Origin of the sequence: Geothrix fermentans DSM 14018 (assembly GCF_000428885.1) — a bacterium.
GTDB lineage: Bacteria > Acidobacteriota > Holophagae > Holophagales > Holophagaceae > Geothrix > Geothrix fermentans.
Window position 1 is genome coordinate 314589 of record NZ_KE386810.1, and the last position, 45229, is coordinate 359817.

The 45229-nt window shown below is 68.8% G+C and carries 41 protein-coding genes and 4 tRNA genes (1 of these 45 running past the window's edge); 26 read left to right on the forward strand and 19 right to left on the reverse strand.

All coding sequences use genetic code 11. The features are described from left to right. From G398_RS0111960 to G398_RS18170, 4 genes are all read right to left on the reverse strand, one after another. On the reverse strand, nucleotides 1–637 hold the beginning of the coding sequence (locus tag G398_RS0111960; protein ID WP_052571891.1) for a LutB/LldF family L-lactate oxidation iron-sulfur protein. Its footprint begins 797 nt before the window's first position; the window shows 637 of its 1434 coding nt (coding positions 1–637); the start codon lies at nucleotides 635–637; the stop codon falls past the left edge of the window. Beyond that, complete coding sequence (locus G398_RS0111965) at nucleotides 627–1373, reverse strand: (Fe-S)-binding protein (RefSeq protein WP_026853762.1); 747 nt, start codon at nucleotides 1371–1373, stop codon at nucleotides 627–629. Before G398_RS0111965 ends, G398_RS0111960 begins: the two co-directional genes overlap by 11 nt. Next, the gene (locus tag G398_RS18165) at nucleotides 1370–4225 is read right to left on the reverse strand and encodes an FAD-binding and (Fe-S)-binding domain-containing protein (protein ID WP_052571892.1); all 2856 of its coding nucleotides are present in this window, start codon (nucleotides 4223–4225) and stop codon (nucleotides 1370–1372) included. Before G398_RS18165 ends, G398_RS0111965 begins: the two co-directional genes overlap by 4 nt. Nucleotides 4226–4321: 96 nt before the next feature. After that, complete coding sequence (locus tag G398_RS18170; RefSeq protein ID WP_052571893.1) at nucleotides 4322–6079, reverse strand: L-lactate permease; 1758 nt, start codon at nucleotides 6077–6079, stop codon at nucleotides 4322–4324. Nucleotides 6080–6239: 160 nt separating this feature from the next. Between G398_RS18170 and G398_RS0111980 the strand changes: the two genes are divergently transcribed. Further along, entirely contained in the window at nucleotides 6240–6956 is a 717-nt protein-coding gene (locus G398_RS0111980; RefSeq protein WP_043484905.1) for a FadR/GntR family transcriptional regulator, read from the forward strand. A 39-nt stretch (nucleotides 6957–6995) separates the two neighbouring features. Here G398_RS0111980 and G398_RS0111985 read toward each other — a convergent pair. After that, a tRNA-Ile gene (locus G398_RS0111985) sits at nucleotides 6996–7071 on the reverse strand. Nucleotides 7072–7183: 112 nt separating this feature from the next. Between G398_RS0111985 and G398_RS0111990 the strand changes: the two genes are divergently transcribed. The 3 genes from G398_RS0111990 to mnmA all read left to right on the forward strand — a co-directional run bounded on the left by G398_RS0111990 (nucleotide 7184) and on the right by mnmA (nucleotide 11618). After that, the gene (locus G398_RS0111990; RefSeq protein WP_026853764.1) at nucleotides 7184–8170 is read left to right on the forward strand and encodes a KpsF/GutQ family sugar-phosphate isomerase; all 987 of its coding nucleotides are present in this window, start codon (nucleotides 7184–7186) and stop codon (nucleotides 8168–8170) included. A gap of 75 nt (nucleotides 8171–8245) precedes the next feature. After that, nucleotides 8246–10486, forward strand: coding sequence for an LptF/LptG family permease (locus G398_RS0111995; protein WP_026853765.1), 2241 nt, complete (start codon nucleotides 8246–8248; stop codon nucleotides 10484–10486). A 1-nt stretch (nucleotide 10487) separates the two neighbouring features. Next, a complete protein-coding gene (gene mnmA / locus G398_RS0112000) occupies nucleotides 10488–11618 on the forward strand; it encodes a tRNA 2-thiouridine(34) synthase MnmA (RefSeq protein WP_084512568.1) in 1131 nt (376 codons plus the stop codon). A gap of 10 nt (nucleotides 11619–11628) precedes the next feature. On the opposite strand, the gene amrB is transcribed toward mnmA, so the two are convergent. The 4 genes from amrB to G398_RS18180 form a co-directional block, all read right to left on the reverse strand. Beyond that, complete coding sequence (amrB, locus tag G398_RS18175; RefSeq protein ID WP_052571894.1) at nucleotides 11629–12774, reverse strand: AmmeMemoRadiSam system protein B; 1146 nt, start codon at nucleotides 12772–12774, stop codon at nucleotides 11629–11631. A 110-nt stretch (nucleotides 12775–12884) separates the two neighbouring features. Then, a tRNA-Cys gene (locus G398_RS0112010) sits at nucleotides 12885–12959 on the reverse strand. A 61-nt stretch (nucleotides 12960–13020) separates the two neighbouring features. Further along, nucleotides 13021–13095, reverse strand: a tRNA-Gly gene (locus G398_RS0112015). 36 nt (nucleotides 13096–13131) lie between these two features. After that, entirely contained in the window at nucleotides 13132–13566 is a 435-nt protein-coding gene (locus tag G398_RS18180) for a Fur family transcriptional regulator (protein WP_052571895.1), read from the reverse strand. Between the two features lie 24 nt (nucleotides 13567–13590). On the opposite strand from G398_RS18180, the gene G398_RS0112025 reads away from it, so the two are divergent. The 15 genes from G398_RS0112025 to G398_RS0112100 all read left to right on the forward strand — a co-directional run bounded on the left by G398_RS0112025 (nucleotide 13591) and on the right by G398_RS0112100 (nucleotide 28292). Next, the gene (locus tag G398_RS0112025; RefSeq protein ID WP_026853767.1) at nucleotides 13591–15276 is read left to right on the forward strand and encodes a two-component system sensor histidine kinase NtrB; all 1686 of its coding nucleotides are present in this window, start codon (nucleotides 13591–13593) and stop codon (nucleotides 15274–15276) included. Between the two features lie 194 nt (nucleotides 15277–15470). Then, nucleotides 15471–15953, forward strand: coding sequence for an Hfq-like protein (locus tag G398_RS18185; RefSeq protein ID WP_052571896.1), 483 nt, complete (start codon nucleotides 15471–15473; stop codon nucleotides 15951–15953). A gap of 25 nt (nucleotides 15954–15978) precedes the next feature. Beyond that, nucleotides 15979–17133: a PdxA family dehydrogenase gene (locus G398_RS18190; protein WP_052571897.1), complete on the forward strand. Its 1155-nt coding sequence runs from the start codon at nucleotides 15979–15981 to the stop codon at nucleotides 17131–17133. Then, nucleotides 17106–17834 carry an aminotransferase class IV gene (locus tag G398_RS0112040; RefSeq protein ID WP_169720664.1) on the forward strand — a complete coding sequence of 243 codons (729 nt, stop codon included), beginning with the start codon at nucleotides 17106–17108 and terminating at the stop codon, nucleotides 17832–17834. The genes G398_RS18190 and G398_RS0112040 overlap by 28 nt, the downstream gene beginning before the upstream one ends. A 25-nt stretch (nucleotides 17835–17859) precedes the next feature. Further along, entirely contained in the window at nucleotides 17860–19836 is a 1977-nt protein-coding gene (locus G398_RS0112045; protein WP_026853769.1) for a PAS domain-containing protein, read from the forward strand. Nucleotides 19837–19863: 27 nt separating this feature from the next. Next, nucleotides 19864–21261, forward strand: a complete 1398-nt coding sequence (glmU, locus tag G398_RS0112050; protein WP_026853770.1) for a bifunctional UDP-N-acetylglucosamine diphosphorylase/glucosamine-1-phosphate N-acetyltransferase GlmU — start codon at nucleotides 19864–19866, stop codon at nucleotides 21259–21261. Between the two features lie 21 nt (nucleotides 21262–21282). Then, nucleotides 21283–22059: an MlaE family ABC transporter permease gene (locus tag G398_RS0112055; protein ID WP_026853771.1), complete on the forward strand. Its 777-nt coding sequence runs from the start codon at nucleotides 21283–21285 to the stop codon at nucleotides 22057–22059. Between the two features lie 129 nt (nucleotides 22060–22188). Next, the gene (locus tag G398_RS18195; RefSeq protein ID WP_052571898.1) at nucleotides 22189–22980 is read left to right on the forward strand and encodes an ABC transporter ATP-binding protein; all 792 of its coding nucleotides are present in this window, start codon (nucleotides 22189–22191) and stop codon (nucleotides 22978–22980) included. Continuing rightward, nucleotides 22977–24443 (forward strand): MlaD family protein, encoded by a 1467-nt coding sequence (locus G398_RS0112070; protein WP_052571899.1) that lies wholly within the window; start codon nucleotides 22977–22979, stop codon nucleotides 24441–24443. Before G398_RS18195 ends, G398_RS0112070 begins: the two co-directional genes overlap by 4 nt. Then, complete coding sequence (locus G398_RS0112075; protein WP_026853773.1) at nucleotides 24440–25228, forward strand: DUF116 domain-containing protein; 789 nt, start codon at nucleotides 24440–24442, stop codon at nucleotides 25226–25228. Before G398_RS0112070 ends, G398_RS0112075 begins: the two co-directional genes overlap by 4 nt. Further along, nucleotides 25225–26127 carry a UbiA family prenyltransferase gene (locus G398_RS0112080; protein WP_026853774.1) on the forward strand — a complete coding sequence of 301 codons (903 nt, stop codon included), beginning with the start codon at nucleotides 25225–25227 and terminating at the stop codon, nucleotides 26125–26127. Before G398_RS0112075 ends, G398_RS0112080 begins: the two co-directional genes overlap by 4 nt. Before the next feature lie 83 nt (nucleotides 26128–26210). Beyond that, complete coding sequence (locus G398_RS18205; protein ID WP_052571900.1) at nucleotides 26211–27047, forward strand: serine hydrolase; 837 nt, start codon at nucleotides 26211–26213, stop codon at nucleotides 27045–27047. 4 nt (nucleotides 27048–27051) lie between these two features. Beyond that, nucleotides 27052–27717 (forward strand): purine nucleoside phosphorylase YfiH/LACC1 family protein, encoded by a 666-nt coding sequence (locus G398_RS18210; RefSeq protein WP_052571901.1) that lies wholly within the window; start codon nucleotides 27052–27054, stop codon nucleotides 27715–27717. 67 nt (nucleotides 27718–27784) lie between these two features. Next, the gene (locus tag G398_RS18215; RefSeq protein WP_084512572.1) at nucleotides 27785–28144 is read left to right on the forward strand and encodes a SpoVG family protein; all 360 of its coding nucleotides are present in this window, start codon (nucleotides 27785–27787) and stop codon (nucleotides 28142–28144) included. Nucleotides 28145–28220: 76 nt separating this feature from the next. Next, a tRNA-Gln gene (locus G398_RS0112100) sits at nucleotides 28221–28292 on the forward strand. A gap of 266 nt (nucleotides 28293–28558) precedes the next feature. Here the strand turns inward: G398_RS0112100 and G398_RS0112110 are convergent. Then, entirely contained in the window at nucleotides 28559–29074 is a 516-nt protein-coding gene (locus G398_RS0112110; protein WP_026853775.1) for a hypothetical protein, read from the reverse strand. 169 nt (nucleotides 29075–29243) lie between these two features. Then, nucleotides 29244–31145, reverse strand: coding sequence for a serine/threonine-protein kinase (locus tag G398_RS19835; RefSeq protein ID WP_052571902.1), 1902 nt, complete (start codon nucleotides 31143–31145; stop codon nucleotides 29244–29246). 128 nt (nucleotides 31146–31273) lie between these two features. Between G398_RS19835 and G398_RS0112120 the strand changes: the two genes are divergently transcribed. From G398_RS0112120 to G398_RS0112140, 5 genes are all read left to right on the forward strand, one after another. Continuing rightward, nucleotides 31274–32797 carry a cellulose synthase family protein gene (locus G398_RS0112120; protein ID WP_026853776.1) on the forward strand — a complete coding sequence of 508 codons (1524 nt, stop codon included), beginning with the start codon at nucleotides 31274–31276 and terminating at the stop codon, nucleotides 32795–32797. Between the two features lie 90 nt (nucleotides 32798–32887). Further along, nucleotides 32888–33739 (forward strand): PHP domain-containing protein, encoded by an 852-nt coding sequence (locus tag G398_RS18225; protein WP_043484909.1) that lies wholly within the window; start codon nucleotides 32888–32890, stop codon nucleotides 33737–33739. A 32-nt stretch (nucleotides 33740–33771) separates the two neighbouring features. Then, nucleotides 33772–34170 (forward strand): response regulator, encoded by a 399-nt coding sequence (locus G398_RS0112130; RefSeq protein ID WP_026853777.1) that lies wholly within the window; start codon nucleotides 33772–33774, stop codon nucleotides 34168–34170. Nucleotides 34171–34172: 2 nt separating this feature from the next. Further along, nucleotides 34173–35006 carry a tRNA pseudouridine synthase A gene (locus G398_RS18230; protein WP_084512577.1) on the forward strand — a complete coding sequence of 278 codons (834 nt, stop codon included), beginning with the start codon at nucleotides 34173–34175 and terminating at the stop codon, nucleotides 35004–35006. Between the two features lie 8 nt (nucleotides 35007–35014). Beyond that, entirely contained in the window at nucleotides 35015–35572 is a 558-nt protein-coding gene (locus G398_RS0112140; protein WP_026853778.1) for an HD domain-containing protein, read from the forward strand. A 3-nt stretch (nucleotides 35573–35575) separates the two neighbouring features. On the opposite strand, the gene G398_RS22025 is transcribed toward G398_RS0112140, so the two are convergent. From G398_RS22025 to sucC, 5 genes are all read right to left on the reverse strand, one after another. Further along, a complete protein-coding gene (locus G398_RS22025; protein WP_052571904.1) occupies nucleotides 35576–36793 on the reverse strand; it encodes a CapA family protein in 1218 nt (405 codons plus the stop codon). Next, a complete protein-coding gene (locus G398_RS0112150) occupies nucleotides 36793–37671 on the reverse strand; it encodes a radical SAM protein (RefSeq protein ID WP_026853779.1) in 879 nt (292 codons plus the stop codon). The genes G398_RS22025 and G398_RS0112150 overlap by 1 nt, the downstream gene beginning before the upstream one ends. A gap of 89 nt (nucleotides 37672–37760) precedes the next feature. Beyond that, nucleotides 37761–38156, reverse strand: a complete 396-nt coding sequence (locus G398_RS18240; RefSeq protein ID WP_052571905.1) for an acyl-CoA thioesterase — start codon at nucleotides 38154–38156, stop codon at nucleotides 37761–37763. A 108-nt stretch (nucleotides 38157–38264) separates the two neighbouring features. Then, a complete protein-coding gene (sucD, locus tag G398_RS0112160) occupies nucleotides 38265–39137 on the reverse strand; it encodes a succinate--CoA ligase subunit alpha (RefSeq protein WP_026853780.1) in 873 nt (290 codons plus the stop codon). A 126-nt stretch (nucleotides 39138–39263) separates the two neighbouring features. Next, nucleotides 39264–40421 carry an ADP-forming succinate--CoA ligase subunit beta gene (sucC, locus tag G398_RS0112165; protein WP_026853781.1) on the reverse strand — a complete coding sequence of 386 codons (1158 nt, stop codon included), beginning with the start codon at nucleotides 40419–40421 and terminating at the stop codon, nucleotides 39264–39266. A 105-nt stretch (nucleotides 40422–40526) separates the two neighbouring features. On the opposite strand from sucC, the gene G398_RS18245 reads away from it, so the two are divergent. Together G398_RS18245 and G398_RS22030 are read left to right on the forward strand one after the other, a co-directional pair. After that, on the forward strand, nucleotides 40527–42026 hold the full coding sequence (locus G398_RS18245; RefSeq protein ID WP_211229085.1) for a type IV pilus twitching motility protein PilT: 1500 nt from the start codon (nucleotides 40527–40529) through the stop codon (nucleotides 42024–42026). Between the two features lie 113 nt (nucleotides 42027–42139). Continuing rightward, nucleotides 42140–43486, forward strand: coding sequence for a TPR end-of-group domain-containing protein (locus G398_RS22030; RefSeq protein WP_026853782.1), 1347 nt, complete (start codon nucleotides 42140–42142; stop codon nucleotides 43484–43486). A gap of 12 nt (nucleotides 43487–43498) precedes the next feature. On the opposite strand, the gene G398_RS18250 is transcribed toward G398_RS22030, so the two are convergent. The 3 genes from G398_RS18250 to G398_RS21200 form a co-directional block, all read right to left on the reverse strand. Beyond that, on the reverse strand, nucleotides 43499–44494 hold the full coding sequence (locus tag G398_RS18250; RefSeq protein WP_052571906.1) for a polyprenyl synthetase family protein: 996 nt from the start codon (nucleotides 44492–44494) through the stop codon (nucleotides 43499–43501). Nucleotides 44495–44496: 2 nt separating this feature from the next. Beyond that, nucleotides 44497–44994, reverse strand: a complete 498-nt coding sequence (locus G398_RS0112185; RefSeq protein ID WP_026853783.1) for a YajQ family cyclic di-GMP-binding protein — start codon at nucleotides 44992–44994, stop codon at nucleotides 44497–44499. Nucleotides 44995–45025: 31 nt separating this feature from the next. Beyond that, the coding region (locus tag G398_RS21200) for a hypothetical protein (protein ID WP_211229086.1) at nucleotides 45026–45229 on the reverse strand (204 nt) is incomplete at its 5' end.

Sequence of the window (45229 nt, forward strand, 5' to 3'; positions counted from 1 at the left end):
TCTCGGCCACGGCGAAGTTCACGCCGGAGAGGCCCGCGTCGGCGTTCAGGAACTTCTCGCGCAGCACCTTCCGGGCCATGGCCGTGAGCTCGTCCACGTCCTCGGTGTACTTCGCGTCCTTGATCTTCTGGGCGAACTGCCGGGCGATCTGGTCTTTGTTCTTGTGGATGGCCGGCATGATGATGTGGCTCGGCGTCTCGCCGTCCTGCTGGATGATGTACTCGCCCAGGTCGGATTCCAGGGCCTCGATGCCGTGCTTCTCCAGGAAGGCATTGAGGTGCATCTCCTCTGAGACCATGCTCTTGCCCTTGACCATGGTCTTGGCGCCGCGGGCCTGGAGCAGGCCGAGGATCAGCTCGTTGGCCTGCTCGCAGGTCTCGGCCCAGTGGACCTTGATGCCGTTCTTCGCGCAGCTGGCTTCGAGCTGCTCGAGCAGCTCGGGCAGGCACAGGAGGCTCCGGGAGCGGATGGCCGTGCTCAGGTCGCGCAGGTCCTGGAGGTCCCTCGGATCGGGGAACTGGGCCCTGCGCTTGGCGATGAGGCCATCCATGGCGCGGCGGAAGTTGGCCCGGAGCTGGGGATCCAGCAGGGCCTTGGCGGCGGCATCGCGGAAGTGGATTTCGTTCTCAGCGTGCACGGGTGCGCTCCCACAGGAATTCGGCGATGTGCTGGACCTTGAGCTTGCCGTTCTTGGCCTCCAGCGCGCCGTTCACGTTCATCAGGCAGCCCCCGTCCGTGGACAGGACGACGGAGGCCCCGGTGGCGGTGGCATCCGCGATCTTGTCCGCCACCATGGCCCCGGAGACCTCGGGGTGCCGCACGGAGAAGGTGCCGCCGAAGCCGCAGCACTCGTATTCCCGGGTGAGGGGCGCCAGCTCCACGTTCGAGAGCTGGCCGATGAGGGACTGCGGTTCGCCCTTCAGGCCGAGGTCCCGGACGGCATGGCAGGAGCTGTGCCAGGTGACCTTCACAGGCTCGCCCAGGTCCTGGAGCTTCACGTCCAGCACGTCCACGAGGAACTGAGTCAGCTCGTAGACCCGGGCGCTGAAGGCGCGGACCTTGGCCTCCTCCGGCTGGCCGTGGAACAGCTCGGGGTAGTGGACCTTCATCATGCCCGCGCAGCTGCCCGAGGGCAGGATCACGGGCAGGTCCTCCGGGAAGAGGGCCACCTGGGTGCGGGCCACGTCCCGGGCCTCCTCCCAGTAGCCGCAGTTGAAGGCCGGCTGGCCGCAGCAGGTCTGGCCTTCGGGGAACACGACCTCCACGCCGGCCCGGCGCAGGAGCTGGATGCCGGCCATGCCGGCGTCGGGGAAGAACAGGTCCACCAGGCAGGTGCCGTAGAAGTAGACCCTCTTGGGCTTGGTACCGTTCACTTGGAAGCCTCCGGTCGCGTGGCGGATTCGAGAAGGTACAGGAAGCTACGATACACCTGCCCGATCGAGCGGGTCATGCCGACCTCGCAGGTGCGGCTGCTGGCGTAGTAGCCGTCGAAGGACTGGGCCTTGACCTCGCGGGCCTCGTGCTTGGTGGCCGAGGCGGTCAGCTCGGCGTGGGTGAAGCCCCGGTCGCCGGCGAACCCGCAGCAGCCGGCGTCCCGCGGCACCAGGACCTTGTCTGCGCAGGCCTTGGCCACGCCCTCCAGCTTGGGCAGGAGGTTCATCTTGGTGACGGAGCAGACCGGGTGGAGCACCACCGAGCCCACCTTGTTGGTGACCCGGAGGCGGGGCAGCAGCACGTCGTTGGCGAAGGCGGTGCTGTCCAGGACTTTCAGCTTGTCGAACTTCGCCTGATTCTCCGGCGTGAGGTAGCCCCGGCTGGTGAGCACCCCGTAGGTGCAGGGACTGGTGTCCATCACGAGGGCCAGGCGGCCCTGCTGGGTCCACTCCCAGAACTTCTCGATGGTGCGGTTGATGGTGTAGCGGTGGGCCTCGTCATAGCCCTTGGAGGAGAAGGGCACGCCGCAGCAGGTGCCCTCCACGTCGTAGGGGATATGGACCGGATAGCCGGCGCGCTCGGCCACCTTCACCAGGGCCTCCACCAGGCTCATCTCCTCGGGTTCACCGGGCAGGTGACCCATCATGCGGGAGAGGCAGGCGGGGAAGTAGATGGCCTGGGCGCCTTCCAGCGAGGTCGCGGGCAGCGGGGCCTTGGCGGGCTTGGGCATCTCCGGGCTCCACTGGTGGGAGGCGCCGAAGGCCTTCATGGCCCGGGTGATGAAGGGCATGGCCTTGGGGCCGAAGATGCTCTGGACGACATGGCCGGTGCGGAGGGCCAGGCGCATGGCCGGCTCCACCGTGGCGAAGTTGCGGGCCACGGACAGGGCGATCTTCTGGGCCCGGCGGCTGTGGCTGGCGCGACGGAAGCGCTTGGTGAGCTGCCCGGTGTCGATGCTCACGGGGCAGGCGGTGGCGCACAGCCCGTCCGTGGCGCAGGTGTCGAGGGCCATGTAGGGGAAGGCCTCCTGCAGGGACTTCAGCAGGGCGGGATTCTCGCGGTTGCCCTCGAGGCGCGCCATCTCGCGGCGGACGACGATGCGCTGGCGGGGCGTGAGGGTCAGCTCGCGGCTGGGGCACTTGGGCTCGCAGTAGCCGCACTCGATGCACTTGTCGACTTCCTCCTCCACGCCGGGCAGGGGCTTGAGATCGGAGAGGTGGCAGTGGGGATCGGCGTTGAGGATGACGCCCGGATTCAGCAGCCGCAAGGGATCCACCAGGTCCTTGAGCCTCTCCATGACGGCCTTGGCCTCGGGGCCCCACTCGGCCTCCACGAAGGGCGCCATGTTGCGGCCCGTGCCGTGCTCGGCCTTGAGGGCGCCGTCGTACTTCTTCACCACCAGCTCCACCACGTCGTCGATGAGCGCGGCATAGCGGTCCACCTCGGCCTGGTCGTTGAAGGACTGGGTGATGACGAAGTGGAGGTTCCCGTCCTTGGCGTGGCCGAAGAGGATGGCCTCGTCATAGCGGTGCTTGACGAAGAGCTTCGTCAGATCCACCGCCGCGTCGGCCAGCTTCTCGATGGGGAAGGCCACGTCCTCGATGAGCGCCGTGGTGCCCCGCTTGCGCACCGCGCCCACGGAGGGGAAGGTGCCCGAGCGGATCTTCCACATGAGGGCCTGCTCCACGGGATCGTGGGTGAAGCGGGCGGGCTCGATCAGGGTCAGGTGGGCCGCGGCGTCCAGGGCCAGGCGCTCCAGCTCGGCCCGGGCGGACTCATCCTGGCCCTGGAACTCCACCAGCAGGGCGGCGGCGCCCTCGGGCAGGGTCTTGATGGTGGGGGGCACGCCGGCCTGGTTCTCCACGGAGCGCAGCGAGGCCCGGTCCAGCAGCTCCAGGGCGGCGGCGCCGGCGTCGCGCAGGGGGACGATGGCGGCGCAGGCGGCGTGCAGGTCCGGGAAGATCAGGAAGCCCGTGACTTTCACGGGCAGGTCCGGCACGGAGTTCAGCACGGCCTCGGCGATGAAGGCCAGGGTGCCCTCGGAGCCCACGAGCACGTTGCGGAAGATGTCCACCGGCCGGTCGAAGTCGATGAAGGCGTTGAGCGAGTAGCCGGTGGTGTTCTTCATCTTGTACTTGGCCCGGATGCGCTCGGCCAGGGGCCGGTTCGCCTCGATCTCGGCCTTGAGCTTCAGCAGGCCCTCGGCCAGGGCCGGCTCTGCCTCGCGGAAGCGCTGGTCGGCATCGGGCGCGGCCGTGTCGATCACCGTGCCGGAGGGCAGCACGAAGGTCAGCGATTCCAAGGTGTGGTACGCGTTCTGGACGACACCGCAGCACATGCCGCTGGAGTTGTTGGAGAGGATGCCGCCCACGGTGCAGGTGTTGATTGACGCGGGATCGGGGCCCATCTTGGCGCGGTAGGGCCGCAGGGCGTGGTTCACGTGGGCGCCGATGACGCCGGGCTGCACCTTCACCTTGGCGCCACCCTCCAGCACCTGGATGCCCCGCCAGTTGCGGGCCACTTCCACCAGCAGGCCGTCCGACACCGACTGCCCCGAGAGGCTCGTGCCCGCGGCCCGGAAGGTCATGGGGATCCGGTGCTCCCGGCTGAGCCGGAAGAGCGACCGGACTTCCTCCACGGCACCGGCGAAGACCACGGCTTTCGGAATGAGCCGGTAGAAGCTCGCATCGGAGGCGAAGGCGATCAGGTCCACGGGACGGTCGAGCACACGGTCCGGCCCGACGATGGAAACGAGGGAATCCCTCAGGGAAGTGGCGGTGGCGGTGCTCATGAGAAACATCCTCTGGATCGGGCTATGGCGGAAAAAGGTCCCGCCGGCCTGCTGGGCGCGGCGGGACCCGGGTCTTACGTCAGGATGCCGCCCGGTCTACTTGGCAGGGGCGGGGGCGGGCAGGGTGGCCGGAGCGGCCGGGGCGGCCGGAGCAGGCGCCGTCACCGTGGCAGGGGCCGGCGGCAGCTGGGGCATCCAGTTGGCGGGCAGGACCTTCGCATAGAGGAAGATCACCACGCCGACCATGGCGGCCAGGGCCAGGCTGTGGAAGAACACGTAGCGGAGGATGGTGCCCTCCTCGCCCTGCTGGTTGGTGGCCACGGAGGCCACCACGAGGCTCTGGGCGTCGATCATCTTGCCCATGACGCCGCCGGTGGTGTTGGCCGCGGCGGTGAGGATCGGGTTCAGGCCCAGCTGCTGGGCAGTGATCTTCTGGAGGCCGCCGAACAGCACGTTGGAGGAGGTATCGCTGCCCGTCAGGGCCACGCCCAGCCAGCCCAGCATGGCGCTGAAGAAGGGGAAGAGGACACCGGTGCTGGCGAAGGCCAGGCCCATGGTGGCGTCCAGGCCCGCGGCCTTGGAGGTGAAGCCCAGGGCCAGCATGGCGGCGATGGTGAGCAGGGAGATCTTCACGCGGGCGACGGTCTTCCCGAAGATCTTGACCAGCTCCATGGGGCCGAACCCGGCCAGCAGGCCGCTGCAGATGCCGGCGAGGAGCAGGCTGGTGCCCGTGAGGGAGAGCCAGTTGAAGGTCCAGACCGCGGGCTCCTTGGAGACCTTGGCCACGACGGGAGGGGCCTTCTGGACGTTGTTGTGGAGCAGGGGGATTTCGATGTTCTTGACGGTGTAGCCGTAGAGGAAGTTCGGCTTGCCCTTGGGGCCGCCGTTGAGGAAGGTCTTCACCTGCGGGGTGCCCCAGGCGAACACGAACAGGGACAGGAACACCCAGGGCATCCAGGCCTTCACGATCTTCCCGGTGTTGTGGCTCGGGCCGGACTCGTGGGCCTCCTCGCGCTCGTGCTCGTAGCGCCAGATGGTCTTGGGCTGCCAGACCTTGAGGAAGAGGACGAGGGCGACCATGGAGACGATGGCGCCGATGATGTCCACCAGCCAGGGGCCGTGGAAGTTGCTCACCAGGAACTGGGTGATGGCGAAGCTGCCACCGGCCACGAGGCAGGCGGGCCAGACTTCCATCATCGCTTTGCGCCCGGCCATGGTCCAGATGATCCAGAAGGGCACGATGAGGGAGAAGATGGGCAGGATGCGGCCCGCGGCGGCGCTCAGCATTTCGAGCGGCAGGCCGGTCACGCCGGCGAGGGCGAGGAGGGGGCTGCCCAGGGCGCCATAGGCCACGGGGGCCGTGTTGCCGATGAGCGCGATGCCGGCGGCCTGGAGGGGGCGGAAGCCGAGGCCGATCAGCATGGCCGCGGAGATCGCCACGGGCGTGCCGAAGCCCGCCGCGCCCTCGATGAAGGCGCCGAAGCTGAAGGCGATCAGCAGGGCCTGGATGCGGCGGTCGGCCGCGAGGCCGGCGATGGAGTGCTTCACCACCTCGAAATCACCGGACTTCACCGTGATGTCGTAGATGAAGATGGCGTTGAGCACGATCCAGCCGATGGGCAGCAGGCCATAGAGGGCGCCATGCACCGCGGCCATGCCCGCCATGCCGGCCGGCATCCTGTAGACGAGGACGGCCACCACATAACAGGTGATCAGGCCCAGGATGGCAGAGTAGTGGGCCTTCACATGCTTGGCGAGGAAGCCTAGCAATACGAAGACCGGCAACGCGGCCACCAGCGCGGAGAGGAAGATATTCCCCGCGACGGGGGAATAGACTTGGGTCCAGGGGGTCATGCTGCCTCCAGGGATGGGGGTAGGGGATAGGAAGGTAGAGTTTTGGAAAAGAGCCTGGCAGAAGCCTACAATGGGTCTAGTGGTCAGACCAACCAGATTGATGGACGGCTTTGGTCACAATTTGTATCTACATACCTCGTGGTCACTTAGGATATGAATCATGGATCTCACCCCCATCAAGACCAGGCGCCTCTACGAAGAGATCGTGGAGCAAATTAAGCAGCTCATCGCCGATGGCAAGCTCAAGCCCGGGGATAAGCTCCTCGCCGAGCGCGATCTGGCGGACCGGTTCCAGGTCAGCCGGGCCTCCGTGCGGGAGGCCATCCGGACCCTGGAGATGCTCGGCATCATCGACATCCGGCCCGGCGAGGGCACCTTCGTCCGGGGCACCGAGTCCGACGACATCATCCGCCCCCTGGCCATGTTCCTGGCGGTGGAGCGCAACTCGCTCCTCGACATGTTCGAGATGCGCCGCATCTTCGAGACCGCCACCGCGAGCCTGGCCGCCCAGCGGGCCACCTTCGAGGAGCTCGACCAGATCGAGTCCATGCTGGCGAGCATGCGGGAACGGCTCAACCTGCAGGATTCCGAGAAGGGCGAGGAGTTCGACGCCGCCTTCCACTACGCCGTGGCGGAGGCGACCCACAACAGCCTGCTCACCAAGCTCTTCAAGACCGTGTCCGAGGAGTTCGCCAAGGCCAACTCCGTGGCCCGCCGGCAGCTGTACCACGACAACGTCCAGAACGCCCAGCGGATCATCGACCAGCACTCGGAGATCCTGCAGGCCATCCGCTCGGGCTCGCCCCAGAAGGCCTCCGAGGCCATGCTGGCGCACCTGAACTTCGCCGAGGGCGAGCTGCGGAAGTGGATCGTCTGATTCCGCCCCGCCGGGCGCCTCGCCGGCGGAGCGTGCAGATGGTGGCCCCGGTGGGGTTCGAACCCACGACCAAGCGGTTATGAGCCGCCAGCTCTGACCGCTGAGCTACAGGGCCGGGGCCAGTGTAGCAAACGCCGGCGCGGTTCTCCGTCCTGGGGCAGGGGAAGGGGGTGGAGAATGGCTGGTAGCATGGGTCCTTTGCCCATCACCCATCGGGAGCCGGAACCGTGAAGGACGAGAAGCAGGTCACAGGGGCCGCCGAGGCCGGACATGCCGTGCTGGACGCGGCCCAGGCCGCCCTCGTGGATCTGCGGGAAACCTGGGATCCGGCCCAGGTGGACGGCTGGTGCGCCCAGGTGCTGGCGCGCTCCGGCCGCGTGGTGCTCACGGGCATGGGGAAGTCCGGGCTCGTGGGCCAGAAGGTCGCGGCCACCCTGGCCTCGACGGGATGCCCCAGCCTGTTCCTCCATCCGGCCGAGGCGCTCCACGGGGACCTCGGGATGGTGACCGGGGACGACACGGTCCTGGCCCTCTCCAACAGCGGGGAGAGCGAGGAGGTGGTCCGGCTGCTGCCGAGCCTGGTGCGCCTGGGCATTCCCATGGCGGCCATCACCGCCCGTCCCGAGAGCACCCTCGGCCAGGCGGTCCACTGGACCTTCACCTACCGGCTGCCCCAGGGTGAAGGCTGCCCCCTGGACCTGGCCCCCATGGCCAGCACCACCCTCCAGCTGATCTGGGGGGATCTGCTCGCCGCCAGCCTCATGGCCCGCCGGGGCTTCACCCGGGACCACTTCGCCCTGAATCATCCCGCTGGAAGTCTTGGCGCCAGACTCATGAAAGTGAAGCTCTTGATGCACACGAGCTGGCCCGCCGTCGAGCTCGGGGCGGGCCTGACCCGGGTGCTGAGGGCCATGACGGAGGGCCATCTGGGCATGGCCAGCGTCATGGAGGGGCCGAGGCTCCTGGGCGTCATCACCGATGGCGACATCCGCCGCGCCCTGGAGGCGGCCGAACGGGAGGGACGGAATCCCCTCGACCTCCGGGCGGAGCAGATGATGACCCGGACCCCGGCCATGATCGGAGAGGAGGCTCTGGCCCTGGAGGCTGCCGGCACCATGGAGGCCCGGAAGATCACCTTCCTCATGGTGGGACAGCCGGAGCGTCCCGTCGGACTCATCCACATCCATGACCTGCTGACAGCAAAGGTCTTGTAGCCGCAGAGTCCCGTTTTCAGTGTCGGTTCAAGGTTACATAATATACATTATCGAAAGTTAAATCTGGACCCCAAGGTGCCTTCCGTTCTGACCCGATATGTCCTCCGCCGCTGGGCCACCCCGTTCCTGGGGGCCCTGTTCTTCTACGGATTCCTGCTCCTGTCCTGGGAGATGGTGACCATCTCCAAGGAGCTGTTTTCCCAGGGCGCCCCCCTCCGCTGGATGATCCCCCTCCTGCTGACCTCGCTCCCCGAGAACCTGGGGATGGTCCTCCCCATGGCCGCGGTCCTGGGCGGGCTGATCGGGACCCAGCAGCTGATGGAAGGCTCCGAGCTCGTGGCGGCCCAGGGACTTGGCGCGGGTCGACGGACCTGGATGGCCCCCTGGTCCATCCTGGCCTCGCTGCTGGTCGTGCTGGCCACCCTGAACGCCCACCTCCTGGTTCCCGCCGCAGCCCGAGTCCAGCACAGGCTCCGGGGCCGGATGGCCGAGGAGGCCCAGGCGCGGTTCCTCCGTCCCGGCGCCCCTCCGTGGTTCCCGCCTGGCCAGCCCAACTCGGCCTTCTGGGTGTCCCCCGGCGGGCAGATCCACATCATGGAGTCCACCGCCCGGGGGGTTCAGCATCTCACCGCATCGACCATGACCTATGCCCTCGAGGCCAAGCCGGACGGCTCTTCGGAGCTGCAGCTTCATCTCTCGGGGCTCCAGGGCGTGCTCTACCAGCCCACTGGCTCCGGGAGCGTGATCCACCTCCACCAGGAGAACCAGGTGCTCCGGTTCGTCATCTCCGCGGGCACGCGCCTCCTGCCGCCGACACCCCTCCGCTATGAGGGCACCGCGGCCCTCATCCAGCGGATCCGGGCCAAGGGCGCCCCAGGCCTGGAGTCCCCCTGGGACCGGGACCTGCGCCTCCAGGCCGCCCTGGAGGTGAGCCGCCGGAGCACCCTGCCCCTGGCGGCCGCGGCCCTGCTCCTGCTGGGCATCGCAGTCGGCTTCGGCCATCCGCGCTTCTATCGGGGAGGGGCCATCCTCAAGAGCCTGGGCGTCATCATGCTCTACTACCTCGTCATGAAGTTCTTCGAAAACATGTGGTTGGCAGAGAAATTGAAATCGCCTTTCGTGCTGTTCCTGGTCCCGGTCCCCTTTCTGCTCGGTGGGTGGCTGCTCTTCCGGCACCGACTCAAGCCCCACCATCCCAGCCGCTTCCTTCGGAACCTCAGACCCCTGACCCGTCCCTGGCGCCGGTGGACGGCCCCCCTCCTCACCTTCCTCCGGGAGAAGCACGATGCCGCCACCCGGTGGATGCACGGGAAAGGCACCCAGCACGGCATCTTCCGCCACTGGGCCACCCTCTCCTGGTGGCGCAACTGGGCCTCCGCCCTGGGGAGCCTCCTGGTCCTCAACCTGCTGGTGGAGTACGCCACCCTTGCGGGAGACCTTTCCAAAAACGGCATTCATTTTATTGTTTTCGTTGAATATTGGCTCTGGAACCTTCCTCCGTTCCTGGCGGTCGCCTTCCCGATGGCCTTCCTGTTGGGGACCCTGCTGTCCCTGTCCGAAGCGGCGCTCAACCGCGAGTGGCTCGCCCTCCGGGCGGGCGGGGTCAGCCTTCTGCGGTGGCTCTGGAGCAGCCGGTTCGCCTGGGGAGTAGTGGCCCTCCTGACCCTGGGCCTGCAAGCCGGCCTCGCGCCGGTGGCCATGAATCGTGCCAACAGGCTTTACCGCCAAATCCTCAACCGGTCCGAAATCCAGGTCAGCACCAAGCCCTGGCTCCACCTGGGATCGACCGGCGTGCTCTGGCACTTGGAGGCCGACCAGCGCTGGGGGTTTCCGCTGAAGGCTCCGGGCGAGGCCCCGATCCTGCTGCGCTGGCGTCTGGGAGCCGCGCACTCCGATGCCCTGGCCTGGGGTGGACAGGAGTTCGTCCAGGGTCCGAGCGCGGATCGCCTGTTCCCCGCTCGGGCCCTGCGCGTCTTCGCCTCCGCCGAGGAGGCCCATACCTCGGACCTCTTCCACTGGCAGCGCTGGGCGCCGGATCCGGAGCGGTCCTACATGCTCTGGACCCGCCTGCTCGGCTGGCTGGCAGGCCCGTGCCTGGTCCTGGCCATGCTGTCCTACGCCTTCCCGGGACCTCGCCAGGGACGCGGCCAGGCCCTGGGCGCCGGCCTCGTGGCCGGTCTGGTGTTCCTGGGGTTGCAGACCCTCTTCGGCGGGGCCGCCCGGGCCTCGGAGATTCCAGCCTTCTGGGGTGTGCTCGCCCCCCTGCTGCTGCTCCTCTCGGTCTCCCTGCTCCGCCTCCGGCGCCTGAGGACCTGAGATGAGCGACCTGCTCGATCGCGCCCTCGCCCCCCTGCGGACCCATCCGACCCTGCGCCCGGGCGACCGCGTCCTCGCGGCCATGTCCGGGGGGGTGGACAGCTCCGTCATGGCCGCCTTGCTCCACCGCGCCGGCCACGAGGTCATCGGCATTTCCATGCAGCTCTTCGACAAGAAGACCGTTCAAACTTCGGATGGGAGGTGTTGCACTCTTGACGACTTCCAAGACGCCCGCCGGGTGGCCCACGACATGGGCTTTCCCCACTATGTGATGGACTTCGAGGCCCGCTTCCGGGAGACGGTCATCGAGGGGTTCATCCAGGGGTACATGGACGGTGAAACTCCCAGCCCCTGCATCCGTTGCAATCAGCATCTCAAGTTCTCTGCCCTGATGGAGCGGGCCGAGGCCCTGGCCGCCCCCTTCGTGGCCACGGGCCACTACGCGACCATTGAGGCAGAGCGCGGGCGGTGGCACCTGCGCAAGGCCTCGGACCCCGCCAAGGATCAGAGCTACTTCCTCTTCCATCACACCCAGGCCACCCTGGCCCGGACCCTGTTTCCCCTGGCCCACCTCACCAAGGCCGAGGTCCGGAGCCTGGGCGCGGAACTGGGCCTGCACCTGGCGGAGAAGCCCGAGAGCCAGGAGATCTGCTTCGTGACCCAGGACCGCTACGATGCCTTCCTCGAAGCCGAAGGACGGGATCCTGGCCTGGGAGAGGGCGAGGTCCGCCACCTGGACGGCCGGGTCCTGGGGCGGCACCACGGCTACTGGCGTCACACTGTGGGCCAGCGACGGGGCCTGGGCGTGGCCTACGCGGAGCCCCTCTACGTGGTGCGGCTCGAACCCGCCACCAATACCGTATGGGTGGGCGGGGAGGCGGACCTCCTGGGGCGGGACCTGGTGGCGCGCGAGCTGAGTTGGGTGGATGGGCCACCGGCGGGCCCCCTGGCCTGTCAGGCCCGGATCCGCAGCCGGTCCCAGGAGGCCGAGGCGCTGGCCATCCCCCTGCCGGACGGCCGGATCAAGGTCTCCTTCGCCGAGCCCCAGCGGGCCATCGCGGCGGGCCAGGCGGTGGTCTTCTACCGGGACGGCGAGGTCCTGGGCGGGGGCTGGATCGACTCGCGTCCCTGAGGGGCCGCGTTCACTTCCCCAGGGTGTAGGCCACGCCCGGGTAGCTCACGAAGTGGTAGAGGTTGGCCTCGGCCGTCGCCCCCATCCCCAGGTCCCGCACGGGAACCTGGGGGAAGCTGATGGAGGTGCCGAAGGCCACGGGATGGCCCACGGGACCGGAGGAGCCAAGACCCCGCGCGGTCTCCTCCAGGAGCAGCAGACCGAAGGGGATCGAAAAGCGGCCGCACCAGGGCATGCGGTACTGGTCGGGGTCCTGCGGGTTCACCACGGTCGCATAGAAATCCTGGGCCTTCGCCGCCGACACCGGCCCCGCCAGGGGGCCCGTCAGGAGCCGGCGGTCCCGCTCGGTGGCCTCGGTGTAGGCCGCCACGCCGCCCGCACCGTGGGGCGTGTACTTGAAGTCCTCGCCGTAGTGGATGCCGTCGGAGGAGATGACGATGGCCAGATCCCGGCCGAGGGACCAGCCGCGGACCTTCATGGCTTCGGCTAGGGCCTTCCCCAAGTGCGAGGCCAGCTCCTGGAAGCGCGGGAAGGACGCGGAGGGCACCAGGACAGGCACGATCTCCACCGCCGGATCCTGGTGCTTCAGCCAGTAGGCGATGGCCTCGACGGAGTGCTCGCTGTCCTGCATGGCTGCGTCGCGGAGGACCTCCCCGGCGGGCATCCGCGCCAGCAGATCCTCCCGCAGGCCGGAGACCCTGATCTCCCCGTCCGGGGAGCGCCAGGCACGATAGGGGTCAAACACCAGGGCGTCCTTGGCCCCGAAGCGGCGGTACTTGTGGAAGACGCCCACCAGCACGATGGTCCGGGCCTTCACCAGCGGCACGAGCTGGCGGTACACACGGCCCGCGTAGAGGTAGTCGTCGTGCGGGCAGAGCAGACCCGCCACACCGGGCGCGGGCATGGGTCCCAGCGCCTCCGGGGCCGGGGGGAGGGCTGACCGCTTCCACACCTTGGCCATCTGCGCTGCCGTGGATGCGAATCCCACCACATCCTGCTGACCACGGAGATCCCCCTGGGACGGGATTCCCATGGCCTTCCGCACCTCTTCCAGCGAGGGCCGCCGGGGCGGCGCGGCCGAGGGGGCGAGCGACGCCTGTGCGAGGCCAGGCAGGCAGGCGAAGAGGCAGGCGCAGAAGGCCGGGGCGCATCTCATGGGAGGGATCTCCGTGTCCACCGTAGCAGCACGGCTGGGCCTACCTGCGCGCCATCCGCGACTTCGATTCCGCTCGGCGCATGAAAAAGCCCCCTTGCGGGGGCTGGTGCTGGAGGCGCCGATCGGAATCGAACCGATGAATACAGGATTTGCAGTCCCGGGCCTTACCACTTGGCTACGGCGCCTTGCGTTTGGTGCGGTGGGGCTTCCTACATGATCCGGGCCGCTTGCGCGGCCCGAGTGGAGTGGAGCGGGTGATGGGATTTGAACCCACGACTTCAACCTTGGCAAGGTTGCACTCTACCACTGAGTTACACCCGCGTGAGACATCAAGACTAGCAATGGCGCGCGATACGGTCAACGGTCTTTTTCGGACCGGCAGGTGGGACAGAGGCCGAAGAGCATCAGCTGGTGCCGCGTGATGCGGAAGCCCGAGAGGTTCTCCAGTTCGATCAGCGATTCGTCCAGTCCGCAGGCGTCCACTTCCACCGTGCGCCCGCAGCGCTCGCACTGGAGGTGGTGGTGGTGCCGAGGCGAGTCGCAGCGCACGAAGCGCATCACCTGGTCGGGCCCCAGGATGCTCTCGGCCCAGCCCTCCTGCACGAAGCGCTCGAGGTTGCGGTAGACCGTGGGTAGGCCCGAGCGGCGCTCCGGCATGCGCTCCCAGATCTCCTCCGCGGTGAGCGGCCGGTCCGAGGCCTTGAGCACATGGAGGATCCCCTCCCGCTGGGGCGTCTGCCGCATGCCGGCCGCGCGCAGGGAGGGCGAATGGAGGGGGACGGGATCGGCCATGGCCCTAGGATGCCAGATTCGGGCATGCTGGAGCCCATGCTCCAGCGCACATTGGGCCGGCTGGGCGCGCCGGACGCCAGCCAGCCGTTCCTCCCCCTCGCCTTCCGGCTCTATGCCAGCTTCGGCCTGCTGGTGCTGCACCTCGCGCTGCCGGCCGAGGGCCGGGTCGTGGGCCCGGGCGAGGACCTCTACCTGGCCGCGCTGGCGATCCTTCTGGTGGAGGCCATCTGGGAGGCCAGCCGCGGTGTGCGGGGACGGGGCCAGATCTTCCCCACTCCGGGAGTGTCCTGGATCTGGTGGAACCTCGTGCTGGACCTGGCCCTGGTCACCCTGGTCATCGCCTACCAGGGCGTGGTCCAGGAGCGCTTCTCCACGCTCTACATCTTCCCGGTGCTGGCCTCCGCCTTCTACCTCGGGACCTCGGAGATCGTCTGGGTGGGGGTGGCCTCCTCGATCTCGCACATCCTGCTGGTACTGGGCTTCAGCCTCGGCCTGATTCCGCCCTTCGGCCTGTCGGGAGCTGGGCTCGATCTGGAAGGGGGCCGCCTGCCCTTCCTGCTGGGCATCGCCTCGCTCCAGATTTTCGCCACGACGCTGGTGGTGGTGCTGATCCGGAGGAATGTCGAGCGTCTGCGCACGGATCTGAGCGCCAGCGAAGCCACGGTGGACGAGCTGTCCGCCCTCCACCGCCGCGTGGTGGATTCCATGTCGTCCGGGCTCATCACGCTCGATTCCGAAGGGCGGATCACCTCCGCGAACCCCGCCGCCGTGGCGATCCTCGGGCGGCCCGTGCCCCTGGGCGCACCCATCCAGGAGGTCCTCCCCCTGGGCGATTCGATCCTGGCCCAGCAACGCTTCGAGCTGACCCTGCCAGCGGGGGGACGGAACCCCCGGATCCTGGGTGGGCATCTGACCTCCCTCCGCGGCGCCGGCGGGCAGGAGACGGGCCAGCTGGTGCTGTTCCAGGATCTGACCGAGCTCAAGGCCCTTGAGGAGCGCACCCGCATCAGCGAGCGGCTGGCGGCCATCGGCCAGCTGGCGGCGGGACTCGCCCACGAGCTCCGCAATCCCCTCGCATCCATCACCGGCTGCGTGCAGTTGCTGCACCGCCAGGAATCCCCCGAGGAGGTCAGGACGCGCGTGCTCGGCATCCTGGACCGGGAGACCCAACGGGTGGGCGCCATCGTCTCCGACTTCCTCGACTTCGCCCGCCCCGAGGCCGGTCCCGGCCAGGTGCTGTCGCTTCCCCGCGTCCTGGAGGAGGTGCGGGCGAGCTGGGAGATGGATCCCCGCACGGAGGGGCTCGCCCTCGCCCTGCGGGAACCACCCCAGGCCTCCCTCCTGGCGGATCCGGTGGGCCTGCACCGCATGCTCATGAACCTGCTGAGCAATGCGCGGAAGGCGGTGAAGGATGTCCCGGCTCCGCTCGTCAGCCTCTCCGCCTCGCTCAGCGGGAACCGGATCCGATTGCTGGTGGAGGACAACGGGTGCGGCATGGGCCCCGGCCAGCTGGACCGCCTCTTCGTGCCGTTTTCCGGCACCTTCGAGGAGGGCTCCGGCCTGGGCATGAGCCTGGTCTACAAGTTCACGGAAGCCATGGGCTGGACCATCGACGTCGAGAGTGAGCCTGGATCGGGGACTCGAGTCGGCATTTTACTACCAATACACCCATCCGAAGGTGCATTGGCGGAACCAGCAGATCCGGCGTAAACTTCCGGCAGCTTTCCATCATCTAAATCAGGACACACCCTTGCAGGGTCCACTTGGCACCTGCCAAAGTGGTTCATCCCTTCCACTGCTTTCGGCACCTGCCCCTGAGGCAGGCACCGGCCAGGCATGAAAGAGAGTGGCCATCCGCCAATGCCTTTGACATCCTCCGCATGCCCACCGGGCCAGGATATGCCATGAATCGCAAGCTCATCCGACCGAACCTCAGCGAACTCAAGGACAAGCTGGGCATTCCCGCCAAGGGGGGCGGCGGGGAAGTCATGACTCCGGTCCCCCCTGCCATGACCGCGAGCGGGGAGCCCAATCCGGCGGTGAACCCCGCCGCCGCCACGGCCCCGCAGGGGCTTGGAAGTCCCCGGCGCCGGATCGCGCCGCCCGAGCAGACCAACGCGGAGAGCTTCTACTACCTCAAGCAGATGCAGTCCAAGACGCCGATGGTGATCGTGCTGCAGGATGACGAGAAGGTGCGCGGGGTCATCGAGTGGTACGACAAGCACTGCCTCAAGATCAACCGGGTGAAGGAACCCAACATCCTCGTGCCCAAGCACAACATCAAGTACATCTACAAGCAGGAGGAGGAGCCCCGGATCCGCCGCAGCCGTCCGGCGAAGAAGGAGGAGCCCCTGGCCCCCGAAGTGGAGATCGCGGCCTACGATTGAGGGTGAACCGCCCTCCGGGATCACCATGAGCCGCCGTCCGCGCATCGCCATCACCCTGGGAGATCCCTGCGGCATCGGGCCCGAGCTGCTGCTGAGGTCCCTGCCCACGCTGTGTTCCTGGGCGGAGGTCGTGGTGATGGGCTCCCGGGCGGGCGTGGATCTGCTCCGGAGCACGGAGGGGCGCCGCGCCACCTGGCGCTGGGCGGACGCCCCGGCGCCTGGCCCCGAGGGTTTCCAGGGGACGGCCTGCGGCCTCGAGGTGGAGAGCCCCGGACGGTCGGACCTCGCCCTGTGGCTGGATCCCGTGCCCGAGATCCGCGCGGACCGTCTGACCCTCGGGCAGGGCTCCGCCGCCTCCGGCCGGGCCACGGTGGAGGCCATCCGCCTGGCTGCGAGCCAGGCCCTGTCCGGCGCCGTGGACGCCCTCACCACCCTGCCCATGGCCAAGTCCGCCGCGCACCTCGCCGGCTACCCCATCCCCGGCCACACGGAATACCTCCAGGAGCTGGCCGGCGCGCCCCTCGCGCGCATGGCCTTCGTGAGTCCCCGCCTGTCCGTGGTGCTGCACACGGTCCATCAGAGCCTGCGGTCGGTGGTGGACGGCCTGGATGCGGCGGCTGTGGCCGAGACCCTGGCCTTCTCCGCCAGCCGGTTCATCCAGCTGACCGGGAATCCGGACCTCCGGGTGGCCCTCTGCGCCCTCAACCCCCACGCCGGGGAATCCGGCGCCTTCGGCGACGAGGAAGGGCTGCTGGTTGAGGCCCGGGACCGGGCCGAGGCGGCCTTCCGCGAGGCCGGGCCCGCCGGTCCCTACGCCGCCCTGCCCTCCCCCTTCCCCCCGGAGCCCCTGCCGAAGGGCGCCCTCTACCCCAGGTTCTCCGGCCCCCACCCCTCGGACAGCCTCTTCCACCGGGCCGTGTCCGGCGAGTTCGACCTGGTGGTGGCCCTGTACCACGACCAGGGGCTCATCCCCATCAAGCTGCTGGAGCCCACCCGCGCCGTGAACCTCACCCTGGGCCTGCCGTTCATCCGCACCAGCCCGGACCATGGCACCGCCTTCGACAAGGCCGGGAAGTGGATCGCGGATCCCAGGAACTTCCTCGAGGCCGCGGCCCTGGCCGTGCGGCTCGCGGGGCGCTCCCGCCGGGAGGCGTGGACCGCCCAGGTGACCGGGCCTTGAGCCCCTCCCTGCGGGCCGCCTTCGGACCGGGCGCCACGCTGCCGGCGGTGGAGCCCCCGGCTGGCGCCACGCCGCGCACCGCGCTTCCCGTGCGCCTGGGTGTCCCCCGCCACCTGCCGGCCCACCTGGATCGCCTCCAGGCCGGCGCCGCGGCCCTCGGGCGTCCCACCGCCTGGCTGGACGAGGCCGCCGAGGAGCTGACCTACTGGCTCAAGCGGCACCCAGCCCAGGAAGCAGCCCTGCGGCTCGAACTCCACCTGGATCTCCGGCTCCTGGATGCCCGCCTGGAGCCCCTGCCCGTGGCCTCCTCGCCCTACCGCCTCGCGCCCATGCCCCACCCCATGGGAAACCTGCGGGCGGATCCGCTGGCGCCCCACAAGGGGCTCTCGGGCCCCTGGCGTCACCAGGCGCTCTCGGAAGCCTGGCGGCGGGGCGCGGAGGATGCCCTGCTGCTCTGGCCCGACGGCACCCTGGCCGAGAGCGCCATCGCCACCGTGGCCCTGGAGCGCGACGGACGGCTCATCCTGCCTCCGGCCGGAGGCCGCGTCGCCAGCGTGACCGAGCGCCTGGATCTCGCCGCCTGGGCGGGGGAGCGGGGCTGGGCCCTGGACCAGGCTCCCATCCCCCTGGAAGCCTGCGAGGGGGGGCGCCTCTGGTGCCTGAACGCCCTCCGCGGCCTGTGGCCCGCCGCCATTCCATGAGAGCCTTGCAGACAGGATCCCCCCCATGGCTTTCGCAGACCTGATCTCGGCGCTGCTGCTGCCCCTTCCTCCCTGGCTGGGGTTCTGGACCTTCCGCCGCAAGGGCCGCGTGGGCCTCAGCTACGGCTACTTCCTCGGTGGCATCCTCGCGGTTCTGGCGCTGCCCTGGGCCCACCTCACGGGCCTGCCCCTGGCAACGGCTCAGCTCGGGGCGGCTCTGTTCGGGTTCACCATCTTCCTCCAGTCCCAGCGTGAGGGCGTCCAGGGTGCCCGGCGGCTGGCCGTGGGGGTCGGGGGCGCGAGCGTGTTCCTGGCCCTCCTGCTGGTCCGCCTCCACCTGCCCTGGCGCGAGGTGCTGCACCTCTGGATCGGCGCGGCCCTCGAGGCCGTCCTCTGGCTGGTGCTCTCGGATCTGGCCTACCGGTGGACCCACGGGCGCCAGCTGGAGCTGCGGATGCCCCTCGTGGGCGCGGCCACCCTGGGCGCGGGCGCGCTGGCCCAGGCCCTGCTGCCGCCGGGCGCGCCCAGGCTGTCCTGGCCCTCAGCCATCCTCGCAGGCCTGCTCCTGGGCCTGGTCGCCCTCCAGCAGCTCAAGTGGCTCCGGGAGAAGGGCGCCTGGGTGGAGGGGCGCGGCCAAGGGCTCCGCATGGCCCTGGCCCTCATCGAGAAGGCGGGCCCCGCCGAGCTGCCGGGCCTGGCGGTGGGTCTCGACCCGCGGCAGCCCATGTGGCTGGTGGACGACCAGGGACGGGTGCTGGAGTCCAACGGCCCTTTCAGCCAGCTGGTGGGCCTGCCCCGGTCCAGGCTTCGCGGTTACGCCCTGGACGCGCTCTTCCAAGGCGGGGACCTGCCCGTCTGGCAGACCATCCGGGAGCAGCTCATCCAGTTCGGGAGCGCCTCCGTGGCCGCCACCCAGGTCAGCGAGGACGGCGCCTTCAGCGAAGTGGTCCTGGAGGCCTCGGCCTTCGATCGGGGCATGGGCCTGGTGTGGATCGCCAGCACCACCGCCGGAGCCCTGGCCCTGCAGACCGGCCCTGCGCCCCGTTCCGGCGGCGATGAGGAGCGGCGGAGGCTCGGCGCCAACGCCATGCTGGCCCTCGCGGGAGCCTCGGACCGTCTGGTGGCCGAGGCCCCGGAAGGCCCCCTCCGGGAAGCGGCTGGGCTCGTGCGGGAGGCTGCGGCCAGGCTGTCCCCGCCAGTGCCGGAGCGGGGTCCGCTGGAGGGGCGTGCGGTCCTGGAGGCGCTGCTGCCGGGCCTCCGCAGGATCCTCCCGCCGGGCCGGAGGCTGGACCTCCGTGCGGCGGCAGTGCCCCTGGCCGTGGAGCCGGAAGCCCTGAAGCGCATCGCCACCCAGCTGCTGCTCCACGCCCGCGAACGGACGGGCCGGGAGGACCTGGTGCTGACCCTGGAGGCCGCGGACCTGGGCGGTCATGGCTTCGGCCTTCTCCACGCCGGAACGGCGGGCGGAGCGGGAACCTGGTCCCGGGAAGTGTTCGGCCTCGGCTGGCTGCGGCAGTCCGTCCTCGAAGCCGGCGGCATGCTGGAACTGGAGCAGGACACCCGCGCGGGTGTGCGGCCGCGGGTGTACCTGCCCACCGCTGCAGCGGCCCGGACGCTGGAGGGACCGCTGCTGGCGGGCCGGATGCTCTGGATCGTGGACCGCGATCCCCTGGCGCGGGGCGCCCTGGCCGATCTGGTCCAGTGGCTGGGGGGAGGATCGGTCGCTTTCGAGGACCTGCCGCAGCTCCTGCGGGGCAGCCGGGGCCAGCCCCAGCCGGATGTGCTGGTGCTGGAGCGGACGCCCAAGCTGGAGCGCTTCCACCGTTCGCTGAGAGCCTTCCAGAAGGAGCCCATCCCCACCCTGGTGATCGGCATGGGCCAGCCCCTGCCCATGGATCCGGCCTCCCTGGGCCTGCGCCGGATCGCCTTCCTGGAGAAACCCTTCGGACCGGCCGCCTTCGCCCAGTCCGTGCTGGCGCTGCTGCGGGGCCCCGGAGAGTGATGTTGTAGGCTGGAGGCTGGAGGCGGCATGTCGACAGTGGCGGTGATCCTGGCGGCGGGACTCGGAACCCGCATGAAATCCCGGCTTCCCAAGGTCCTGCATCCGATCCTCGGTGACCCCTCCCTGCTCTGGGTCCTGCGCACCCTGCCCCCGGCCCTCGGTGGGGCCGTCGTCGTCATCCACCACGGCAAGGAACTCGTCCTCGAAGCCCTTGACGCCTGGCGCGCCGCGGGGCTTCTGCACTGTCCCGTCACCGCGGTAGACCAGGGCGAGCCTCTGGGGACGGGCCATGCCCTGCAGGTCTGCATCCCGGAGCTGGATCGCCTCGGGGCCCGGAAGGTGGCCATCCTCTGCGGCGACGTGCCACTCACCTCCGCCGCCACCGTGAGGCATCTCTGTTCCGCCGAGGCCCTTCTCCTGGCCATGGACCTGCCTGCCCCCGGATCCTACGGCCGGGTGATCCAGCAGGCCGATGGCCGCCTCTCGGGCATCGTGGAGGCCAAGGACGCCACGCCGGCGCAGCTGGCGGTCCAGCGCGTGAACGGCGGCGCCTATGCCCTGCCCTGGCCCGCCCTGAAGAAGGCCCTCCAGGGCCTGACGAACCAGAACGCCCAGAAGGAGTACTACCTGACGGATGCGGTGGCCGCTGTGGCCCGGGACCTCGCCGTGGCCGTGGAGGTCTGCGATCCCGAAGAGCTCGCGGGCATGAACTCCCGGCAGGACCAGGCCGCGCTCCAGGCGGCGGCGCAGCGGCGCATCCAGCGCTACTGGATGGCCGAGGGCGTGACCTTCCTCCATCCCGACAGCACGCTGGTGGGTCCGCGGGTGGCCCTGTCGCGGGACGTCCTGCTGGAACCCGGAGTCCGGCTGGAAGGCGCAGTCCGCATCGGCGAAGGCTGCCGCATCGGCCAGGGCACGGTGATCACGGATGCCGTGCTGGGCGAGGGCGTGGAGGTGCGCCCCTACTGCGTCATCGAGCAGGCCGTCGTGGGGGCCGGCGCCAAGGTGGGGCCCTTCGCGCGGCTGCGGGAAGGCACGGACCTGGCGGAAGGCGTCCACATCGGGAACTTCGTGGAGACCAAGAAGGCGAAGCTCCACCGCGGCGCCAAGGCCAACCACCTGGCCTACCTTGGCGACGCGGAGATCGGCGAAGGCACGAACATCGGCGCGGGCGTCATCACCTGCAACTACGACGGGGTGAACAAGCACCGGACCGTCATCGGCGACCGGGTATTCGTGGGCTCTGACACCCAGCTGGTCGCTCCGGTGACCATCGGCGACGGCGCCCTCATCGGCGCGGGAAGCACCATCACCCGCGATGTGCCGGCGGACGCCCTAGCCCTGAGCCGGGCCGCCCAGACGGAGAAAGAGGGCGGCGCCTCCCGCCTGCGGAACCGGCAGAAGAAGCAGACTCGGTTAAGCTAGTCCTTTGCGCCCCGGAGCCCCATGGTTTTGACCTTCATCGACAAGACCGGCGCCACCGTGCTCGCCGCACTGGACACCGCCGGGGACTTCGCCACGCTGGCGGGCCGCACCTTCGCCGCCATCTTCAAGCGCCCCTTCGACGGCAAGAACCTGATGAACCAGTTCCAGGCCGTGGGCGTCCACTCCCTGCCGGTGGTGATCCTCACGAGCGTTGCCGTGAGCATGGTGTTCGCCGTGCAGCTGGCCTTCGGCTTCCGGCAGTTCCAGGCCGAGGGCCTGGCCGCCCAGGTGGAGGGCCTGGCCATCGTCCGCGAGCTGGGGCCGGTGATCACGGGCCTCATGCTCTCCGGCCGCATCGGCTCGGCCATGGCGGCCGAGCTGGGCACCATGCAGGTGACGGAACAGATCGACGCCCTGGAATGCCTGGCCACGGACCCCATCCACTACCTCTTCGTGCCGCGCTTCCTGGCCTCCATCGTGGTGGTGCCCCTGCTGACGGTGGTCTCCATCTACGTGGGCTTCTGGGGCGGCTACCTCATTCTCGTGGGCGTGGAGGGGCAGAGCGCCTTCGTCTACAGCCACGAGTTCTACAAGCTGCTGGCCTTCCGCGACCTCCGCATCGCGCTCTACAAGGCCCTGGTCTTCGGGATGATCATCGCCCTGGTGGGCTGCTGGAAGGGCTACCGCACCCAGGGCGGCGCCGAGGGCGTGGGCAATGCCCCCACCAGCAGCGTGGTGACCAGCTCGCTGTGGATCCTGATCTCCGACTTCTTCCTGACCAAGTTGCTGCTTGTATGACCTTGACCCAGCTTGACTCCCCCGATCGCGCGCCACGCATGTGGCACGCTCCCACTCACGCTGCGCCTTCGGCTTGCGATCGCGGAGGGGGTAACCTCTTCCTGACCAAGCTCCTGCTGGTGTGACGGCATGGCCCTCATCGACGTCGTCAACCTCTCCAAGGCCTTCGGTCCGAAGGTCGTGCTGTCCAACGTCAACCTTCAGGTCCAGGAGGGTGAGAGCCTCGTGGTGCTGGGAGGCTCCGGCACCGGCAAGACCGTGCTGCTGCGCAACATCATGGGCCTGCTCACGCCGGACTCCGGGCACGTGGCCATCGAGGGGAAGATCATCGCCCAGTTGAAGCGGGACGAGCTCTTCAAGGTCCGCCAGAGCATCGGCATGTGCTTCCAGATGGCGGCCCTCTTCGATTCCATGACCGTCTTCGAGAATGTGGCCTTCGGGCTCCGCCGCCACCTCGACATCACCGAAGATGAGATCCAGGCCCGCGTGGACGAGTGCCTCTCCCTCGTGGGCATGAAGGGCACCGACAAGCTGAAGCCCGCGGAGCTGTCCGGCGGCATGAAGCGCCGCGTGGGCTTCGCCCGGGCCATCGCCCTCAAGCCCAAGATCCTCCTCTTCGACGAGCCCACCACGGGCCTGGATCCCGTGATGACCGACGTCATCGGCCGCGTGATCCTCGACCTCAAGCACGAACTGGGCGTCACCACCATCACCATCACCCACGACCTGAAGTCCGCCTTCGAGATCGCCGACCGCATCGCCCTGCTCTTCCGGGGCGAGTGCCTGGCCTGCGAGCCGCCCGCGGATTTCAAGGTGAACCCACATCCCGTCATCCAGCAGTTCCTGAGGGGCGACGCCGAAGGCCCCTTCCTCCAGGATCCGCCCCCGCCCAAGCGCAAACCCAAGGAGGTCCAATCATGAAGGCCGAAACCAAGGTCGGACTCTTCTTCACGGGCGCCATCGTGCTTCTCGGCGTGCTGGTCTTCCGCTCCGAGAAGCTGGAGATCGGCGGCAAGAAGAACCAGGCGGAGCGCTTCACCTACTTCGATTCCGTGGCGGGCCTCAATGTCCAGAGCGCCGTGCGCATCGCCGGCGTGAAGGTGGGCGATGTCCGCACCATCACCCTCGATGGCGGCAAGGCCCGTGTGGTGGTGGGCCTGGACCCTGCCGTGCCGATCTATGCGGACGCCTTCGTGTCGCTGGGCTCCATCGGCATCCTGGGCGAGAAGTTCATCGACCTGGATACGGGCCACAGCGCCAAGGGGCCCTTCCCCGAGGGCCAGCCCCTGCCCAGCAAGGCCGGCGTCAGCCTCGACAACCTCATGGAGACCCTGGCGGACATCGGCAAGAACGTGAAGGGCGTCACCCAGGCGCTGAACGAGTCCATCGGCGGCGAGCAGGGGCGTCAGAAACTCGACGAGATCGTGGACAACATCCGCGTGCTGACCGCCGAGTTCCGCTCCATGGCCCAGGAGAACCACAGCGCCATCAACAACACCATGGGCAACGTCGAGGCCATCACCGCCGACCTGCGGGACAAGCTGCCCAAGCTGGCCCAGCAGTTCGAGACCGTGGGCAAGAACCTCAACGCCATCCTCGAGGAGAACCGGCCTGAGCTGAAGGGCGTGATGAGCGACGTGCGCAAGCTGGCCCAGAGCTTCCAGGGCACCGCGGACAACCTCAAGGTCCTCACGGACCGCATCAACAACGGCCAGGGCACCATCGGCAAGCTGCTCAACGACGAGACCACCATCAAGAAGATCAACGAGGCCGTGGACAACGTGAACGGCCTGCTCGGCGGCTTCAACAAGATGGAGTTCCGCCTCGACATGGACGCGGCCCAGTGGGACAAGCGCAAGGACAGCCGCGTGGCCCTCGGCCTCGAGATCGCGCCCAAGCCGGACTACTGGTACGCCCTGGGCTTCGCCTCCACGCCGGACGGCAAGCTCAGCGAGAGCACCCGGACCGTCACCCAGATCGATCCCATCACGGGCCAGACCGTGAGCGTGCTCGAAAAGAACCGGTTCGTGACCACCGACCAGAGCTTCACCGTGTCGGCCCAGTTCGCCAAGCGCCTGGGCGCCGCCGTCTTCTCCGCGGGCATCGTGGAAGGCAAGGGCGGCGGCGGCGTGGAGCTCCGCACCCTGGACAACGACCGCCTGCGTCTCGGCCTGCTGGCCTATGACTTCACGAAGCGCCCGGAGAAGCCGAACCCGCGCTACCGCTTCACCACCAGCTACCAGTTCTGGAAGGGCGCCTACGTGCAGGCCGGTGTCCAGGACATCGGCAACAAGGACCTCCGCACGGTCTTCTTCGGCGGCGGCCTCCGCTGGAAGGATGATGACCTGAAGAAGATCATCGGCCTGGCCGGAGCCTCCAAGTGAAGGAGTCCCGCGCCCTGCCGCCTCCCGGCGTCCTGCCGGAGGAGCGGGGCGCGCTGTTCCTCTGGGTCCGCCGGGGCCTGCCCCTGGCGGCCGCGGCCTTTGCCTTCCTGGGAGCGGCGCTCCACACCGCCGGCCGCGGGTGGTGGCTGCTGGGCGGCGTGGCCGCCCTCGCGGCCGTCTGGCCCAGCTTCCTGCGGGGCGATGCGTCCCACCCGAGCCGCACCACCGCCCGCCGTCAGGACAGCCTCTGGGCCCAGGCCTTCCGGCCCCTGGCCCGCTGGCTGCACCTGGAGGAGGCCTGGATCCTCTCCTACTGCGGCCACAACAACCGGCGCGTCCGGGAGGCCTTCTGCGGCCGCCGGGCCAAGCGGGCTCTCATCCTGCTGCCCCACTGCATCCAACTCGCCCGCTGCAAGGCCGGCATCCTCGATGACCTCCAGGCCTGCTACGACTGCGGCCTCTGCCCCGTGGGCGACTACATGAACCTGGTGCTGACCAACCGCTGGGAGGGCCGCATCACCAACCGCAGCCACAAGGCCTACCGGGAGGCCCGGGAATACCGGCCCGATCTGGTGGTGGCCGTGAGCTGCTCGGACCGCCTGCTCAAGGGCCTCACGAAGATGCCCGAGATCCCCTGCTACGTGATTTCCCTGGGCCTGCCCCACGGCATGTGCGTGGACACGGACTTCAGCGTGCCCCACCTGCTCGCCGCCATGGAGACCTTGGTGGAGCCCCGCCGCCCCTCCGGCGAGGTCCAGACCCTGCGGCGCGAAGGCATCGCGTGACCGGGGGGGCCCCCCGCTTCCCCATCCGGCGCCTCTTCCAGGGCCTCCTCGGACCCCGGACGATGGCCTACCTGCTGCACCTGCGGCCCCTGGAGTGGCCCATCATGTCGGCCCACTTCCTCCTGGGCACGCTGCTGGCCGGCGGCTGGGCCCTGCGGGTCCGCCCTACGCTGCTGGGCTGGTTCGTCTTCGTGGCCCTGCTCAATGGCGGCACCCTGGCCATCAACAGCGCCTTCGACCAGGACGAGGGCGACATCGGCTACCTGAAGGCGCCGCCCAGGCCCCCCGAGCATCTGCTGGCCTTCTCCTCCGCCCTGCTGGCCGCTTCGGCGGGGCTGGGCTTCCTCCTGCCCCGGCCCTTCGCCTGGATCAACCTGGCCTGCGTGATCATGAGCGTCCTGTATTCGGTGCCCCCGGTGCGCCTCAAAGCCCGGGCCGGGTGGGACCTGCTCATCAACTGCCTCGGCTTCGGCCTCCTCACGCCCCTGGCGGGCTGGGCCCTCACGGGGCGCCCCTTCGACACCGCCATCCTACGGGCCTCCTGGGGCTTCGCCTTCCTCTTCGCCACCCTCTATCCCATGACCCAGATCTACCAGGTGGCCGAGGACACCCGCCGCGGGGACCGCACCCTCGTGATCCGGGTGGGCGTGGGCCGGAGCCTGGCCCTGGCCCTGGCCGCAGCCCTGGCGGCCCACCTGCTCTTCGGCGCCGCGATCCTGGCCCTGGGGCGCCCCCTCTGGCCGATGGCGCTCTCCCTGGCCGCCTGGCTGGGGGTCCTCCTGCCCTGGATGCGGGGGTGGCGGGGCTGGACCGATCGTCGGCACGAAACTGGCATGTACTGGGGGCTGGGTGCCTGGGCGGTGACCGACCTAAGCCTTTTGGTCCTGCTCTGGCCCTGACCGTTATTTCTATCGCGGAATCCACCACTTGATCCAGTAGACTAGGAACGAGTGACGACAATCGTTATCTTCATGGAGCAGGCATGGGGTTCAAGCGGGGGATCCAGTGGGTGGGAATTTTGTGCTGCGCGGGCCTCACGGCCCTGAGCGCGGCCGCGCGCCCCACCGCCAAGCTCTCGCTCAAGTCCGCCTCCGCCTTGGTCCTGGACCAGGCCACAGGCCAGCCCCTGATCGAGAAGCAGGCCGGAGCCGTCCAGCCCATCGCCTCCCTCACCAAGCTCATGACCGCCATGGTCCTGCTGGACGCCCAGCTGGACCCCCGGGAGATGCTCACCATCACCCGCGATGACATGGACATGCTGCGCCACAGCAAGTCCCGTCTCCCCGTGGGTACCCGCCTGCCCCGGGAGCAGGCCCTCCTGTTGGCCCTGCTGGCCTCGGAGAACCGGGCCGCCCACGCCTTGGGCCGCACCTTCCCCGGCGGCCTCACCGCCTTCGTCGAGGCCATGAACGCCAAGGCCAAGGCCCTGGGCCTGGAGGAGACGAAGTTCGAGGACCCCACGGGCCTGTCCGCCGGAAACGTGGCCTCCGCCCACGACCTGGCCCGCATCATGGACGCGGCCTACCGCTACCCCGAGATCCGCGACTTCAGCACCCGGCCGGAGACCACCATCCAGGCCGGCCGCCGCAGCATCCAGTTCCCCAACACCAATGCCCTGGTGCGCAACCCCCGCTGGAACATCGGCCTCTCCAAGACCGGCTACATCGAGGAAGCCGGACGCTGCCTCGTGATGCAGGCCATGCTGGCCAACCGCCCCGTGCTCATCATCCTGCTGGATTCCTGGGGCAAGTACTCGCGCCTGGGCGATGCGAACCGCATCAAGTCCTGGCTGGAATCCAAGCTGGGATCCAAGGGCTGAGGCCTTGCTGGTTCCGACCGTCGAGCCCCCCTTCCCTCTGAGCTGGGGCTTCTCCACCCGTCTCGACCCACCGGAAGCCCTGCCCGCCCGGCGCCTGGACCAGGTGCACCGCTGCGGCATCGTGGAGGCCTCCGAGGCGGTGGTTGAAGGCGACGGACAGTGGACCACCCGGCCCGACCTCCGCATCGGCGTGCGCGTGGCCGACTGCGTGCCCATCCTGCTCGCGGGTCCCCTGGCTGACGGAACGCCCTGGGTGGCCGCCCTGCATGCGGGCTGGCGCGGGGCCACGGGCCATGGGGATCCGGAACCCGGAGGCGGCATCCTGCGCCGCGGCGTGGCCCGCTTCCACGCCCTGGGGGGCCATCCCGCGGACCTGGCCTGGGCCCTCGGGCCCGCCATCCTGGCCTGCCATTTCGAAGTGGGCGAAGAGGTCATCGGAGCCGCCCGGAAGGACCCCGCCTGGCAGGAGAGCCTGCGAAGCGAGGGCCCCTCCGGAAAGGCCCACCTGGATCTTCACGGCTTCCTCCGCGCCCAGGCTCTGGATCTCGGCCTGGACGCCGCCAAAGACGGCAGTGTGGCGCTCTGCACCGTGTGCCGTCCCGACCTGCTCTACTCCTACCGCCGGGGCGAGACCGCCGGCCGCCAGTGGGGCTGGGTCGAGATCCGCTAATCTGGAAGCCAGCCTCGTCCTCAAGGCCTGAAGCCTGAGGACTGAAGACCGAAGACTGAGGACAGCCATGCTCAACATCACCGACATCCGCATCACCAAGGTGGAGGGCGACGACAAGCTGCGGGCCTTCGCTGCGCTGGTCATCGACGACTGCTTCCTGGTGGGCGACCTGCGGGTGGTGGAGGGCGAGGACGGCTACTTCGTCGCCATGCCCAGCCGCCGCAAGCGGGACGGCAGCTTCAAGGACATCGCCTATCCCCTGAACAACGCCCTGCGCGAGCTGATCGAGGAGAAGGTGCTTCTGGCCTATGAGACCGCCACCGGCCACCGCGCCCTCAGCCGCATCGAGCGCGGGGAGAGCGCCCAGGTGCGGCCCGACCTGCTGAGCGTCGAGGAGTTCGGGTTCACTCCGAAGACCAACCCCTGATCCCGGCCCGGAACCCGGGACTTCGGCCCCGGGGCTTGGGCAGGACGCAGACCCGCGCTATGCTTGCCTTTCCGCCTGGGGAGTAGCCAAGTGGTAAGGCAGCAGGTTTTGATCCTGCGTACCGAGGGTTCGAATCCTTCCTCCCCAACGAATACGGCCGCCGCAAGGCGGTCGTATCGTTGAGGAGCGCATGAAGGATTCGAAGTCAGGGATGGCGCGCAGGCAGGGCCAGCCGGGAGCAGCCCGGGGGGCTGATCCCGGCGGTCCGGCGCAGCCGGAGGTCCGTGCTCAGCCAGCCCTGCGGCCGGAGCGTCACCCGCAGGGTGACGTGGAGGGAATCCTTCCTCCCCAACGAATACGGCCGCCGCAAGGCGGTCGTATTCGTTGGGGGACGGGAAAAGGAACCGAGGCAGCCTAGGCCGCGCCGATGGGGTCGTCCTGGTGGTGGAGGGACCGGCTGGCGTTCCAGACACGGATGAGGTGCGGCTGGGCGTGCCGGTACCAGTAGCGGATGAGGTCGGTGCGCCGGCGGTCCGACTCGCCGGCCAGGAAGGCCCCGTCGGCGAGGGCGAAGGATGCGTCGACGCCTGGCCCCAGGACATGGAACCGGGCGACACCCCGCACATCTGGTCCGATCACGATCCGCAGGCCGCCCAGGCTTCCGGTGGGCGCGCGCCCGGCCAGCAGCAGGGGCTCCGTCCCGTCAAAGAACACCCAGACCCCGCTGTTCAGCGCGGCCGCGAGGTGCTCCTCGAACGCCTCGACCCTTGAGAACCCCTGCAGCCGGTCCAACCGGAGCGCCCGCCGGGCCCCTTCCCTCCCGGATGACGGGACCTGCCAGACCATGCGCTTCGGGCGCGTCCATGGCGCACAGACGGCCAGATGCCCCGGTCCCGAAACAGGCTGGAGATCGCTCGAAACGATGGCCATGGGTGGACTCCTTCCCGAGCCCCCCATGAAACACGCCCTCCACCCTCCCCGCAGCAGAAACCGCCGAACGGTCGATTCTGGGGGCCGAATGGTCGATTTGCTGCGGCAACCCTGATGGGGCCACGGAAACATCGGGGAGACTATAACCAAGCCCCCTGGAGTCGCTCGTCTACAGCGGAAACCTCAACCCCTTATCCCCCCTCACCTCCACGGTCTCGCTCTTGATGCCTTTGGGGCCTCGGACGGTGATGGTGTGGCGGCCGTGGGGGAGCTTGAGGCTGCTGCCGTCGCTTTCGATGCCGGCGTCCTGGCCGTCCACGAGGACCTTGCCGGTGCCGGGGAAGGTCTCGACGGTGAGGGTGGCGAGGGGAGGCAGGTTGAGGGGTTGGGTCTGGCCGGCGGCCACGCTGAGGCTGCGGCTTTCGCGGTAGTAGTGGCGGGGGCTGGCCAGCTCCACCTTGTGGGTGCCGGGGGGCAGCGGCAGGGTGGCGCCGGGGGCGAGGTCGCCCTTGTCCTGGCCGTCCACCTTCACGCGCACGCCGAAAGCTCCCGCCAGCTTGAGGACGCCGGGGGCGTTGGGATCCAGGGCCGGCTCGGGACGGGCGGCCGCGGCGGCGGCCTCCTTCAGCTCGAAGGTGCGGCCGCCGGGAACCTCGCCGGGGGCGAAATCGGAGGCGTAGGCCAGGCGCTCCTTCGTGAGGGTCAGGCGGTGGGGCTGGCCCTGGTTCCAGCGAACCGTGAGGGGCGTCTCCCCTTCCAGGGGCTTCTCGTCCAGCACCACGGTGGCGCCCGGAGGCACGGAGGTGATGCGCTCTTCGCTGATGATGGGCTCCAGGGTGAAGGCCGGCGGGGCTTCCCCGGGTTTGAAGGCGTAGGCCAGGGGCCGGAATCCATTGAGCTCGAGCCGCAGATTGTCGCCGGCCTGGAGAGGCTGGTTCATGGGTGTGGTGCCCACGGCCAGATTGTTCACGAAGACCTTGGCGCCAGCGGGCAGGGAATCAATCTGGAGGCGGGCCGCCTTCGGGCCGCGGAACAGGAACCAGCCGCCGCCTGCCAGGACGGCCAGCGCCAAGGCGGCGATCCAGATCCGGCCGGAGTCGCGGGATTCGGGACGGGCCACCACCATGGTCTCGTCGAAGGAGGTGGAGCGGATCTCTGGGATGGGGGCGTCGCCGCTCACCTTGAGAAGGCCCAGCAGCTCGCGGCGGTCATCCTTGCCGAGGTCCACCACCGCGTCCAGAAGCTCGCGCACGAAGGCCGCGCAGGTGGCGTGGCGCTCCTCGGGCCGCTTCGAGAGGGTCTTGTCGAAGACCCGCCGCCAGCCCTCGGGCAGGATCCCGAGCACCGGCGGCTGGATCTCGATGGGCGGCTCGTTGACGATGCGGTAGAGGATGGTGTTGATGGAGGTGCCCGGGAACGGCGACTGGCCGCTCATCAGCTCGAAGACCAGCACGCCGAAGCTGAAGATGTCCGAGCGGCTGTCCACCTTGCCCTCGCGGATCTGCTCGGGGCTGGCGTAGCTGGGCGTGCCCAGGAAGATGCCGGTCTGGGTGAGGCTGGCGTCCTCCCGCTTGGCGATGCCGAAGTCCATGAGCTTGGTGCGGCCGTCCTCGCCCACCATGGCGTTCCCGGGCTTCACGTCCCGGTGGACGATGCCCTTGGCGTGGGCGTGGTCCAGGGCCTCGGCCAGCCCTGCGGCGATGCGCAGCTTCTCCTTGGTGGACAGCGCGGCGCCCTCCTTCATGAGCCCGTCCAGGGGCCGGCCCGGCACGTACTCCATGGCCAGGAAGGGGCCGTAGCCCTCCTCCTCGCCCACATCGTAGATGGCGACGATGCCCGGATGGTTCAGCAGGCCGGAGACCTCAGCCTCGCGCTGGAAGCGCATCAGGTGCTCGTGCCGGTCCGCCTCGGTCTTCACCGCATCCAGCTTCATGAGCTTGATGGCCACCTTGCGCTTGATGCGGGGATCCTCGGCCAGCACCACGCTGCCCATGGCTCCGGAGCCCAGGAGGCGTAGGACCTGGTAGCGTCCGATGGTCCTGGGGAGGTTCAGGTTGTCGAGGTCAGCCATGCCAGCCATCCTACCGGACGCATCGGAGATGAAGTGGTAGATTGTCATGTTTTTCGTGGTTTTTCCGATCCCCCGTGGCACAATAACGGCAGGCCCGCTGACCCGGGCCATGGGAGGTTTATTCCGTGATGGAAGTCGTCAAGACCATCGTGCTCGGCACCTACTTCACGCTGCTCACCATCCTGAGTGTCTACGGGGCCCACCGCCTCTGGATGCTCCTGCTCTACTACCGCCACAAGAAGGACGTGCCGCAGCCCGTGGGCGACGCGAACTACCTGCCGGTGGTCACGGTGCAGCTGGCGGTGTTCAACGAGATGAACGTCATCGAGCGCCTCATGGACCACGTCGTGAAGATGGACTGGCCCAAGGAGAAGCTCGAGATCCAGGTGCTGGACGACTCCACGGACGAGACGGTGAAGGTGGCCAGCGCGGTCGTGGACCGCTACAAGGCCCTGGGCTTCGACATCCACTACCTGCACCGGACGGACCGCACGGGCTTCAAGGCCGGCGCGCTGGCCGAGGGCCTGAAGGTGGCCAAGGGCGAGCTGGTGGCCATGTTCGACGCCGACTTTCTCCCCACCGAGGACTTCCTCCGCAAGGCCGTGCCCCACTTCGCCGATGAAAAGGTGGCCTTCGTGCAGGGCTGCTGGGCCCACCTGAACCGCGAGTTCTCCTTGCTGACCCAGGTGCAGGCCATCCTGCTCGACGGCCACTTCGTCTTCGAGCACACGGCCCGCCACCGCTCCCACGCCTTCTTCAACTTCAGCGGCACGGCCGGCATGTGGCGCGTCTCCGCCATCGCCGACGCCGGCGGCTGGGAGCACGACACCATCACCGAGGACGCCGACCTGTCCTACCGCGCCCAGCTCAAGGGCTGGAAGGGCGTCTACCTCAAGGACCTGGTGGTCCCCGCCGAGCTGCCCGTGGAGGTCAATGCCTTCAAGAGCCAGCAGCACCGCTGGGCCAAGGGCAATGCCCAGGTCATCCGCAAGCTGATGAAGACCATCTGGAAGTCCAACGAGAGCCTGCACACCAAGCTGGAGTGCTGGTTCCACCTGACGGCCAACTGCAACTACATGCTGATGGTGGTGCTCTCCGTGATCATGGTGCCCGCCATGGTCTTCCGGGCCGGCACACCTGTGCCTGTCCTGCTGCTCACGGACGGCCCCTTCTTCCTGCTGAACGCGGTGAGCGTGGGCCTCTACTTCGGGCTCTCCCAGAAGGAGCTGACGGACAACACCGGCTGGCAGAAGCGCCTGAAGTACATTCCCGGCCTCATGGGCCTGGGCATCGGCCTCGCCCTGAACCAGGCCAAGGCCGTGCTGGAAGGCTTCTTCACCGACGACAAAGAGTTCAAGCGCACGCCCAAGTACGGCGTGGACGCCCACGGCAACACCGTCACCAAGCGGGCCTACAAGGTGCCCAAGAGCCTGACCACCTTCCTCGAGCTGGCCTTCGCCGTCTACTACTTCGTCGCCCTCTTCGTGGCCATCTACATCCGCAAGTGGGCCTCGGTGCCCTTCCTCTGGCTGTTCTTCAGCGGCTTCTCCTACATGAGCATCCTCTCCCTGGCCGACGTGAAGCTGTTCCGCCGTCTGGCCATGGAGGAGCCCGCCGACGACGCCCAGAGCGCCTCGAACTTCGTCCAGTAGCGGCCTCGCGAGTCCAGGGCCCGTGGCCCGCCCTGGTGCCTCCGGCTCCGGCCGAAGGCGCCTCAGGATGAGACCCCCCACCGGTGCCCAGTGATCGACCTCCACTGCCATACCCTCCACTCGGACGGCACGGATACGCCGGAGCGCCTGGCCCTGCTCGGAGAGGAGGCCGGGCTGTCGGCCCTCTGCCTCACGGACCACGACACCCTGGGCGGCATCCCGGCCTTCCTGGCCATGCAGCCGCAGGTGAAGGTGCGCCTGCTGGTGGGCACCGAGCTGAGCTGCCGCTTCCTGGGCCGCTCCCTGCACGTGCTGGGCCTCCTGGTGGACCCCGCCGATGCCCGCTTCCAGACGCGCCTGGACGAGCTGCGCCGGCGCCGGGATGACCGGAACCACCGCATGATCGCCCGTCTGGCGGAGCTGGGCTGCCCCATCACCTACGAGGAGGTGCAGGCCCAGGCGGAGACGCCCCTGATCTCCCGCGTCCACTTCGCCAAGGCCCTGGCGGCCCGGGGCTTCGTCAAGCGGGCCCCGGAGGCCTTCGAGCGGCTCATCGGGGACGACTGCCCCGGTTTCGTGCCCCGGGAGGAGCTGAGCCCCACCGAGGCGGCCCGCTGGATCCGCGAGGCCGGGGGCGTCCCCGTGGTGGCCCATCCGGGCCGCTTCGCCGGCGGCTCCTTCCGCTGGGACGAGGCCATGAAGGATCTCCAGCGCGAAGGCATGGAGGGGCTCGAAGGCTATTACGGCGAGTACCGCGCCGCGGAGCAGAAGCACTTCGTGGCCCTGGCCGCGCGGCTCGGCATGGTGGTCACCGGCGGCAGCGACTATCACGGCGCCAACAAGCCGGGCCTGCGCCTCGGCACCGGCCGGGGCGGCCTCAAGGTGCCGGACGACCTGCTGGAGATCCTGGAAAAGCGGCAAAAAGACGGCACTTACCACTGATTGCCGCTAGGCTGGAAGCAACCGAGGCACCCATGGCAGAGCGGATTCTCCTGGTGGAGGACGACCCCATCAACGTGAAGTTCATCCAGACCGTGCTGGCGAAGAAAGGCGGGTACGAGGTCCTGGTGTCCGAGGACGTGGATGAGATCCTGCGCCTGACGCGGGAGGCCGGCCTGAAGGCCATCATCATGGACGTCAGCCTCTCCCGGTCGAGCTACCAGGGCCAGAAAGTGGATGGGATCTTCATCACCAAGCTCCTCAAGCAGAGCGAGGCCACCCGCGGGGTTCCCGTGCTGCTGGCCACGGCCCACGCCATGTTCGGGGACCGGGAGAAATACCTGGAGCTGACCGGCGCTGAGGGCTACATCTCGAAGCCGATCCACGACCCTGCGGCCCTCATCGAGGCGGTGAAGTCCGTCGCCGGAGCCTGAAGGTGCCCGCCGCGAGACCCGTGCCCTACACCGCGTACCGCCTGCTGGTGGAGTACGACGGGAGCCGCTTCCAGGGCTGGCAGAAACAGGGCGCGAAGCAGTCCAGGGAGGGCGTCCGCACCGTGGCGGGCAGCCTGGAACACGCCCTCCACGAGGCCCGCCTGCGGCTGGTCTACCTGGGCGGCGCCGGCCGCACGGATGCCGGCGTGCATGCCCTGGGCCAGGTGGCCCACCTGCACCTGGAGACCCAGGGCGCGCCCCGGCCCGGAGAACTCCGCCGCATCCTCGACGCCTCCCTGCCCCAGGACATCGCCATCCGGGACGTGCGCACCTGCGCACCGCGCTTCCACGCGAGGTTCGATGCCGTGGACCGCACCTACCTCTACCAGATCAGCCGCCGGCGCAGCGCCTTCGGCAAGCCCTGGATCTGGTGGGTGAAGCGCAGCCTCGACTTGGACAAGCTGGGGAAGGCCTGGACCGCCTTCCAGGGCGACCAGGACCTGGGCTCCTTCGCGGACCTGGATGCCGAGGAGGACGGCCTGAGCCGCATCCATGCCTGCGAAGTCGCCGAGGCCGGTTCCCTCGTGCTGCTGCGGGTCCGCGCCAACCACTTCTTCCGCCGCCAGGTGCGGCGCATGGTCGGCGCCGCCGTGGCCTGCGCCCTGGGTGAGGAGGAGCCCCGCCGGGTGCTGGAGGACCTCCGCAATCCCACGGACGCCGCCAACCTCTACTGGGCCGCCAAGGCCGCCCCCGCCTCCGGCCTCTTCCTGGAAGCCGTGCGCTACTCCGGCGATCCCGAGCCCGGACCGCCCCGCCCCACCCTCTTCATTCCCTGAGGACCCCGATGCTCGACCGCGAGGAAGCCTGGACCCTGCTCTGCCAGTGGACGCCTTCGGAGAAGCTGCGGATCCACGCGCGGGCCGTGGAGCTGGTCATGCGCGACCTCGGCGCGCGGCTGGGGGAGGACGCGGGGCGCTTCGGCCTGGCGGGCCTGCTCCATGACGCGGACTACGACACCTGGCCCGGCGAGCATCCGAACCGCATCGTGGCCTGGCTGCGGGAGCGCGGGGAGGCGGACCTGGCCCACGCCATCAGCGCCCACTACACCCGCTGGAACGTGCCCTACGACCACCTGCTGGACAAGGCCCTGCTGGCCTCAGACGAGATCACGGGCTTCGTCATGGCCTGTGCCCTGGTGCGTCCCACCCGCACCGAGGGGCTGGAGCCCAAGAGCGTGAAGAAGAAGCTCAAGGACAAGGCCTTCGCGGCAGGCGTGGACCGGCACGAGGTCGCCGAGGGATTCCGCATGCTCATGGAGGCCGTGGGCGGCACCGAGGACGAGCACCTCGCCCGCATCATTGCGGTGCTGCACGAACACCGGGCGGAGCTGGGCCTGACCTAGCTCCTAGCGTACGAAGGCTTCGCCCAGGGTTTCCGCGATGCGCCTCCGGCGGAGGATGAGGGTCCGCAGGTACTCCTGCTTCTCCAGCAGGGCCGCCCGCCGGGCCTGGGTTTCTGGACCTTCTCGGGGAACCGACAGGGCCTCCACCTCGGCCCGCACCCGGGCCTCGGCGGCGGCCACGCGGATGACGCGGATCTCCCGCTTGGCGGCGGGCGCTCCCCAGTTGTTCTCCGTCCAGAGGGGCTCGAAGGAGGCCTCCGCCAGGGCCACCCGCATCCGCCCATCCGGGTCCTGGCGTAGCTCGAACACCGCCTGGAGCGCGGCCCCGTCGCGGCTGTCCCCGCCCGCCACCGGGAACAGGTCGGCCCGGTACATGCGGTCCTGGTTGCTGATGAAGTTGCCCAGGGAGTAGGCCACCAGTGCCTTCCGGCCCCCCGTCTCCAGGATCTCCGCAGGCTGGAGGACATGGGGATGGTGGCCCAGCACCAGGTCGCAGCCCGCCTCCACCAGCCGCTTCGCGATGTCCCGCTGCCGTTTCGTGGGCTGGCGCTGGTACTCGTTGCCCCAGTGGACGCTCACCACCACCAGGTCGGCCCGGGAACGGGCCTCCCGGACCGCCGCCTGGGCCGGCTCCAGATCCATCGGCCGCACCCATGGCGCGTCGGCCCTGCGGTTGAGGTCCACGTTGAAGATGTCGGTGAAGCCGAGGAAGGCCACCTTCAGGCCCTGCCGCTCCAGAACCTGCAGCGCCTCCGCCCGGGGGCGGTCCTCGCCGCTGCCCACGGCCACGAGCCGCTCCGCACGGAGGCGGTCCAGGGTCTCCCGCACGCCCTTGGGACCCTGGTCGAAGGCATGGTTGTTGGCCGTGGACAGCACTGTGAAGCCGCTGGCCCGCAAGGCCGAAGGCAGGATCGCCGGGGCGTTGAACTGGAAGGGCACGCCCGGCCTGCCGGTGGTGGGCGCCACCGGCGTCTCCAGGTTGCCGAAGGCCAGGTCCGCGCCCCGGAACAGGGGCACCAGGTCCGCCCACAGGGCGGGAAAGCCCTGGCCGGCGTGTTCCGCGGAGGCCTTCACGTCCTGGTGCATGAGGATGTCCCCCACGGCCACCAGGCGCAGGCGCGGTGGCGGGGGAGGCGGCGGCGCCGTGCGGGAGCGGCAGGCCAGCGAGACCCCCAGCCCCGCCGCCAGGGCCGCGGCGGCGATCCAGGTTCCCCGGCCCATCAGGCCCAGTCCTCCGGCCCGTAGTAGACCTCCACGGGCAGGCCCGGGAGGCGGGCGCCCACCTGGGCCGCCAGGGCATCCATCTCCGCGCGGGAAAGGGGTCGCGCCTCCGGCTCCGGCGTGGGCCTCGCCACCGTGTAGAGCTGGAGGGCCTGGAGGCGGCCGCCCTGGGTCTGGAGGGCCTCCAGGCGGCCGCAGTAGGCCTCCACCTCATCGGCGGAGGGCCCCCGCCCCTTCCAGCTCAGGAAGAGGGTCTGGATGAGGATGGGCCAGCGGCGGGCCGTAGTCAGCAGGTTGTCGAGGATCCGCTGGAAGGGCACCTGGCTGCGGCAGATCTCGCGGTAGTAGGATTCGGTGCCCGCATCCAGCTTGGCCCAGACTTCCCCCTGATTCGCCATGAGGATCTCCAGCCCCTTCACGACCTCTGGGGCCTGGAGACGGCTGGAATCGGTGATGAGCACGAGCTTCACCAGATCCAGACCGCGCTGCTTCTTGAGGCGGGCGACCCTCGCCACGACTTCGGGGAACTCGCGGGCGGTGGTGGGCTCTCCGTCGCCGCTGAAGGCGATGTCATTGAGGCGCCGCTGCTCGGGCCGCGCGGAGCCGAAGGGGGGGAACTCGTAGATCTCGCCGCTGGTGGCCAGGTCCAGCAGGAGGCCCAGCTCCTTCTCCAGGAGGTCCAGATCCAGATCCCGTCGCTTCGGCGGGGTCTGGCGATCCACCTCGCAGTAGACGCAATCGAAGTTGCAGACCTTGTCGGGGTTCAGGTTCACGCCCAGGCTCACCCCCCGGCTCCGGCGCGAGATCACGGGGTAGCAGTAGTCGAAATCCCGCCAGACGCGGCGGTGATCCAGGTGGGCCTTGATCAGATCCGTCATGGCTCAAGTACATCACGGACGCGGGGAGGTTCCATCAAAAAGGACACCGGAAATTCACCGGCGCCTTCCTGATGGGATTGGCCGCGGGTTCAGCCGCCCTGGCGGCGGAGGTGGGCTTCGGCGGCAGCCTGGACGGCCTCGGGCTTCCACAGGATCGGCTCGGGCCGCTGCTCCTCGCTCACGGCCACCATGACGAACTCACCGCTGGTGACGGCCCGCCGGGCATCGGTCACCGGCTGGTAGACCTGCACCTCGACCTGGAGCGACATGCTGGTCCGCCCGCGCCGGGCGATGGCGGCATAGAACTCGATGATCTCCCCCGCCCGCACCGGGCTGTGGAACACCAGCTCCGACACCTTGAGCGTGAGGAAGCGGCGGTTCCTGGACATGAGCGAGGCGGTGATCCCCGCCACCTTGTCCATGCGGGACATCATGTCGCCGCCGAAGAGCGTGGCGTTGAGGCCGATGTCCTGGTCCAGAACCATTTCCCTTGAAATCAACATATTAAAAAAATAACCACCAAGACACCAAGGCACCAAGAACTGCTTTTCTTGGTGCCTTGGTGTCTTGGTGGTGAAGCTTTTCCCTTTGCCCTACTTCAGCCGCTCAGCCAGGGCCTTGCCCATGTCGGCGGGGCTCTGCACGACGGTGATGCCCGCGGCGGTGAGGGCCTTCATCTTCTCGGCGGCGGTACCCTTGCCTCCGGAGATGATGGCGCCCGCGTGGCCCATGCGGCGCCCCGGAGGGGCCGTCTGGCCGGCGATGAAGGCCACCACGGGCTTCTTCATGTTGGCCTTCACCCAGGCGGCGGCATCTTCCTCGGCGCTGCCGCCAATCTCGCCGATCATGATGACGGCGTGGGTGTCGGGGTCGTTGTTGAACATCTCCAGCGCATCGATGTGGCTGGTGCCGCTGACCGGATCGCCGCCGATGCCGATGCAGGTGCTCTGGCCGATGCCCAGGGCGGTGAGCTGGCCCACGGCCTCATAGGTGAGGGTGCCGGAGCGGCTGACCACGCCGACATTCCCCTGCTTGTGGATGCGGCCGGGCATGATGCCGATCTTGGCCAGGCCAGGGCTGATGATGCCGGGGCAGTTGGGGCCGATGAGGCGGCTCTTGGGGTAGTTGGGGAGCACCCGCTTGACCTTGACCATGTCCAGGACGGGGATGCCCTCGGTGATGCAGACCACCAGCTCGATGCCCGCGTCCAGGGCCTCGAGGATGGCGTCCGCCGCGGCCACGGGGGGCACGAAGATCATGGTGGCGTTGGCGCCGGTCTTGGCCACGGCATCCCTGACGGTGTTGAAGACGGGGAAGCCCTCGATCTCCGTGCCGCCCTTGCCGGGGGTCACGCCGCCGACCACGTTCGTGCCGTAGTCGCGGCAGCCCTTGGCGTGGAAGAGGCCCTCGCGGCCCGTGATGCCCTGGACGATGAGTTTGGTGTGGTTGCCCACGAGAACTGCCATGTCATACCTCTCTGAATGCGAATCGGTTTCCGGGGATGGGATGAGGGTGCGGGTTCCCCGCGCACTCATCCGGGGGCCCGGGGGGACATCGCGAGCAAAGCGAGCAGGCGGTCCCCCCGGACAGCATCATTTGACGGCCGCGACCACCTTCTCGGCGGCATCCTTCAGGTCGGACCCGACGATGAGGTTCAGGCCGCTGGCGGCGAGGATCTGCTTGCCCTCCTCGACATTGGTGCCTTCCAAGCGGACGACCACGGGCACCTTGATGCCGATCTCCTTGGCCGCGTTCACGATGCCGGAGGCCACGATGTCGCAGCGCATGATGCCGCCGAAGATGTTCACCAGCACGGCCTTCACGGCCTTGTCCTGGAGGATGATGCGGAAGGCGTTCTTCACCGCGTCCTCGGTGGCGCTGCCGCCCACGTCGAGGAAGTTCGCGGGCGAGCTGCCGCAGTACTTGATGATGTCCATGGTGGCCATGGCCAGGCCGGCGCCATTCACCATGCAGCCGATGCTGCCGTCCAGCTTGATGAAGTTGAGGTTGTACTTGCTGGCCTCCACTTCCTCTTCCGCTTCCTCGTTGAGGTCGCGGTAGGCGAGCACGTCCGGGTGGCGGACGAGGCCGTTGTCATCGAAGCCGATCTTGGCGTCCAGGGCCGTGACATCCCCCTGCTTGGTCACCACCAGCGGGTTGATCTCCACCATGGAGCAGTCCTTGTCCACGAAGAGCCTGTAGAGGTTCTGGAGGAAGACCACGCCCTTCTTGAAGGCATCACCCTCAAGGCCGAGCGCGAAGGCCACCTGCCGGGCCTGGAAGCCGCTCAGGCCCAGGGCCGGATCCACGGCGACCTTGACGATCTTCTCGGGGGTCTTCTCGGCAACCTCCTCGATCTCCACGCCGCCTTCGGTGGAGGCCAGGATCGTGACACGGCTGGTGACGCGGTCCACCAGGAAGCTCAGGTAGAGCTCGCGCGCGATGTCGATGGGCTTGGAGATGAACACCGTGCGGACCTTGCGGCCCTCGGCGCCGGTCTGCTTCGTGACCAGCTGCATGCCGATCATGGCCTTGAACAGCTCGGCGGCCTTGTCGGGATCCGTCGCGAACTTCACGCCGCCGCCCTTCCCGCGGCCGCCGGCGTGGATCTGTGCCTTGACGACGCTGGCTCCGCCGAACTCCTTGGTGATCATGCGGGCCTCTTCGGCGTCCTGGGCGACCTTCCCGTCGGGGGTGGCCACCTTGTACTGCCGCAGCAGCTCTTTGGCTTGGTATTCGTGGATGTTCATGCTCACTCCCGAAAAGGTCGCCCTCCAGTCTACCGCCCAGGCCGGCGCCGCCGAACCCTGAAGGCTGTGACTCGTGGCATCCTTTGAGGACTCCAGGAGTCCGTCATGCCCCAGATCGACCGGCTGCTTTCCCATGTCATCGCCCGGGGGGGGATCAGGCTCCACCTGCAGGCGGACCGGAAGCCCAGCCTGGAGCTGCGGGAGGGCGGCGCGGTGGACATCCTGCCCAACCCCCTCCCGGCGGTGATGGTCGATGTGCTGGCGGGGGAAGTGGTTCCGCCGCACCTGAAGTCCGCCTGGCAGACGGATGGGAAGGCCGACTTCGAGCACCAGCTGGAGGGCCAGGTCTTCATGCTCCGCCTGAGCCGGGACGCGAGCGGCTCCCGGCTCATCGCCGAATGGCAGGACACCGCGCGGCCCCAGCCGCCGGCGGAAGCCCCGGCCGCCACCCCGGCCATCGCCCCACCGTCCCCCACCATCCGGCCCGCGGCCGGCCACACCCACCCCCTGGCGGAGCGGCTGTTCTCGGCCCTCCTGGCCCAGCAGGGCTCGGACCTCCATTGCACCTCCATGGAACCCCCCCTGGTCCGCGTCCACGGCGACATGAAGGAGCTGGAAGGGTTCGGCCGCCTGGAGCCTGCCACCATGCTGGAGATGATGGAGGGCCTGGCCACACCGGCGGCCTGGCACCACTTCCAGGAGCGGCATGATGCCGATTTCGCCTATGCCTACGAGGCCGGCGGCTGCCGCTTGCGCGTGAACTACTTCATGGATCGCGTGGGGCCCGGCCTGGTCTGCCGCGTCATTCCCAACCAGATTCCCGACCCGGACAAGCTGGGCCTGCCCGATCCCGTCCGGCGCCTCTGCGACCTCTCCAAGGGCCTCGTGCTGGTGACGGGTCCCACCGGCAGCGGCAAGTCCACCACCCTGGCGGCCATCCTCGACCTGGCCAACCAGAAGCGCCACGACCACATCCTCACCATCGAGGACCCCATCGAGTTCGTGCATCCCCGCAAGGGCTGCCTCGTGAACCAGCGCGAGGTGGGCACCCACACGGAGAGCTTCAAGAACGGCCTCCGCGCCGCCCTCCGCGAGGACCCCGACATCATCCTCGTGGGCGAGATGCGCGACCTGGAGACCATCGCCATTGCCCTGGAGACCGCCATCACGGGGCACCTCGTCTTCGGCACCCTCCACACCAGCAGCGCCATCGGCACCATCGACCGGATCGTGGACCAGTTCCCCGCGGACCGGCAGCAGCAGATCCGGGTCATGCTCGCGGACGCCCTCAAGTGCGTCATCAGCCAGACCCTGCTGAAGAAGATCGGGGGCGGCCGCATCGCCGCCCTGGAGACCCTCTTCATCAGCCCGGCCATCGCCAACCTCATCCGGGAAGGCAAGAACTTCCAGATCCCCAGCTCCATGCAGACGGGTCGCAGCTACGGCCAGCGCCTCATGAACGACGCCTTGGTGGAGCTCATCAAGGACAAGAAGGTGGAGCCCATGGAGGCCTACCTCAAGTGCCCGGACAAGGAGAGCTTCATCTCCGCCTGCAAGCGGGCCGGGATCCCCTTCGACCTGCGGCTCGGGGAAGTCGAGGCCTGACCCGGCCCTTGCGCGGAGGGGAGCCCACCCCATGCTGGGTACCGCGCCCGGATCAGGGTCCGTGTGTCCAACCACCAGCAGGTCCTGAGACCGGGATGCCCTTGAGGTGGAACATGACCCTGCAGCTGGGCAAGTCCCCTCGCTCTTCCCGCACAGCCCCGGGAGGGGCTCCTGCCCGCCCCAAGGCCCGGCGGGAGCAGGCCGTCGTGGCCGTCCTGCCCTTCCAGGACCAGCGGGCGGATGGCGGCGATGCCCCCCTCTGCGAAGGGATCGCCGACGAGGTACTCCAGGCCCTCAACCACCTGGACGGGCTGCAGATCGTCTCCAGGACGACCTCGTTCCGGTACGGGGGCCCGGCCCTCTCGCCCCAGGCGGCGGGGCGCCACCTGCATGCCACCGCCATCCTGGCCGGATCCCTCCGGAAGGATGACCGGCTCCTGATGCTGAAGGCGGACCTGGTGGACGTGAAGACCGGGCGCGTGACCTGGTCGAAGGCCTATGCCTTCGACCGGCAGGACCTCTTCACCACCCTCGACGACATCATCCGGAACGTGGCCTCCACCCTGCACGTGCGCGCCACCCTCCGCCCCAGGTACGCCGTGGATCTCGAGGCCTACGAGCACTACCTCCTGGGACGGCACCACTACTTCCGGTTCAACCGCCAGGGCATGGCCCTGGCCACGCAGATGTACCGCCGCGCCCTGGCCCTGGATCCGCGGTTCCCCTCCGCCTGGGCGGGCCTGGCCAACTGCGCGGCCTACAGCTACATCTACATCGATCGCACGGAACCCCAGCGAGAACTGGCGGAAGCGGCCAGCTCCCGCGCCCTGGAACTAGACCCCTACCTGGCCGAAGCCCACGCCTCGCGGGGCGCCGCCCTGTCGGCGGCCGGCCAGGGCGACGAGGCCGAGGCGGCCTTCGAGACGGCCCTCCGCCTGGATCCCAACCTCTATGAGGCGGCCTACTTCTACGCCAGGCACTGCTTCGCCGCAGGAAAGCCGGAGCGGGCCATCGAATACTTCGAGTGGGCCGCGGCCCTCCGCCCAGAGGACTTCCAGTCCATCCTCCTCGTGGCGCAGGTCTACCACAGCCTGGGCCTGGAGGACGAGGCGGAGCGGGCCCGGAGGTCCGGTCTGGCCCTGGTGGAGGCCCACCTGGAACGGGTTCCGGGCGACCCGCGGGCCCGCTACCTGGGGGCCAATGCCCTCGTGGCCCTGGGGGAGCGGGACAAGGGCCTGGCCTGGGCCCGCATGGCCCGGGGCCTGGATCCGGACGATTCCATGCTGCTCTACAACCTGGGCTGCATCCACGCCCTGGCCGACGATCCCGAAGAGAGCCTGGCCTGCCTGGAGCGGGCGGTGGACGGCGGGCTCTCCCAGAAGGACTGGTTCGCCCACGATGGTGACCTGGATTCCATCCGGGCCCATCCCCGGTTCCGGGAGCTCATGGCCCGGCTCTGAACCGCCCTACCCTCACTTGCTCCGGGACAGGAGGGCCTCCGGAATCTCCCGGAGCAGCTCCCCGGTGGCGGCGTCGCCCGGCACGATGGCGAGCTGGGCCACGGCGTTCTTCGAGGCCTGAAGGGCCAGCTCCCGGGTCTCGGCGAGGGCGTCGTGCCGGGCAATCAGGGCCCGGAGCGCAGTCTCCTCATCGGCGGGAATGGGCACTTCCTCGCCCCGGTCCCAGATGGTGCGGATCAGCCGGCGCGTCTCGTCCGGGGCCTTCTCCAGCAGTGTGAGCATGGGCAGGGTGAGCTTGCCCTCCCGCAGGTCGCTGAAGGCCGGCTTGCCCAGCTGCTCGCTGGTGGCGGTGTAGTCCAGGAGGTCGTCCACCAGCTGGAAGGCGCGCCCCACTTCCAGGCCGTACTGGCGCATGGCCACGCACTCCTCCTGGCTCCGGGCCGTGAGGACGGCGCCCGTCTCGGTGCAGCCGCTGAACAGGAGGGCCGTCTTCCGCTCCTGGATGTCGAAGTAGTCCTTGCGGCTGGTGTCGAGCTTAAAGAGCACATCGTTCTGGATGAGCTCGCCCTCGATCATGCGGGTGGTGACCTCCGCGAAGATCTCCATCATCCGCCAGCTGCGCCCGGCGATGGCCTCGCTCATGGCCACCAGGTAGAGGACGTCCCCGAAGAGCACAGTGAGGGTGTTGCCCCAGAGCCGGTTGAGGGTGGGCATGCTCCGGCGGAGCTGGGCATGGTCGATGACGTCGTCGTGAACCAGGGTGGCCGTGTGGACCAGCTCGAAGACGGCGCCGAACCGCACGTCATCCTCGTTCTGGACGCCGCAGAACCGGGAGGAGAGCGCCACCAGGGCCGGTCTCAGGCGCTTCCCCTGCCCCCCGCGGACATGGTCGGCCAGCTTCTGGACCACTTCCACGTCGCTCTGGAGGATGCGCTGGAGTTCCGCCTCCACGCCCGCCAGCTTCGGGGCGATGGGGAGGAAATAGCGGGAGAGGTCGAGTCGGCTCAAGGTCAGCCCCGGTAGTTGGTGAACTGCAGGTCCAGCCCCTGATCGTCCTTCTTGAACAGGGCGATGACTTCCTGCAGGTCGTCCCGGCTCTTGCCGCTCACGCGCAGCTGGTCGCCCTGGATGCTGGCCTGGGCCTTGATCTTGGCATCCTTGAGGGCCTTGATGAGCCCCTTGGCCTTTTCCACGGGGATGCCCTGCTGGATGGTGACCTCCTGCCGGACCGTGCCCTTGGCGGCGGGCTCGATCTTGCCGTAGGTCATGCTGCGGATGCTCACCCCCCGCTTGTGGAGCTTGGTCTGGAGCACGTCGATGACGGCCTTGAGCTTCACCTCGTCATCGCTGGTGAGCACCAGCACCTTGTCGTCCTTGAGCTCGATCTTGGACACCGAGCCCTTGAAGTCGTAGCGCTGGCCGATCTCCTTCATGGCCTGGGCCACGGCGTTCTTCACCTCGTCCAAGTCCACCTTGCACACCACATCGAAGGAACATTCGCTGGCCATGGCCCCACCTCATCCGGATACACCTTTCAGACTAGCGTCTCGGCTGATCCGAAGAAAAGTCGGAGACAGGATTAACAGGATGAAATGCTGGATTAACAGGATCAGAGACAAGAGGAAACGGAACCTGCTTCGTGCTTTTGAATCCTGTTACCTGATTATCGGCGAGCCTCAGCCAGAAAAGCGGAACGCAGAGGGCGCAGAGACCGCCCTTCGGGCGCACGGAGAGCGCGGAGGG

Excerpts from the sequence above, each read along its gene's own strand:
- G398_RS18165 (WP_052571892.1), bottom strand. The coding sequence starts at position 4,225 with ATGAGCACCGCCACCGCCACTTCCCTGAGGGATTCCCTCGTTTCCATC.
- G398_RS18170 (WP_052571893.1), bottom strand. The coding sequence starts at position 6,079 with ATGACCCCCTGGACCCAAGTCTATTCCCCCGTCGCGGGGAATATCTTC.
- G398_RS0111980 (WP_043484905.1), top strand. The coding sequence starts at position 6,240 with ATGGATCTCACCCCCATCAAGACCAGGCGCCTCTACGAAGAGATCGTG.
- mnmA (WP_084512568.1), top strand. The coding sequence starts at position 10,488 with ATGAGCGACCTGCTCGATCGCGCCCTCGCCCCCCTGCGGACCCATCCG.
- amrB (WP_052571894.1), bottom strand. The coding sequence starts at position 12,774 with ATGAGATGCGCCCCGGCCTTCTGCGCCTGCCTCTTCGCCTGCCTGCCT.
- G398_RS18180 (WP_052571895.1), bottom strand. The coding sequence starts at position 13,566 with ATGGCCGATCCCGTCCCCCTCCATTCGCCCTCCCTGCGCGCGGCCGGC.
- G398_RS0112025 (WP_026853767.1), top strand. The coding sequence starts at position 13,591 with ATGCTGGAGCCCATGCTCCAGCGCACATTGGGCCGGCTGGGCGCGCCG.
- G398_RS18185 (WP_052571896.1), top strand. The coding sequence starts at position 15,471 with ATGAATCGCAAGCTCATCCGACCGAACCTCAGCGAACTCAAGGACAAG.
- G398_RS18190 (WP_052571897.1), top strand. The coding sequence starts at position 15,979 with ATGAGCCGCCGTCCGCGCATCGCCATCACCCTGGGAGATCCCTGCGGC.
- G398_RS0112045 (WP_026853769.1), top strand. The coding sequence starts at position 17,860 with ATGGCTTTCGCAGACCTGATCTCGGCGCTGCTGCTGCCCCTTCCTCCC.
- glmU (WP_026853770.1), top strand. The coding sequence starts at position 19,864 with ATGTCGACAGTGGCGGTGATCCTGGCGGCGGGACTCGGAACCCGCATG.
- G398_RS0112055 (WP_026853771.1), top strand. The coding sequence starts at position 21,283 with ATGGTTTTGACCTTCATCGACAAGACCGGCGCCACCGTGCTCGCCGCA.
- G398_RS18195 (WP_052571898.1), top strand. The coding sequence starts at position 22,189 with ATGGCCCTCATCGACGTCGTCAACCTCTCCAAGGCCTTCGGTCCGAAG.
- G398_RS0112070 (WP_052571899.1), top strand. The coding sequence starts at position 22,977 with ATGAAGGCCGAAACCAAGGTCGGACTCTTCTTCACGGGCGCCATCGTG.
- G398_RS18205 (WP_052571900.1), top strand. The coding sequence starts at position 26,211 with ATGGGGTTCAAGCGGGGGATCCAGTGGGTGGGAATTTTGTGCTGCGCG.
- G398_RS18215 (WP_084512572.1), top strand. The coding sequence starts at position 27,785 with ATGCTCAACATCACCGACATCCGCATCACCAAGGTGGAGGGCGACGAC.
- G398_RS0112110 (WP_026853775.1), bottom strand. The coding sequence starts at position 29,074 with ATGGCCATCGTTTCGAGCGATCTCCAGCCTGTTTCGGGACCGGGGCAT.
- G398_RS19835 (WP_052571902.1), bottom strand. The coding sequence starts at position 31,145 with ATGGCTGACCTCGACAACCTGAACCTCCCCAGGACCATCGGACGCTAC.
- G398_RS0112120 (WP_026853776.1), top strand. The coding sequence starts at position 31,274 with ATGGAAGTCGTCAAGACCATCGTGCTCGGCACCTACTTCACGCTGCTC.
- G398_RS0112130 (WP_026853777.1), top strand. The coding sequence starts at position 33,772 with ATGGCAGAGCGGATTCTCCTGGTGGAGGACGACCCCATCAACGTGAAG.
- G398_RS0112140 (WP_026853778.1), top strand. The coding sequence starts at position 35,015 with ATGCTCGACCGCGAGGAAGCCTGGACCCTGCTCTGCCAGTGGACGCCT.
- G398_RS22025 (WP_052571904.1), bottom strand. The coding sequence starts at position 36,793 with ATGGGCCGGGGAACCTGGATCGCCGCCGCGGCCCTGGCGGCGGGGCTG.
- G398_RS0112150 (WP_026853779.1), bottom strand. The coding sequence starts at position 37,671 with ATGACGGATCTGATCAAGGCCCACCTGGATCACCGCCGCGTCTGGCGG.
- G398_RS18240 (WP_052571905.1), bottom strand. The coding sequence starts at position 38,156 with ATGGTTCTGGACCAGGACATCGGCCTCAACGCCACGCTCTTCGGCGGC.
- sucD (WP_026853780.1), bottom strand. The coding sequence starts at position 39,137 with ATGGCAGTTCTCGTGGGCAACCACACCAAACTCATCGTCCAGGGCATC.
- sucC (WP_026853781.1), bottom strand. The coding sequence starts at position 40,421 with ATGAACATCCACGAATACCAAGCCAAAGAGCTGCTGCGGCAGTACAAG.
- G398_RS18245 (WP_211229085.1), top strand. The coding sequence starts at position 40,527 with ATGCCCCAGATCGACCGGCTGCTTTCCCATGTCATCGCCCGGGGGGGG.
- G398_RS22030 (WP_026853782.1), top strand. The coding sequence starts at position 42,140 with ATGACCCTGCAGCTGGGCAAGTCCCCTCGCTCTTCCCGCACAGCCCCG.
- G398_RS0112185 (WP_026853783.1), bottom strand. The coding sequence starts at position 44,994 with ATGGCCAGCGAATGTTCCTTCGATGTGGTGTGCAAGGTGGACTTGGAC.